Genomic DNA, 57098 nt, shown 5'->3' on the forward strand with positions numbered 1-57098 from the left:
AGTCTTCTCAGCGGCCTCGACGCGCTCGTGGCGGGGGAGCGGCCGGAGCACGTCGTCACCGGCGCGGCGCAGGGCCGGCCGGCAAAAGGCAAGACGGCGTACCTGTTCACGGGACAGGGGAGCCAGCGGCCGGGCATGGGGCGCGAACTGCACGCCGCTTTCCCCGTCTTCGCCGAGGCGCTGGAGGAGGTCGCCGGGCACCTCGACGCCCACCTGGGGACGCCGCTGCTGTCGGTGATGTTCGCGCCGGACGGCGACCCGCGGGCACGGCTGCTCGACGGCACGGACTACGCGCAGCCCGCGATCTTCGCGTACGAGGTGGCGCTGTTCCGCCTGCTCGAGAGCTGGGGCGTACGTCCCGACGTGCTGGCGGGGCATTCGCTCGGCGAACTGTCGGCGGTCTGCGTGGCCGGTGTGCTGTCCGTGCCGCAGGCGGCCGAACTCGTCGCCGCTCGCGGGCGGCTCATGGAGGCCCTGCCCGCCCGCGGGGCGATGGTCGCCGTGCAGGCAACGGAGGCCGAGATCCGCGGAACCCTCGTGGGCCGGGAGGGGGCGGTGGACATCGCCGCGGTCAACGGTCCGGCGTCGGTGGTCCTGTCCGGTGACGAGGACGCCGTCGAGGCGATCAGCGCGCAGTGGGCGGCGCGGGGCCGCAAGACCAGCCGGCTCAACGTCAGCCGTGCCTTCCACTCGCCGCACATGGACGTCATGACGGACGCATTCGAGCGTGTGGCGGCGAAGTTGACCTACAGCGCTCCGCGCATCCCCGTCGTCTCCGACGTCACCGGCGACCTCCTCGGCGCGCGGGAGGCTCGCAGCCCCGCCTACTGGGTGGCCCACATTCGCCGCACGGTGCGCTTCCACGACCAGATACAGCGGCTCCAGCGGTACGGTGCCGAAGCCTTCCTCGAGGTCGGCCCCGACACCGTGCTCAGCACGGCGGGACGGGGATGCCTGGCAGACGAGCCCGGCGGGAGCACACCCGTCCTGATGTCCACCTCGCACGCGGAGCGGCCCGAAGTCCCGGCTCTGATCACCGCGTTGAGCTCTCTCCACACCCATGGCGCGACCGTGGACTGGCGGAAGTGGTTCGGCACCGGCCCGAGTGCCACCGGCCTGCCGACGTACGCCTTCCAGAAGCAGCACTACTGGCCGCAGGACACCACTGTCCGCCCGGCTGCCGCCACGGGCCCCGGCCTCGTACAGCCGGAAGAGGCAACCGAGCCGGAGGACGTGACGGAGAGCGACGTGACCCGGGACACCCCGGTGCAGCAGGCCTCCTCCCGCATGGCCGGCTGGCGGGCCCTGCCCCCTGGCGAGCGCCACGACGCGGTACTGCGGACGGTGCGTGCCGAGGCCGCCGACGTCATGGGTCACGACACCCTGGACGCCGTCGAGCCGGAGCGCGGCTTCCTCGACCACGGCTTCGACTCCGTGATGGCGGTGAAGCTCCGCAACCGCCTGGCGGAGCTCACCGGCCGGAAGCTGCCGTCGACGCTGCTGTTCGACCACCCCACGCCCGCCGCCGTCACCGCCTTCCTGCTGACGGAGCCGGCAGAAACCGATGCCGGTCCGGCGCCGGCCCCTTCCCTGTCGGACCAACTCGACCGGCTGGAGGCCGACCTGGCACGGCTGCCCGCCGACGACCACCGGCGCGCCCGGATCACCGAGCGGCTGAAGGGCCTGCTCACCGTCCATGCGCCGGCCGGGAGCGCCGCCGGCGGGGCCCACGGGGACCGAGAGGGCCGGCCGGACAGGGACGAGCTGGCGACGGCGACCGACGACGAGATGTTCGCGCTGATCGAGAAGGAACTCCGCCGTGGCTGAGAACGTGGACGAGAACAACGAGGCCAAGCTCCGCGAGTACCTGCGACTGGTCACCGCCGAGCTGAAGCGTACGCGCAGGCAGTTGGAAGAGACCGAGGACGCCGCCCGCGAACCGGTTGCGATCGTGGGCATGGCTTGCCGCTTCCCCGGCGACGTGACCTCGCCGGACGCGCTGTGGGAGCTGGTGGCCGAGGGGCGCGACGCCATCACCGGGTTCCCCGCCGACCGCGGTTGGGACGTGGACGCCGTCCACGACCCGGAACCTGGTACGCCGGGCAAGACGTACACGCGGCACGGCGGATTCCTCTCGGACGCCGCCGAGTTCGACCCCGCGTTCTTCGGGATCTCGCCGCGCGAGGCGCTCGCCATGGACCCGCAGCAGCGCAAGATCCTGGAGGTCTCCTGGGAGGCGTTCGAGTACGCGGGTCTCGATGCGACCGCCATGCGTGGCGCGGAGGTCGGCGTCTTCGTCGGCTCCAACAGCAACGACTACCTGCTGAACGTGCTCGACGCACGGGAGGTTGCCGAAGGCTTCATCGGCACCGGCAACTCCGCGAGCATTCTCTCCGGTCGCGTCGCCTACACCTTCGGCTTCGAGGGCCCTGCCGTGTCGGTCGACACGGCGTGCTCCTCGTCACTGGTCGCTGTGCACCTGGCAGCGCAGTCCCTCCGACAGGGGGAGTGCTCCCTGGCGCTGGCGGGCGGTGCGACGGTGATGGCCACGCCGACCGCGTTCATCGAGTTCAGCCGGCAGCGTGGCCTGGCCCCCGACGGCCGCTGCAAGTCCTTCTCCGCCACCGCCGACGGCACCACATGGTCCGAGGGCGCGGCCGTGCTGCTCCTCGCCCGGCTCTCCGATGCCCGGCGCCTCGGCTACCCGGTACACGCCGTCATCCGCGGCAGCGCCGTCAACCAGGACGGCGCGAGCGCGGGCCTCACCGCACCCAACGGTCCCTCGCAGCGGCGGGTCATCCGGCAGGCGCTGGCGAATGCGCGTCTGACGGCGGACCGTGTGGACGCCGTCGAAGCGCACGGCACCGGCACCCCGCTCGGCGACCCGATCGAGGCGCAGGCGCTGCTCGCCACGTACGGCAGGGCCCGCGCGGAGGGCAGGCCGCTGTGGCTCGGCTCGCTCAAGTCGAACCTCGGGCACACCCAGTCCGCAGCGGGCGCGGGCGGCGTCATCAAGATGGTGATGGCCATGCGGCACGGCGTCCTGCCCCGCACTCTGCACCTGACCGAGCCCACTCCGCGCGTCGACTGGGACGCCGGCGACGTACGGCTGCTCACCGAGGAACAGAAATGGCCCGACACCGGGGAGCCGCGCCGAGCCGCCGTCTCCTCGTTCGGTGTGAGCGGCACCAACGCCCACGTGATCCTGGAGGGCACGCCGGCCGTGGAGGCCGCACGGCCCGATGAGGACGCCTCCGCGCACGGCCCGCTCCCGTGGGTCCTCTCCGGCCGCACGGAAGAGGCCCTACGCGCCCAGGCCGGCCGCCTGGCCGCCCATCTGGCCGCACGACCGGACCTGAGGCCGGCCGACGTGGCGGCATCCCTGGCCATGACACGGGCCGCCTTCGAGCACCGGGCGGCCGTCGTCGGCCGGGAGCGCGAGGAGTTGCTGTCCGGACTCGAGGCCCTGGCCTCCGACCGCCGTGCGCCGGGGCTGGTCACCAGTCGTACCGCGCCGTCCGGCGGCAGGACGGCGTTCCTGTTCACCGGGCAGGGCAGCCAGCGGCCCGGGACGGGCCGCGAACTGGCCGCGCACAGCACCGCTTTCGCAGACGCCCTCGACGAGGTGTGCACGGAATTCGATCAGCACCTCGAACATCCTCTGCGGGACGTGCTGTTCGCCGAGGACGGCACGCATGAGGCCGGCCTGCTCGACACCACGGCCTACACCCAGCCCGCTTTGTTCGCCGTCGAGACCGCGCTGATGCGGCTCCTGGAGGACTGGGGTCTGCGACCCGACATGGTCGCTGGGCACTCCATCGGCGAGCTCAGCGCCGCGTACGCCGCCGGCGTCTGGTCCCTGGCCGACGCGTGCGCCCTGGTGGCGGCCCGCGGTCGGCTGATCCAGGGGCTTCCGGCGGGCGGCGCCATGGTCGCCGTACAGGCCACCGAGGACGAAGTGCGCGCCCAGCTCGTCGCCGGCTGCGACGGCGTGGACATTGCCGCTGTCAACGGACCCGCCGCGGTGGTGCTGTCGGGGGACGAAGGAGCCGTTGCCGAGCTGGCCCGCCATTGGGCCGAACGGGGCCGCGACACCAAGCGGCTGCGGGTCGGCCACGCCTTCCACTCGCCCCATGTGGACGCCATCACCGAGGAGTTCGCCGAGGTCGCGCGCGGGCTGTCCTACCGGGCACCCTCGCTTCCCGTGATCTCCATGCTCACCGCGACACCCGTCAGCGACGAACTGTGCCGCCCGGAATACTGGGTACGCCACGTGCGCGGAACCGTCCGCTTCCACGACGCCGTGCACACGCTGCACGAGCGCGGGGCCACCGTGTTCCTGGAAATCGGCCCGGGTGGTGTCCTCACGGCGGCCGGGCGCAAGTGCCTGCCCGACCTCGCTCCCGAGTCGTTCGTTCCCGTGCTGCGCCACCGTACGCCCGAGCCCGCCGCCGTGATGACGGCCGTCGCCCAGGCCCACACGGTCGGCGTGTCGCCGGCGTGGGAGCGCGTGCTTCCCGCGGCCCGCAGGCGTGTGGAGCTGCCCACGTACGCCTTCCGCCGCCGCCGCTACTGGCTCGAGGGCATGGCGGGAGCGGGATCCGAGCGGACGGTGTGCCCCCGGCCTGCGGCGAACCCCGCCGAGCGGGAACCAGCGCCCGGGACGCCGCCCCTGGCGCACCGTCTCGCCGAGGCCCCGGAGGAAGAGCGCGGCGAACTGCTGCTCACGCTCGTGCGCGAGCAGGCGGCTACCGTGATGGGCGGCGTCGACCCGGCCGAGGTCGAGCCCGGACGCCCCTTCCTGGAGCTCGGATTCGACTCCCTGATGGGCGTCGAGCTGGGTTCCGCGCTCGCCGCCGACTGCGCGCTCGCCCTGCCGCCCTCGTTGATCTTCGATCACGCCACGCCCGCCGCGCTTGCCGCGTTCCTCGGCAAGGAGATCACCGCCGGGTCCGGTCTCCGCCCGTCAGCGGCGCCGTCGGCGTACTCCCTGGAAGCGCTGTACCGCGCCGCGAACGACCTCGACCGGCCCGAGGACGCCCTCGAACTGACCAAGGTGGCCTCTCGGTTGCGCCCCGCCTTCCACAGCGTCGCCGAGGCCGGGCAGGACCCGGTCACGGTCGAGCTGACGCAGGGCACCGATCAGGCGGGCATCATCTGCTGCCCCGCGCCTGTGCCGCTGTACGGGGCACAGCAGTACGCCCGTCTCGCCGCCGCCTTCCGGGGCACGCGCGGCGTCTCGGCACTGCTTGCCCCCGGCTTCACGGCGGGTGAGCTGCTCCCGGCCGGCTTCGAGGTGATGCAGGAGTTCCTCGCCGAGGGGGTCCGCGGACAGACCGGCGGCGCGCCGTTCGTCCTCCTCGGGCACTCCTCCGGCGGCTGGTTCGCGCACAGCCTGGCGGCCCACCTCGCCCGTACCGGGCAGAGCCCGGAAGCCGTGGTGCTCCTCGACACGTATCTGCTGGACGACCCGGCGCTGCACCGCATGCAGCGCGAACTCGCGCAGGGCGTCCTCGATCGGGAGGACGACTTCGGGGCGATGACGGACGTGCGGCTGACCGCCATGGGCAAGTACTTCGGGTTCTTCACCGACTGGGTGGCCGAGGAACCGAGCGTGCCGACCCTGCTGCTGCGGGCGTCGGAGCCGCTCGGCCGGGTCGCCGACGGCGAGGAGTGGCACCCCGACTGGAAGTTCGACAGCACTGTTCTCGACACGGAAGGCGACCACTTCAGCATGATGGACGACTACGCGCCGCAGACCGCCGCGGCCGTGAACGACTGGCTGGCGGGCCTCGTCGGCGGCAAGGGCTGAGCGGCCATGGCGACTCACTCCGCGGGAACCGCGCGGACCGATGCCCCCGACCGCCAATGGATACGCCGCTTCCACCCAGCCCCCGACGCCCCCGTCCGGTTGCTGTGCCTGCCGCACGCCGGAGGCTCGGCCAGCGCCTACTTCGGGCTCTCCCAGCTGCTCGCACCGAAGGTGGAGGTGCTGGCCGTCCAGTACCCGGGCCGCCAGGACCGGCGTGACGAGCTGCTGCTCGACTCGATCGCGGCACTGCGCGCCGGGCTCGCCGAGGAGCTGACCTCGTGGCTCGACCGGCCCATCGCCCTGTTCGGGCACAGCATGGGCGCGGTGCTCGCCTACGAGACGGCGCGCCTGCTCGCCGAGGACGAACGTGCCCACCTCGCCCACTTGTTCGTCTCCGGTCGCGGCGATCCCGCGCGCAAGGCCGACGTGGCACTAGACCTGCTGGACGACCGGGCAATGGTGCAAGCCCTCGGCGACCTCGGCGGCACGGACCGGCGGCTCCTGGAGGACGAGGACGTCCTGCGGATGGTCGCACCGGCCATTCGCAGCGACTACCGCGCGGTCCGCACGTACCGGCACGCGCCCGGACCGCTTCTGCCGTGCCCCGTGACCGCTCTGGTGGGCGACCAGGACGCCATGGCGCCGGTCGACGACGTGGAGAAGTGGGCTTCCTACACCTCGGCAGAATTCTCCCTGAAGGTTTTTCAGGGCGGTCACTTCTATTTGCTGGAACAGTTCCGGAAAGTGAGTGATCATGTGTACGATGGGCTCGGCGATTCGCTCTCCGTGCAAGCGTCGCCCGGCTGACGGATTCAATTCCCCACTCCGAACTGCCCGACTCATTCCGAAAAGGCAGCAGCGCTAAGTTCTTGTCCACTGCGCCACCTGCGCCACTGTGCCGCCGCGCTTTCGCGCTTCTCTTCTTTCGAATTCGCTCCGACCGGCACGAGACTGTATTCAGACGGGGTTCTGCGTGCAAAATTCTCTTTACGAACTGGGTGACATACCCCCGATCGGCACCGTACCCAAGCAGATGTACGCCTCGGTGATCCGCCGAGAGCGCTACGGGCCGCCCCACCAGGCGTTCCGGAACGAGGTCGTGGACGTGCCGGAGGCCGGGCCCGGCCAGGTCCTCGTCCTCGTCATGGCCGCGGGCATCAACTACAACAACGTCTGGGCGTCCCTCGGGCGGCCGGTCGACGTGATCTCGTCCCGCCTTCAGCAGGGCGAGCGCGAGGACTTCCACATCGGCGGGTCCGAGGGATCCGGCGTGGTGTGGGCGGTGGGCGAAGGCGTCAGCCAGGTCTCCGTGGGCGACGCGGTGATCCTTTCCGGCTGCCGGTGGACCGAGTCGTCCGCCGACATCCGCCTCGGTGCCGACCCCATGACCTCCGCTTCCCAGTCGGTGTGGGGGTACGAAAGCAACTTCGGCTCCTTCGCCCAGTTCGCCCTGGTCGACGACTACCAGTGCCACCCCAAGCCGCCCGGCCTGACCTGGGAGGAAGCCGCCTGCTTCCTGCTCACCGGAGCCACCGCCTACCGCCAACTGTGCGGCTGGCCGCCCCACGACGTGCGGCCGGGCGACCCCGTCCTCATCTGGGGCGGCGCCGGCGGTCTCGGCTCCATGGCCATCCAGATCACCCGCGCACGCGGCGGCATCCCTGTGGCGGTCGTCTCCGACGAGGAGCGGGCCCGCTACTGCCGTGAACTCGGCGCCCAAGGCACCGTCAACCGCCTCCACTTCGACCACTGGGGCCGGCTGCCCGACATCGGCGACCGGGCGGCGATGGGCCGCTGGACCGAGAGCGTACGGGCCTTCGGACGGAGCTTCTGGGAGGCGCTGGGGGAACGCAGGTCCCCCCGCCTCGTCCTGGAGCACAGCGGGCAGGACACCATCCCCACCTCCATGTATCTGTGCGACAACGCGGGCATGGTCGTCATCTGCGGCGGCACCACCGGCTACAACGCCGACGTGGACCTGCGTTTTCTGTGGATGCGGCAGAAGCGCCTGCAGGGCTCGCACTTCGCCAATCTCCGCCAGTGCCGCGACATCATCCACATGGTCTCCACCGGACAGCTCGACCCCTGCCTTTCGTGGACCGGCGGATTCGACGACATCGGCAAGGCGCATCAGCTCATGCACGACAACCAGCATCCGCAGGGAAATCAAGCGGTCCTGGTCAACGCGCCAAGGACCGGAATGACGGAACTTCCCTGAGTCCGGCGCCGAGCACAAGTCGGCGACTTCTCCATTCTTTTGCGATGAACAACGCTTGAACAGCGGACCGAATCAGAGGAGCTCTCATGGACCAGAACCAGCTCGACATCCTGTGGAGCGAGCGCGAGATCCGCGCCGTCCTGCAGCGCTACTGCCGAGGCCTCGACCGCCTCGACGAGGAACTCGTCAAGTCCGCGTATCACGAGGACGCGTACGACGATCGCGGCGTCATCCGGGGCAACGCTCACGACTTCGTCAAGCAGATCGTCCCGATCCTGCGGGACACATACACCGGCACCCTGCACACCCTGCACGGGAGCACGATCGAGGTCGACGGTGACAGCGCGGGCGTCGAGACCTACTGCACCGCCTACCACTACCGCGAGAGCGACGGCATCAAGCGGGTCGAGCAGTTTGCCGGCCGCTACATCGACCGCTTCGAGCTGCGCGACGGCGTCTGGAAGATCGCGCGACGGGTCGTCCTGAACGACTTCAGCCTCGCCCAGGAGGTGCCGCTCGATCCCGCAGAGGCCCAGGCCGGCTTCAACCCGTCCCGGCGTGACGCCACCGACGTCAGCTACCAGGTACTTCCGCTGAGCGGCCCGGACGCCCCCACGGTCTGAGGGCGCGTTCGAATCCGTCGGGTCACTACGCCGTGCGGTCCCACGTTCCTGGCAGGCCGTATTCCCATCGACCTCACACTCCAAGGAGTTCAGACGTGTCCGAGACAGACCAGCGCCCGCCCACGCTGCCCAGGCAACGTACCTGCCCCTTCTCACCGCCGCCCGAGCTGGAGGAACTGCGCGGTACCGATCCCATCAGCCGGATGACGTTCGCCGACGACTCCGAGGGCTGGCTGCTGACCCGGCACGCCGACGTGCGCGCTGCGCTGGCCTCCCGGAGTGTCAGCTCGCACCCGGGCAGGACACCGCAGCCGTGGCGGAACCTGGCGCCGGAGATGCGCGCAGAGGAGTACCTGCCCGGCTTCCTGATCTTCATGGACCCGCCGAACCACAGCCGCTACCGCCGCCTGCTGACCAAGTGGTTCACCATGCGCGCGATTCGCAAGCTCGAACCCCGGATCGAGCAGATCGTCAGCGACGCCCTCGACGCCATGGAGGCCGAGGGCGGACCGGTCGACCTGGTCCAGTCGTTCGCGCTGCCGATCCCCCTGCTCGTCATCTGCGAGCTGATGGGCATCCGCTACGACGACCGTGTCGAGTTCATGGACATGGTGCTGCGGCTCCAGGATCTGGAAGCCACCCCGGAGGAACTGGGGGCGCTCGGCGCCAAGATGAACCAGTTCATGATCGACCTGTGCGCGGCCAAGCGGAAGAACCCCGGCGACGACCTGCTCAGCCACCTCATCCAGGACCCTGACGCCGAACCGGCACTCACCGACCTGGAGGTCGCGGGAATCGGCGTCCTCATGCTCATCGCGGGGCACGAGACCTCCGCGAACATGCTGGGCATCGGCACCTACACGCTGTTGCAGAACCCCGGCCAGTGGGACCTGCTGCGCAACGACATCGGCCTGATCGACCAGGCCGTCGAGGAACTGCTGCGCCACCAGACCATCGTCCAGCAGGGCCTTCCGCGAGGCGTGACCGAGGACATGGAGATCGCGGGCCACGCGATCAAGCCCGGGGAGACACTGCTCGCCTCGCTGCCCGCGGCCAACCGCGACCCCGAGGTCTTCCCGGACCCCGACCGGCTCGACATCACGCGCGAGCACAACCCCCACCTCGCCTTCGGCCACGGCATCCACCTGTGCCTGGGCATGGAGCTGGCCCGCGTCGAGATGCGCTGTGCGTGGCGCGGACTGGTCAAGCGCTTTCCCGACCTGCGCATGGCGGCGCGGATCGAGGACATCCCGTGGCGTGACGACCAGATCGTGTACGGGGTGTACAAGCTCCCGGTGACATGGGGCGATGCTCCGTGACCGGCCAGGTGACGAACTCGGTGACGGGCCGGGCGACCGACCCGGCGACCGAAGGGAGCCGCTGCCCCTTCGCCGCCGGCGAGGCCCCCGCCTACCCCTTCGGCAGCCCCGACCGCCTGGAGCCGGACCCGTACTGGGAACCACTGCGCCGAGAACAGCCCCTGCAGCGGGTGACGCTGCCGTACGGCGGCGAGGCCTGGCTGGCCACCCGGTACCAGGACGTGCGCAAGGTCTTCGCGGACCGCAGGTTCTCGCGTGCGCTCGCCGTCGCGCCGGGCGCCCCCCGGTTCCTGCCGCACCAGCCACCGGCCGACGCGGTCCTGAGCGTCGAGGGCCCCGATCACGCGCGGCTGCGCCGGCTGGTCGGCAAGGTCTTCACGCCCCGCCGGGTCGAGGCCATGCGCCCGCTGATCCAGAGCACCGCCGACCGGCTGCTCGACGCCATGGAGGAGATCGGACCGCCCGCGGACCTGGTCGAGGACTTCTCGCTGCCGTTCGCCGTCTCGATGATCTGCGAGCTGCTCGGAGTACCGCCCGAGGACCGCAAACGCTTCTGCACCTGGTCGGACGCGCTGCTCACGACCACCGCGCACACACCGGCCCAGGTGCGCGACCACATGATGCAGATGCACGACTACCTCGGTGGCCTCGTCGCGCAGCGCCGAACCCGGCCCACCGAGGACCTGATCGGCTCCCTGGTGACCGCGAGGGACGCGGAGGACAAGCTCACCGAGGGCGAACTGGTCCGCCTCGCCGAGGCGATCCTCATCGCCGGGTACGAGACGTCGGCCAGTCAGATCCCCAACTTCCTGTACGTCCTCTTCCGCAACCCGCACCTACTGGAACGGCTCAGGAACGACCACGACCTGATCCCGGACGCCGTCGAGGAACTGCTGCGGTACGTGCCCATCGGCACGGTCGACGGCTTCCCCCGCACGGCCACCGAGGACGTCGAACTCGGGGGAGTACTGATCAGAGCCGGCGAGACGGTCGTTCCGTCGATGGGCGCGGCCAACCGTGATCCGGAGCTGTTCGCCGACCCGGAGGAGCTGGACCTGACCCGGAGCCCGAACCCCCACCTGGGCTTCGGCGCGGGCCCGCACCACTGCCTGGGCGCCCAACTGGCCCGCGTGGAACTCCAGATCACGCTGACGACGCTGTTCCGCCGCTACCCACGGCTGCGCCTCGCCGTCCCCGAGGAGAGCCTCTCCTGGAAGGCGGGCCTCATGGTCCGCGGCATGCACACCATGCCGATCACCTGGTGAACACCCCTACGACCCCGACCACCTGACGACACGAGCGCACAGAGGGTGAAACGACGCGAATGAACGACGCTATCGACGAACGGGAACACGGCCCGGAGGACGTTGGCATGGACCCCGCCGCCCTGAAGCGGCTGACCGAGGTGGTTCGGTCGAGGGGCGGCGCGGCGCAACTGTGCGTCATGCGACGGGGGACCGTGGTCCTGGACCGTTCGTTCGGCTGCTCTCCGGACTCCCTCTTCCTCCTGTACGCGGCGACCAAGCCCTTCCCGGCGCTCGCCGTGCACAAGCTCGCCGAAAGGGGACAGCTCGAGCTGGACAGTCCCGTCGCCAACTACTGGCCGAAGTTCGCCCGGCACGGCAAGGGCGAGGTGACCGTCCGCCATGTCATGCAGCATCGGGCGGGGGTGCCGGTCGGCCGGGGCATGGTGCGCACGATGCGCACCGCCCGGGACTGGGAGCGCTCGGTGCGCGATCTCGAGGAGTCGCGGCCCCGCTGGCCGGGCGGCAAGGTCGCCGCGTATCACTTCATGAGTTACGGATTCATCCTCGGCGAGGTCGTGCAGCGGGTCACCGGGCAGCCGTTCCGTGATTTTGTGACGTCCGAGCTGTTCGCCCCTCTTGGGTTGAATGATTTGCACCTGGGATTGCCGGACAGTGCTTGGGGTCGGCATGTGCCGGCGCGGGCCGCTCATCCGTCCGAATGGCCCAACCAATGGATGAGCAACAGTCGCCGGTACCGCCAGGCGGTCGTTCCATCGGCCGGGCTTTCCGGTACCGCCGCGCAACTGGCCCGCTTTTATCAGATGCTTTTGGCGGGCGGGGCACTCGAAGGTGTCCGCGTGTTGCAAGCCGAGAGCGTGGCAGAAGCGAGAAAACCGTCCAATGAAGGGGGGAACGACGCCTCACTGAAACGCCCCGTCCACTGGTCCCACGGATTCATGCTGGGTGGCCCCGGCCCGGACCCGCGGGATCTGGCCCGAGTCATGGGCGACGCGAGCGACGCGCGCACTTTCGGCCACGCGGGCACCACGTCCAGCGTCGTGTGGGCCGATCCCGCACGCGAGTTGGTGTTCGCCTACCTGTCCAACATCCAGCCGGAGTTCGGCGCAGGCGTCGAGCGGCTCCGAGAGGTCAGTGACCTCGCGCTCGATGCCTGCGAGGCGGGCTGACGCGAGTCGCCGCCGGTGGCGGGCCGCCGAATCCCAAGGGTGCGCCACGGTCGTGTCCCGGCGGGGCGGGGCGGTCCGGCCCGGGCGCCCACCCCGCCCGCGCGGAGACGGATTCCTCCAGCCGTCCCCGGGTGTCGCGCCGCCGGCCGCTCTGTCGCCCCTGTGTGAAACCCGGCTGAAACAAGTCGGTCCCGGTGACGGTGATCTACCGCACACCATGGCCCGCGGCTCGGAAAGTCCTTGATCACAATGGATGTCAATGTAAGTATGTTCATCCATCACCCGTTATTCCGGCATGTCGGGTGCAGGGGGCTCTCCGGAGGAGGGGCGATACTGATGATGCCTAATTGGATAGAACATTCAGAGTCAAAATTCCCACCACGGGTGGGAATACTAGGACCGTTAGAAGTCCGCTTCGCCGAGAATTCGGGATCGGGCGTTTCGGTAAATGGTATTCGCGTTCGTGCATTACTTGCCGCGTTGACCGCGCAGCTGGGGGAGGCGATGTCGACCGAGCGAATTCTCAAGGAAGTCTGGGCCGACAACCCGCCCGCCACCGACCGCAAGGCGGTGGCCGTGGCCGTCCTGCGGCTCCGCCGGGTCCTCGACGACCGCGATGGGCAGTGGCTGCTCACCCGCCCGTCCGGATACGTCCTGGCCATCCCTCCGGACCATCTTGACGCCGCAAGAGCGGAGCGCTTGGTGCGGGAAGGGAAGGCGGCCCTGACCGCAGGTGACCCTCGCGTCGCGTCCCAGTCGCTCAGGCACGCGCTCGCCCAGTGGCGCGGAGAACCATACGCCGACGCCCACGCCACCGCGGCGGTGGTCCGGCGCACGAGCGAATTGGAAAGCCTCAAGTGCGAGGCCGTCCAGGCCCGTATCGACGCCGACCTCGAACTGGGGCATCATCAGGAACTGGTCGGCGAGTTGCGCTCCCTCACCGCCGCGAACCCCCTGCACGAGCCGCACTGGCTGCAGTTGATGCTCGCCCTGTACCGGTCGGGCAGACAGGCGGAGTCGCTAAGCGCCTACATGGACGTCCGTCAGGCGCTCGCCGAGAAACTGGGAGTGGATCCGGGGCGGCCGCTCCAGGAGCTGCATCTGCGGATACTGCGCGCCGACGCCGGACTGTTGTACGGGTCGGCGAGCTCGGTGTCGTCGCAACTGCTGCTGGCCGGCCGGTCCTAGGCCGTGTCGACCCCCGCCCGGGGGGCCGGGGCCCGGCCGCCGAGTGCCCACCCTCCCGCGCCCCGGTTTCGGGCGACGGCCGTGGGAAGCCGAACAGACGGAGGCCTGCTGATTCTGGCGGATTCTGCCTTCCCGCATCGGCGTCGCCGGGTCGCGTGACGACCCGCAGGAGGCAGTGCCGTACCCGGAGGAAGCGGTCCTCGTGAGCAACGCGGTCGACGCGCGACGCCGGGAGTTCACCACCGTCCGACACTGCGCGCGGCGGGCGATGTGCGAACCGGGCCTGCCTGGTGCCCCGTACTCCCGGAAGGCACGATGCTCCCTGACGGCCGCCCCGGACCGTGGGAAGCCTTACGCACTGTGCCGGGCACCGGGCGCTCCAGGGCGGTGGCCGCTGAGCGAGGGTGTGATCCTCACCGCCGTCGCGGTGCCCGCGCCTTCCTGCAGCCCGGGGGAGTTCGGAACGAGAAGTGAAGACAGTCCTGGAGGGAATCGAAATGCCCGCTGAGGAGCTGACGGACAGCTTCCGGAATGCCATGTCCTCATTCCCGAGTGGGGTGACGATCGTGACAACCGTCGACTCCGAAGGGGAGTGGTGGGGCTTCACAGCCACATCGTTCTGCTCGGTGTCCCTCGATCCGCCCTTGGTGCTGGTCTGTCTCTCCGTCGAAGCACAGTGTCACCCTGCCTTCTCGACCGCGACATCGTGGGTGGTCCACATATTGCCGCCCAGACATCGAGAGCTCGCTCTGTGGTTCTCCTCCAAAGGTGTCGACAAGTTCTCACGGGGCGATTTCACGACGAACGCCCAGGGCCATCCAGTTCTTGAGGGGACCTGCGCGGTGCTGGAATGCGAGGCGAGCGCCCGGTACGGCGGGGGCGATCACTCCATCCTCGTGGGTGAGGTGACCAGGTCCCATGTCCACGACGACGAGCCTGCGGTGTACTTCCGGCGCAAATTCCACACCCTCACACCGTTGTTGGAGACGACCACGTCCGCCTGAGAGCCGGGAGGCAGACGCGGTCATGACCACAGAGCCCGGGGCCCGGTCCACCACTGCGGCGGACCGGGCCCCGGGAAGCCTGCTCAGGCGGATGCCGGCGGGTACAGCGAGCGCGGCAGTTTCGACGCAGCCGCCGCGTCCAGCAGCCACAGCGTCCGGGCCCGCCCGTACGCTCCAGCCGCCGGCGCCTGGATCTCGCCCGCGCCCGACAGCGCGATCTCCGCCGCCTTCGCCTTGTCCTCGCCCGCTGCGAGCAGCCACACCTCACGCGCCGCGCGGATGGCCGGCAGGGTGAGCGAGATACGGGTCGGCGGCGGCTTGGGAGCGCCGTGGACGCCGACCACCGTGCGCTCGGTCTCGCGGACCGCCGGTAGTTCGGGGAAGAGCGACGCCACGTGCGTGTCGGGCCCGACTCCCAGCATCAGCACGTCGAACGTCGGCACCGGACCGTGATCCTCAGGGCCGGCCGCCGCGGCCAGTTCCGTCGCGTAGGCGGCGGCCGCCGAGTCCACGTCGGAGCCGTACGCGCCGTCCGACGCGGGCATGGCGTGCACCCGCGACGGGTCGAGCGGTACGGCGTCGAGCAGGGTCTCACGGGCCTGGGTGGCGTTGCGCTCCGGATCGCCTTCCGGCAGGAACCGCTCGTCGCCCCACCACAGATCGAGCCGCGACCAGTCGATCGCGTCCCTGGCCGGGGACGAACTGAGCGCGGCCAGCAGGCCGTTGCCGTTGCGGCCGCCGGTGAGGACCACCGAGGCCGAGCCGCGCGCGGCCTGTGCGTCCACGATCTTCGTGATGAGCCGAGCCGCCGCGGCCTGCGCCATCAACTCCTTGTCGCGGTGGACGACCAGCTGCGGTGCCGCGGTCACTTGGCGGCCGCCTTCTTGGCTGGGGCAGCCTTCTTGGCCGCGGGTGCCGCCGGCGCCGCCTTCTCCGCGGGTGCAGGCTGCGGAGCCGCAGCCGGGCCCGCGCCGAGGCGCTCCACGCCGTACCGCAGTGCCGACGAGTACGTGTCGTCCGGGTCCAGCCTGCGCAGCTCCTCCGCGATCAGCTCGGCCGTCTCACGCCGCTTGAGCGCCACCGCACGGTCCGGCTGGCCCTCGATGGACAGCGTCGCGAGAGACCCGTCGGGCCGGTCGAGCACGATCGGGCCGCAGTCGGACTCCATCCGTACCGAGGTGAGACCGGGGCCGGCCGACGACGTCCGCTTCACCGGCACGTCCAGCCGGTCCGCGAGCCACATCCCGAGCAGCTCGCAGCTCGGGTTGAACTCCTCGCCCTCCACCTCGACGGACGTGACCTCGCAGTCGACCTGGTCCAGCGCCGCCGCGAGCATCGAGCGCCACGGTGTTATCCGGGTCCAGGACAGGTCGGTGTCACCGGGGGCGTAGGCCTCCGCGCGGGCCGCCAGCTCGCGCACCGGCTGTTCGGCCGCGTAGGTGTCGGTCACCCGGCGCTGGGCCAGTGCACCGAGCGGGTCGCTGGCCGGGTCGGTCGGCGCGTTGACCGGCCACCAGACGACGACGGGTGCGTCGGGCAGCAGCAGCGGCAGCACCACGGACTGGGCGTGGTCGACGACCTCGCCGTACAGCCGCAGGACGACCGTCTCGCCCGTGCCGGCGTCCGCACCGACGCGCACCTCGGCGTCGAGCCGGGCCTTGGCCCGGTCGCGCGGGGAGCGGGAGACCCGCTTGATGACCACGAGGGTGCGCGAGGGGTGCTCGCGGGAGGCCTCGTTGGCGGCCTTCAGGGCGTCGTAGGCGTTCTCCTCATCGGTCACGATGACCAGGGTGAGGACCATGCCGACGGCCGGGGTGCCGATCGCACGGCGGCCCTGCACCAGCGCCTTGTTGATCTTGCTGGCCGTGGTGTCCGTAAGGTCGATCTTCATGGCCGACGCCAGCTCCGTCCGTCTCGTGCGAGCATTTCGTCCGCCTCGGCCGGCCCCCACGTGCCTGCCGGGTACTGCGCCGGCTTGCCGTTCGCGTCCCAGAACTGCTCGATCGGGTCGAGGATCTTCCAGGAAAGTTCGACCTCCTCGACACGTGGGAAGAGGTTCGAGTCGCCGAGAAGCACGTCGAGGAGGAGCCGCTCGTACGCCTCGGGGCTGGACTCCGTGAACGACTCGCCGTACGCGAAGTCCATCGAGACGTCCCGGACCTCCATCGAGGTGCCCGGCACCTTGGAGCCGAACCGCATGGTCACGCCCTCGTCCGGCTGGACGCGGATGACCAGGGCGTTCTGTCCCAGCTCCTCCGTGGCGGTGGAGTCGAACGGCGAGTGCGGGGCGCGCTGGAAGACGACCGCGATCTCGGTGACGCGGCGGCCCAGCCGCTTGCCGGTCCGCAGATAGAAGGGGACGCCCGCCCAGCGGCGGTTGTCGATCTCCAGCTTGATCGCGGCGTAGGTGTCCGTCTTCGACTTGGGGTCGATGCCGTCTTCCTGCAGATAACCGACGGCCTTCTCGCCGCCCTGCCAGCCCGCCGCGTACTGCGCGCGGACCGTGTCCTTCGCCAGGTCCTTCGGCAGCTTCACCGCGCCGAGGACCTTGGTCTTCTCGGCCGCGAGGGCGTCCGCGTCGAAGGAGGCGGGTTCCTCCATCGCGGTCAGCGCCAGCAGCTGGAGGAGGTGGTTCTGGATCACGTCACGGGCGGCGCCGATGCCGTCGTAGTAGCCGGCGCGGCCGCCGATGCCGATGTCCTCGGCCATCGTGATCTGCACATGGTCGACGTACGACCGGTTCCATATGGGCTCGAAGAGCGTGTTGGCGAACCGCAGCGCCAGGATGTTCTGGACGGTTTCCTTGCCCAGGTAGTGGTCGATACGGAAGACCTCGTTCGGCGGAAAGACCTCGTGCACCACCTGGTTGAGCTCCTTGGCGGAGACCAGGTCGTGGCCGAACGGCTTCTCGATGACCGCGCGCCGCCAGGAGCCCTCCTTCTGGTCCGCCAGCCCGTGCTTCTTCAGCTGCTGGACGACCTTGGGGAAGAACTTGGGCGGCACGGAGAGATAGAAGGCGAAGTTGCCACCGGTGCCCTGCACCTTGTCGAGATCCTCGATGGTGGACTTCAGCTGCTCGAAAGCGTCGTCGTCGTCGAAGGTGCCCGGGACGAACCGCATCCCCTGGATGAGCTGCTGCCAGACCTCCTCCCGGAACGGCGTACGCGCGTGCTCCTTGACCGCGTCGTGGACCTCCTGCGCGAAGTCCTCGTCGGCCCACTCGCGCCGGGCGAAGCCGATGAGCGAGAAGCCCGGCGGCAGCAGCCCTCGGTTCGCGAGGTCGTAGACGGCGGGCATCAGCTTCTTGCGCGACAGATCACCCGTGACGCCGAAGATGACCAGGCCCGACGGCCCCGCGATACGCGGGAGCCGTCGGTCGGCAGCATCACGGAGCGGGTTGGCTCCGCCAATACCGGACAAGTCGCTCAGCCTTCCGAGGGTGCGAGGCGCTTGAGCTCAGCCTCGGTCGACTTGAGCAGGTCGTTCCAGGACGCCTCGAACTTCTCCACGCCCTCGTCCTCGAGCAGCTGAACGACGTCGTCGTAGGAGATCCCGAGCTTCGCGACGGCCTCGAGCTCGGCGCGGGCCTGCTCGTAGGTGCCGCGCACGGTGTCACCGGTGATCCGGCCGTGGTCGCCGACGGCCTCGAGAGTGGCCTCCGGCATGGTGTTCACGGTGCCCGGCGCGACCAGGTCGTCGACGTACAGGGTGTCCTTGTACGCCTTGTCCTTGACTCCGGTCGAGGCCCACAGCGGACGCTGCTTGTTGGCCTGCGCCTTGTCGAGCACGGCCCAGCGGTCGCTGCTGAAGACCTCCTCGTACGCCTCGTAGGCGAGGCGCGCGTTGGCCACGGCCGCCTTGCCGCGGGCCTCCTTGGCCTCGGGGGTGCCCAGCGCGTCGAGACGCTTGTCGATCTCGGTGTCCACGCGGGACACGAAGAAGGAGGCCACCGAGCGGATCTTGGACAGGTCCAGGCCCGCGGCCTTCGCCTTCTCCAGACCGGCCAGATAGGCGTCCATGACCTCGCGGTAGCGCTCCAGCGAGAAGATCAGCGTGACGTTGACACTGATGCCGAGGCCGATGACCTCGGTGATCGCCGGCAGACCCGCCTTGGTGGCCGGGATCTTGATGAAGGTGTTCGGCCGGTCCACCAGCCAGGCCAGCTGCTTGGCCTCCGCGACGGTCGCCTTCGTGTTGTGCGCGAGACGAGGGTCGACCTCGATCGAGACACGGCCGTCCTGGCCGCCGGTCGAGTCGAACACCGGGCGCAGCACGTCCGCGGCGTCACGCACGTCCGCCGTGGTGATCATGCGGATGGCTTCCTCGACGGTCACCTTGCGGGCCGCGAGGTCCTCCAGCTGCTGGTCGTAGCCGTGACCCTCGGAGATCGCCTTCTGGAAGATCGACGGGTTCGTGGTGACACCCACGACGTGCTGCTGGTCCATCAGCTCGGCCAGGTTGCCCGAGGTGATCCGGGTACGCGAAAGGTCGTCCAGCCAGATCGCGACGCCTTCGTCGGAGAGGCGCTTGAGTGCGTCTGTCATGAGAAATGCATCTCCTACTTGTCGTATACCGGCGTCAGCGCGCGGCGGCGTCGATCGATTCCCGCGCAGCAGCGGCGACGGCCTCTGCGGTGAAGCCGAACTCGCGGAAGAGGACCTTGCCGTCGGCCGAAGCGCCGAAGTGCTCCAGCGAGACGATGCGCCCGGCGTCACCCACGTACCGGTGCCAGGTCAGGCCGATACCGGCCTCGACGGCCACGCGCGCCTTGAGCGACGGGGGAAGCACCGAGTCCCGGTACCCCTGGTCCTGCTCCTCGAACCACTCGACGGACGGCATCGACACGACCCGGGTCGGCACACCGGCCGCCTGGAGCTGCTCGCGGGCCGCGACGGCCAGCTGCACCTCGGAGCCCGTGCCGATGAGCACGACCTGGGCGTCGCCGCCCTCTTCCTCGAGCAGGACGTAGCCGCCCTTGGCCGCGTCCTCGTTGCACTCGTACGTCGGTACGCCCTGGCGGGTCAGCGCGAGGCCGTGCGGAGCGCCCTTGCCGAATTCCTTGGTGTACCGCTTGAGGATCTCGCGCCAGGCGATCGCGGTCTCGTTCGCGTCGGCGGGGCGCACGATGTTCAGGCCCGGGATGGCGCGCAGCGAGGCCAGGTGCTCCACCGGCTGGTGGGTCGGGCCGTCCTCGCCGAGGCCGATCGAGTCGTGCGTCCACACATAGGTGACCGGCAGGTGCATCAGCGAGGAGAGCCGGACCGCGTTGCGCATGTAGTCGGAGAACACCAGGAAGGTGCCGCCGTAGATGCGGGTGTTGCCGTGCAGCGCGATGCCGTTCATGACTGCGGCCATCGCGTGCTCACGGATGCCGAAGTGGACCGTGCGGCCGTACGGGTCGGCCTCCGGCAGCGGGTTGCCGGCGGGCAGGAACGACGACGTCTTGTCGATGGTCGTGTTGTTCGAGCCCGCCAGGTCGGCGGAGCCGCCCCACAGCTCGGGCACGACCGGGCCGAGCGCCTGCAGCACCTTTCCGGACGCGGCGCGGGTGGCGACGCTCTTGCCCGGCTCGAACTCCGGCAGCGCGTCCTCCCAGCCCTCGGGCAGCTCGCCCGAACGGATCCGGTCGAACTCGGCGGCACGCTCAGGGTTGGCCGTACGCCAGGCCGCGAACACCTTCTCCCACTCGCCGCGGGCCTCACGGCCCCGGTCGAGCGCGCCCCGGGTGTGGTTCAGGACCTCGTCGGCGACCTCGAAGTGCTGCTCGGGGTCGAAGCCCATGACCCGCTTGGTGGCCGCGACCTCTTCCTCGCCCAGCGCGGAGCCGTGCGCGGCCTCGGTGTTCTGCGCGTGCGGGGCGGGCCAGGCGATGATCGAGCGGGCCGCGATGAAGGAGGGGCGCTCGGTCTCGGCCTGCGCCGCCTTCAGGGCGTTGTGGAGGCCGACCGGGTCGAGGTCGCCGTTCTCCAGCTGCTGGACGCGCTGGACGTGCCAGCCGTACGCCTCGTAGCGCTGGAGTGTGTCCTCGGAGACGGCCGTCTCGGTGTCGCCCTCGATCGAGATGTGGTTGTCGTCCCACAGAAGGACCAGGTTGCCGAGCTTCTGGTGGCCGGCCAGGGAGGACGCCTCGGCCGAGATGCCCTCCTGGAGGCAGCCGTCACCGGCGATGCACCAGACGGTGTGGTCGAACGGCGACGTGCCCGGAGCGGCGTCCGGGTCGAACAGGCCGCGCTCGTAACGAGCAGCCATCGCCATGCCCACGGCGTTGGCGACACCCTGGCCGAGCGGACCGGTCGTCGTCTCCACCCCCGTGGTGTGGCCGTACTCGGGGTGGCCCGGGGTCTTGCTGCCCCAGGTGCGGAACGCCTTCAGATCGTCGAGCTCCAGGCCGTAGCCGGCCAGGTAGAGCTGGATGTAGAGCGTCAGCGACGAGTGGCCGGCGGACAGGACGAACCTGTCCCGGCCCGTCCAGTCGGCGTCAGCGGGATCGTGCCGCATCAGCTTCTGGAAGAGCACGTAGGCGGCGGGGGCCAGGCTCATGGCCGTACCCGGATGGCCGTTGCCGACCTTCTGTACGGAATCCATGGCCAGGACGCGGACGGTGTCGACTGCCCGCTGGTCCAACGCGGTCCACTCGAGGTCTGTGGTGGTCGGCTTGGTGCTCACCCTGAGTCAGGGCTCCTCTCCACATGTCGAATCCCGGCGACGAGGGGTGTACCGGGCGCTGTCGAGCCTACCCTCGCAGCAACGCACCTCTTTGCGGTCGCGCGTCTTTCCCATTGGACACTGCCAGGGTGCGGGCAGCGGGTGCTCCGTGCCTCTCGGCGGTGTATACGGCCCGTGTCCTGCCACCGCTCAACACGAGCCGACCCCGGCGAAGATCGGTGTACGGGCAACGTCTAGAGTGGCGTGGTACGCGCGAGTCTTTACCGGGCCTTCACACCGGTCGACTCGCTGGGATTTCTCTGTCAGGGGTGTGCGTGACGGCCGTCGAGTCCCGACCCGCAGGGGTCGTCTTGGCCACCGGCCCGGGGGGCCATCGGCCGTTCGGGGCCCGCGTCAAGGCATTCGTGGCGCTGACCAAGCCGCGGATCATCGAACTGCTGCTGATCACCACCGTGCCGGTGATGTTCCTTGCCGAGCAGGGCGTCCCCGACCTGTGGCTGGTGCTCGCCACCTGCCTCGGCGGGTACCTCTCCGCGGGCGGCGCCAACGCGCTCAACATGTACATCGACCGCGACATCGACGCCCTCATGGACCGCACGTCGCAGCGGCCGCTCGTCACCGGGATGGTCTCCCCGCGCGAAGGCCTCGTCTTCGGCCTGACGCTCGCGGTGGCCTCCACCCTCTGGTTCGGGCTGCTCGTCAACTGGCTGTCGGCCGCGCTGTCGCTCGGCGCCCTGCTGTTCTACGTCGTCGTCTACACGATGATCCTCAAGCGCCGTACCGCGCAGAACATCGTCTGGGGAGGCATCGCCGGTTGTATGCCGGTCCTGATCGGCTGGTCCTCGGTCACGAACTCGATGTCGTGGGCCGCCGTCGTCCTCTTCCTCGTCATCTTCTTCTGGACGCCGCCGCACTACTGGCCGCTGTCGATGAAGGTCAGGGACGACTACGCGCGGGTCGGCGTGCCGATGCTGCCCGTCGTCGCGGGCAACAAGGTGGTCGCCCGGCAGATCGTCCTCTACAGCTGGGTCATGGTCGCCGTCTCGCTGCTGCTCACTCCGCTCGGCTACACCGGCTGGTTCTACACCGCGGTCGCACTGGCCGCCGGCGGCTGGTGGCTCTGGGAGGCGCACGCACTGCAGACCAGGGCCAACGCGGGCGAGAGGGGCGGCAAGCTCAAGGAGATGCGGCTCTTCCACTGGTCCATCACCTATGTGTCGCTGCTCTTCGTGGCCGTCGCGGTGGACCCCTTCCTGCGCTGAGTCCCGCCCCGGGCACGGCGTGGCCGAGGCCACGTCTCCCGGCCGTCGCCAGGTGATCTACCCCCGAGTAGCATGCGGTGCATGGCTGAAACAAAGGTTGATGAGACGGCGTCCGCGCCCGCGCCCGACGCCCGCGCCGAACGCAAGGCGGCGAAACTCGCCAAGCAGATCCAGGCGTTCTCCAAGGCGCACGGCGGCGCCGAGGGTCAGCTCGCCTACATCGGCCAGAGGGGCACCCGCATCGTCCTCGTCGGCGAGGACGGCGGCTGGGGCGACCTGGTGGCCCCGAGCCACGCCATCGCCGTCAGCGCCGCGGACAAGTCGGGGATCACGCTGCACGAGTCGTTCGACGGTGACTTCGCCGCGAAGGTGCGCACCGGCCCGTACGAGTGGACCCGCATGGCGGGCATCCAGGTCGGCGGCCCTTCCAACGGCTGAGCAACACCTTGCGCGGGGTGGCCCGTTAGTCCTGTGGAAGTACGGTCCACAGGCAGGAGCTCCCGATGATCGACGCCGCGTCCTCGGTGCGTCTGGTCGACCAGTACTGCCACGGGGTGCTCCGCACGGAACTGGGCATCGGCACCTTCGAGACGTACCTGGGTCCTGTGGCCGGCGCCCCGCCGGCCGCAGGCACCACCTTCTTCGACACCCAGACGGGTTTCGCGGTACGGCGCTGGTGCCCGCCGCTCCTCGGACTCGAACCGCACTGCCCGCCCGCCCACTACCTGGCCCGCCGCCGCGAACTCGGGGCGGTCGAGGCGGGCAGACGGCTGCTGCGCGGCACCGGGATCGCCACGTACCTCGTCGACACCGGCCCGCCCGGGGACCTGGCCGGCCCGGCGGAGATCGCCGCGGCGGCGGAGGCGCAGGCGCGCGAGATCGTACGGCTCGAGCTGCTGGCCGAGCAGGTCGCCGACACGTCGGGGACCGTGGAGTCCTTCCTCACGAACCTCGCGGAGGCGGTACACGGGGCGGCCGGGTCCGCCGTGGCCTTCACCACCGTCGCCGCCGGGCGGCAGGCGGACCGGCCGGAGCCGCCGGGGACGGGCGAGGTACGCGGCGCGGCCGGACGCTGGCTCGCCGAGCGCCGTGTCGGGGAGCCGCTCACCGACCCCGTACTGCTGCGGCACCTGCTGTGGGTCGCCGTCGCCACGGGGCTGCCGCTGCAACTGCACCTCGGTGAGGGCGACCCGCTGCCGCTCGCGGACTTCGCCGCGGCGACGGCCGGCCTCGGCACGGACCTGATCCTGCTGTACGGCTACCCGCACCACCGCGGCGCCGCGCACCTCGCGAGCGCGTACCAGCACGTCTACGCCGACCTCGGCCCTGCCCTCGCCCGGACGGGCACGCGGGCGGCGGCGGTGCTGGCGGAGACCCTCGAACTCGCGCCCTTCGGCAAGCTGCTGTTCTCGTCCGGGGCACGGGGCCTGCCGGAACTCCATGTGGTGGCCGCGTGCACCTTCCGCGAGGCGGTGGACCGGGTGCTGGGCGGGTGGGTCGCGGACGGAGCGTGGTCGCGGGCCGACGCGGAGCGGGTGGCGGGGCTGCTGGGGTGGGGAAACGCGGGGCGGGTGTACGGCCTGCCCTAGCGGGCCGTGGCCCGGAGCCCGGTACGCCCTGCGACGCGCCGTACCGCGGCGGGGGTGGAGCCGCAGCGCCGCGCGGAGCGCGTGCGATCCGGTGGGGTTCCGGGTGCCGTCCGGAGGGTGGCACCGGGTGCGGGACTTGCACCACCACGCGGCGGAGCCCTCGAATCGGCCCAGGGGAGAAGCTCGTGCGGCGGAGCCGGTCAGGCGGAGGTCAGAGCCGGGTCCGGCGACGCCGGTGCCGGTGCCGGCGTCGACTCACGCTCCCGCAGGCTCAGCGCCAGCCTCAGCACCGCGATCCACATCACCGAAGACCCGAGCATGTGCGCCGCCACCAACAGCTCCGGCACGCCCGTGAAGTACTGCACGTAGCCGAGCGCCCCCTGCAACAGCACGACCAGCAGCAGGTCACGAGCGCGGGCCCGGATGTCGTCCGGGGCGTCGACCACGCGGAGGACGAGCCACATCGCGACGGCCAGCGCGCACACCACCCACGCCGCGATCGCGTGGACGTGCGCCGCCGCTGACCAGTCCCACGGCATCCGCGGGACGTCGCTGCTGTCGCCCGCGTGCTTGCCGGAGCCGGTGACCGTCGTGCCGAGGGTGATCAGCACCGCGGAGACCGCGACGATCGCCCACGAGAGCTTGCGGACCGGCCGCGGGACCCGCGGTCGGGGTGCGCCGTCGCCCTCACCGGTACGCACCCATGTGGCCGTCGCGACCGTGAGCAGCGCGTTGGCCAGGAGGAAGTGCCCGGCCACCGTCCAGGGGTTGAGACCCGCCCACACCGTGACGCCGCCGATGACGGCGTTGCCCATGACGATCCAGAACTGCGCCCAGGCGAGCCGGCCCAGACCGCGCCGCCGCGGCTTGGTGGCGCGCACGGCGATGATCGCCCAGCCGACGGCCGCCGACAGGACGTACGTCAGCATCCGGTTGCCGAACTCGATCGCGCCGTGGATGCCCTGCTCGGGCGTGGCGAAGAGGCTGTCGTCCGTGCACTTGGGCCAGGTGTCGCAGCCGAGACCGGAGCCGGTGAGCCGTACGGCGCCACCGGTGACGATGATGAGGACGGTCATCAGGACGGCGGAAAGCGCGGCGCGCCGAAGGATTTTGGGCGACGGTGTCCAGCGCTGGGCGATATGGGCGAGGGGGGTCTGCACGGCCCCTATCGTAAGCGGGGGTTTGTGCACGGTTTCACGAGGGGTCGGCAGCGGGCTCCCGGGCGGGCTCGCCGAAGGCTTCGGACGTCATACGGACCCGGGACCCGTCGAGGTGGTCCTCCTCCTCCCACCACAGCGCGAAACGCCATGGTGTCGGAGCGGGCGGCGCGTCCGCCGATGTGACGAAGGCGTCCGTCAGCTCGGCGGCCACCTCCTCTGCCGTGCAGTCGGTGACCGCGTCCATGCCGCGCCACGGGTGGGCCAGCGGCACCCATCTGCCGTCGGCCCTCCGTATGTCGAAGCGCCATACCGCCCGCCAGGACCTCGCGCGCAGGATCCGGCCGACCTCGGCCCGTTCGAGGCCGAGCCCCTGCGCGATCGACTCCGGTGCGACGCCCTCGATCCGCGCCGCCAGGACCGCGAGCGGCAACAGTCGCTCGGGCAGCAGCTCGCGCTTGTGCAGCTGGGTGAGGCCACCTTCGAAGGGGCAGCGCCGCAGCCTGCGCTCGAGTTGGTCGCCGAGGTGCTCCAGGACGGCGGCATGGGCGCGCTCGGCCGGATCGGGTGCCTGCCAGAGCGCGTGGAACTCGCGTTCCGCCCGTACGGCGCACTCGGCGGCGTCGACCGGCCTGCCGAGTTCCTCCAGCCGGTCGCCGAGAAAGACGTGCGCCTGGGCGAGGCCCTCGCGGTTGCGCGGGTCCGACTGGTCCAGCCGCTCCCAGACGGCGATGGCCCGGTGGGTGGCCTCCACAGCGGCCAGTCCCGCCAGGCGGTCCTCCGCGCAGGGCTGCTCGCCGTGCGGATGGAAGGCGTACCGGGGCAGGCCCAGCTCGTCGCTGAGCGGTTCCGCGAGGTACACGGCCTGACGGATCAGGGCCCGTGCATACCAGCGGGCATGTTCGTCGTCGTGCTCGGCGGGCTCTGCGCAGTGCCGGACGGCCTCGTCGACGGCGCCGAGCGCCTCGGTGCGCCGACCGGTGTCGAAGTGGTGACGGGCGAGATCCCCGTAGCGCAGGCTGAGCCGGGCGGCGAGGGAGAGATCGCCCGCGGCGTGCCGGGCGAGGGCCGCGATCAGTTCGGTCAGCATCCGTTCGCGTTCCGTGGGGGAGGCCGCGGGCCGGCCGGCCCTGACCTTCGCCCACTCCGCGTCCAGTCGAAGTACGGCAGCGCGCTCCATCCAAGCCTCCCACCGTGCGGGTCTCGGCAGGGTCATCCTGGCGCGCGTGTCACTCCCAGCGGAAGGTCCGGGCGGCCGCGCCCAGTCCGAGCACCGCCCAGAGGGCGAGGATGCCCAGATTGCCCCACGGCATGCCGGCGCCGTGCTGGAGCACGTCGCGCAGCCCGTCGGAGAGCGCCGAGATGGGCAGCAGTCCGAGCGCGGACGCGACGCCGCCGGGGAACTTGTCCAGCGGCACGATCACGCCGCCGCCGACGAGCAGCAGCAGGAAGACGAGGTTGGCGGCGGCCAGCGTCACCTCGGCCTTCAGCGTGCCCGCCATCAGCAGGCCGAGTCCGGAGAAGGCGGCGGTGCCGAGGACGAGCAGCAGCAGGACGGAGACCGGGTCGCCGTGCGGGGACCAGCCGAGCGCGAACGCGATCGCGGTCAGCAGGGCGATCTGGAGCACCTCGGTCACCAGGACGGAGAGCGTCTTGGCCGCCATCAGGGCCCAGCGCGGGACCGGTGAGGCCCCGAGCCGCTTGAGGACCCCGTAGCGGCGCTCGAAACCGGTCGCGATGGCCTGGCCGGTGAAGGCGGTGGACATCACGGCGAGCGCGAGGACGCCGGGGGTCAGGAAGTCGACGGCCCTGCCCTCTCCCGTGTCGACGATGTCGACGGTGGAGAACAGCACGAGCAGCAGCGACGGGATGATGACCGTGAGCAACAGTTGCTCGCCGTTGCGCAGCAGCATCTTCGTCTCGAAGGCGGCCTGCGCGGCGATCATGCGGGTCAGCGGCGCGGCGCCCGGCTTCGGCGTGTACGTACCGGCGCTCATGCGCGCAGCTCCTTGCCCGTCAGTTCGAGGAAGACGTCCTCGAGGGTGTGCCGCTCCACCGAGATGCCGTGCGGCAGTACGCCGTGCTGGGCGCACCAGGAGGTGACGGTCGCCAGCAGCTGGGGATCGACCTCGCCGGTGATCCGGTACGCGCCCGGTGTCAGCTCGGCGGCCGCCGAGCCGTCCGGGAGCGCCTTCAGGAGGGATCCGAGGTCGAGGCCGGGGCGTCCCGTGAAGCTCAGGGTGTTCTCGGCGCCGCCGCGGCACAGCTCCTCGGTGCTGCCGCGGGCGATGACGCGGCCGCCGTCGATGATGGCGACGTCGTCGGAGAGTTCCTCCGCCTCGTCCATGAAGTGCGTGGTGAGCACGGTCGTCACGCCGTCCTCGCGGAGCTCCCGTACGAGGTCCCAGGTGGCGCGTCGGGCCTGCGGGTCGAGTCCGGCGGTCGGCTCGTCGAGGAAGACCAGCTCGGGGCGGCCGACGACGGCCATGGCCAGTGCGAGCCGCTGCTGCTGGCCGCCGGAGAGCCGGCGGTAGGTGGTGCGTCCGCAGCTGCCGAGACCGAGGCGCTCGATCAGGGCGTCCACGTCCAGGGGGTGGGCGTGCAGCCGGGCCATGTGGCGGAGCATCTCGTCGGCCCGGGCGCCGGAGTAGACGCCGCCCGACTGGAGCATCACGCCGATACGGGGCCGCAGCCGTGCGGCGTCCGCGACGGGGTCGAGGCCGAGCACCCGTACGGTGCCGGCGTCGGCACGGCGATAGCCCTCGCAGGTCTCGATCGTGGTGGTCTTGCCGGCGCCGTTGGGGCCGAGGACGGAGGTCACGGAGCCCGTGACGACGTCGAGGTCGAGGCCGTCCACGGCGGCCTTGGGTCCGTACCGCTTGACCAGGCCCCGGATCCGGACGGCAGGCTCGCTCAGCATGCCGGGAAGTCTAGGCGGGTGCGGGGGGAGCCAGGCCCGCGGGTTCCCCCGGCGGCCTTCGCCGCGGGGTGCGCGCCGGAGTGCGCCCCACCAGGCCTCATGGGCTCCGGGTGATCATTTCCGCAGGTCAGCTTAGGTTTGCCTAAGTGACGCACGGCACCGCGCCGTGCTCCGGACGTCGCTTGTCAGCCTCCGAGGAATTACGCAACAATGGCGTTGTGAAAAACGTCGGCGAGGCTCCCCAGGAGGAACTCGCGACCGGTGAGCGCTCCACGCGCAACCGCGTCGCGCGGTCCATCCTGGACCACGGTCCCTCAACCGTGGCCGACCTCGCGGGCCGGCTGGGGCTCACCCAGGCTGCCGTCCGCCGCCACCTCGACACCCTCGTCTCCGAGAACGTCGTGGAGCCGCGAGAGCAGCGCGTCTACGGTGCCCGCACCCGCGGCAGGCCCGCCAAGGTGTTCGCGCTGACCGACTGCGGCCGGGACGCCTTCGACCAGTCGTACGACACGCTGGCCGTGGACGCCCTGCGTTGGATCGAGCAGCACGCCGGAGGGGAGGCGGCGGTCGCCGCCTTCGCCCGGGACCGGATCGAGGCGCAGGCGGAGGCGTACCGCGCGGCCGTTGAGGCAGCCGAGCCCGAGGAGCGCACCGAAGCGCTGGCCAAGGCGCTCAGCCGCGACGGGTACGCTGCTACGGCTCGCAGCGCACCGGTCGGCGAGCAGCTCTGCCAGCACCACTGCCCGGTCGCCCACGCGGCCGAGAAGTACCCGCAGCTGTGCGAGGCGGAGACCGAGTTCTTCTCGCGGCTCCTCGGGACACATGTCCAGCGGCTCGCCACCATCGCCCACGGCGACGGCGTCTGCACGACGTTCATCCCACGCGGCGCGCCCCAGAGCGGCACCTCGCCGCCGGGCCCTGCGCCGCAGGACAGCACCACACAGACCAGCACCACACCATCAGCATCTGCCAGCACGGCCGGGAGGAACCCCGCATGACTCTCCCCACGGAGACTGCCCACCCCGAACTCGAGGGCCTGGGTACGTACGAATTCGGCTGGGCCGACTCCGACGCGGCAGGCGCCGCGGCCAAGCGCGGTCTCTCCGAGGAAGTCGTCCGCGACATCTCCGCGAAGAAGAACGAGCCGGAGTGGATGCTGAAGCTGCGGCTGAAGGGTCTGCGCCTCTTCGACAAGAAGCCCATGCCGAGCTGGGGCTCCGACCTGTCCGGCATCGACTTCGACAACATCAAGTACTTCGTGCGCTCCACCGAGGCCCAGGCCGCCTCCTGGGAGGAGCTGCCCGAGGACATCAAGAACACCTACGACAAGCTCGGTATCCCGGAGGCGGAGAAGCAGCGCCTGGTCGCCGGTGTCGCCGCGCAGTACGAGTCCGAGGTCGTCTACCACCAGATCCGCGAGGACCTGGAGGAGCAGGGCGTCATCTTCCTCGACACGGACACCGCGCTGAAGGAGCACCCGGAACTCTTCCAGGAGTACTTCGGCACCGTCATCCCGGTCGGCGACAACAAGTTCGCGTCGCTGAACACGGCCGTGTGGTCCGGCGGATCGTTCATCTACGTCCCCAAGGGCGTCCACGTGGACATCCCGCTGCAGGCCTACTTCCGTATCAACACGGAGAACATGGGCCAGTTCGAGCGGACGCTGATCATCGTCGACGAGGACGCCTACGTCCACTACGTCGAGGGTTGCACCGCCCCGATCTACTCCTCGGACTCGCTGCACAGCGCCGTCGTCGAGATCATCGTCAAGAAGGGCGGCCGCTGCCGCTACACGACCATTCAGAACTGGTCGAACAACGTCTACAACCTGGTCACCAAGCGCGCCGTGGCGTACGAGGGCGCGACCATGGAGTGGGTCGACGGCAACATCGGCTCCAAGGTGACCATGAAGTACCCGGCCGTCTACCTGATGGGCGAGCACGCCAAGGGCGAGACCCTGTCCATCGCCTTCGCGGGCGAGGGCCAGCACCAGGACGCCGGCGCCAAGATGGTCCACATGGCGCCGAACACCTCGTCCAACATCGTCTCCAAGTCGGTGGCACGAGGCGGTGGCCGCACCTCCTACCGCGGTCTGATCGAGATCGGCGAGGGCGCCGCGGGTGCGAAGTCCAACGTGCTCTGCGACGCTCTGCTGGTCGACACGATCTCCCGCTCGGACACCTACCCCTACGTCGACGTCCGCGAGGACGACGTCTCCATGGGCCACGAGGCGACCGTCTCCAAGGTCTCGGAGGACCAGCTCTTCTACCTGATGAGCCGGGGTATGACCGAGTTCGAGGCGATGGCGATGATCGTGCGCGGCTTCGTCGAGCCGATCGCCAAGGAACTCCCCATGGAGTACGCGCTGGAGCTCAACCGGCTGATCGAGCTGCAGATGGAAGGTGCGGTGGGCTGACGCCTTCCGTGACCGCAAGCAGCGACTGACTTCTGACGTAGGAAGAGAGCAAGACGACAGCCATGGCTGAGGCTCAGAACATCCCGGTGGGCTCCACCACCGCCGGTTCGATCGCGGTGGCCGCCGAGTCGACCGTCGCCACCCGTATGAGTGCGCCCCCGTCGTTCGACGTGGCGGACTTCCCGGTCCCGCACGGCCGCGAGGAGGAGTGGCGCTTCACTCCGCTGGAGCGCCTCGCCGGTCTGCACGACGGCACCGCCGTCGCCACCGGCACCGCGCTCAAGGTCGCGATCGACGCCCCCGAGGGCGTCACCGTCGAGACCGTGGGCCGCGACGACGCGCGCCTCGGCAGGGCCGGCACCCCGGTGGACCGGGTAGCCGCCCAGGCGTACTCCTCCTTCGAGCAGGCCACGGTCGTGACCGTGCCCAAGGAGACCGTGCTCGCCGAGCCGATCCGTATCGCCGTGCACGGTGAGGGCGGCACCGCCTTCGGCCACCAGGTGATCGAGCTCGGAGCTTTCGCCGAGGCGCTCGTCGTCATCGACCACACCGGCGACGCCGTGCTCGCGGCCAATGTCGAGTACGTCCTCGGTGACGGGGCCAAGCTGACCGTCGTCTCCGTCCAGGACTGGGACGACAAGGCCGTCCACGTCGCCCAGCACAATGCGCTGGTCGGCCGGGACGCCTCATTCAAGTCGGTCGTCGTCACTTTCGGCGGCGACGTGGTCCGGCTCCACCCGCGGGTGGCCTACGCCGGCACCGGCGGTGAGGCCGAGCTCTTCGGCCTGTACTTCACCGACAAGGGCCAGCACCAGGAGCACCGTCTCCTCGTCGACCACAACACCCCGCACTGCAAGTCCAACGCCGTGTACAAGGGCGCCCTGCAGGGCCACGACGCCCACGCGGTGTGGATCGGCGACGTGCTCATCAGGGCCGTGGCCGAGGGCACCGACACCTACGAGATGAACCGCAACCTGGTCCTCACGGACGGTGCGCGCGTCGACTCGGTGCCGAACCTCGAGATCGAGACCGGTGAGATCGCCGGTGCCGGTCACGCCTCCGCCACCGGCCGCTTCGACGACGAGCAGCTGTTCTACCTGATGGCCCGCGGCATCCCGCAGGCCGAGGCACGCCGCCTGGTCGTCCGCGGCTTCTTCGCCGAGCTGGTCCAGCAGATCGGTCTCCCGGACGTCGAGGAGCGCCTGCTCGCCAAGATCGACGCCGAGCTGGAGGCCTCGGTCGTGGAGGCGTCAGCCTGATGGCCTTCGTCAAAGCCTGCGCGCTGAGCGAGCTGGAGGAGGACACCCCCAAGCGGGTGGAACTCGACGGCACGCCGGTGTCCGTGGTGCGCACCGAGGGCGAGGTGTTCGCGATCCACGACATCTGCTCGCACGCGAACGTCTCGCTGTCGGAGGGCGAGGTGGAGGACTGCCAGATCGAGTGCTGGCTGCACGGCAGTGCCTTCGACCTCCGCACCGGCAAGCCGTCCGGCCTTCCCGCGACGCGCCCCGTCCCCGTATACCCCGTCAAGATCGAAGGGGACGATGTGCTCGTCTCCGTCACCCAGGAGTCCTGAGTCACCCATGGCAACGCTTGAAATCCGCGACCTGCACGTTTCCGTCGAGGCCGACAACGCCACGAAGGAGATCCTCAAGGGCGTCGACCTGACCGTGAAGCAGGGCGAGACCCACGCCATCATGGGCCCCAACGGCTCCGGCAAGTCGACCCTCGCCTACTCGCTCGCGGGCCACCCCAAGTACACGGTCACCAGCGGCACCGTGACCCTGGACGGCGAGGACGTCCTGGAGATGAGCGTCGACGAGCGCGCCCGGGCCGGCGTCTTCCTCGCCATGCAGTACCCGGTCGAGGTCCCCGGTGTCTCCGTCTCCAACTTCCTGCGCACCTCCGCCACCGCGATCCGCGGCGAGGCCCCCAAGCTGCGCACCTGGGTGAAGGAGGTCAAGGAGGCCATGGAGCGCCTCAACATGGACCCCTCCTTCGCCGAGCGCAACGTCAACGAGGGCTTCTCCGGCGGTGAGAAGAAGCGCCACGAGATCCTGCAGCTCGAGCTGCTCAGGCCGAAGCTCGCGATCCTCGACGAGACCGACTCCGGCCTGGACGTCGACGCGCTGCGCATCGTCTCCGAGGGCGTCAACCGCATCCGCGAGACCGGCGAGGTCGGCACTCTGCTGATCACCCACTACACGCGCATCCTCCGCTACATCAAGCCGGATCACGTCCACGTCTTCGCGGGCGGCCGGATCGTCGAGTCGGGCGGCCCCGAGCTCGCCGACAAGCTCGAGAACGAGGGCTACGAGGCATACACCAAGGGAGGCGTCACCGCGTGATCACACTGCCGGGCCTCCTCGACACAGAGGCGATCCGCAAGGACTTCCCGATCCTCGACCGGGTGCTCCACGACGGCAAGAAGCTCATCTACCTGGACAACGCGGCGACCTCGCAGACGCCGCGCCAGGTGATCGACGTGCTCAGTGAGTACTACGAGCAGCACAACGCCAACGTGCACCGCGGCGTGCACGTGCTCGCCGAGGAGGCCACGGCGCTGTACGAGGGCGCCCGTGACAAGGTCGCCGCCTTCATCAACGCGCCGAGCCGCAACGAGGTGATCTTCACCAAGAACGCCTCCGAGGCGCTCAACCTCGTCGCCAACATGCTCGGCTGGGCCGACGAGCCCTACCGGGTGGACAGCGACACCGAGGTCGTCATCACGGAGATGGAGCACCACTCCAACATCGTTCCGTGGCAGCTGCTGTCGCAGCGCACCGGAGCGAAGCTGAAGTGGTTCGGCCTCACCGACGACGGCAGGCTCGACCTGTCGAACATCGAAGAGGTCATCACCGAGAAGACGAAGATCGTCTCCTTCACGCTGGTCTCCAACATCATGGGCACCGTCAACCCGGTCGAGGCGATCGTCCGCCGCGCCCAGGACGTCGGCGCGCTGGTGCTGATCGACGCCTCGCAGGCCGCGCCGCACATGGTGCTGGACGTGCAGGCACTGCAGGCCGACTTCGTGGCCTTCACCGGCCACAAGATGTGCGGCCCGACCGGTATCGGTGTGCTGTGGGGACGGCAGGAGCTCCTGGAGGACCTGCCGCCGTTCCTCGGCGGCGGCGAGATGATCGAGACCGTCTCGATGCACTCGTCGACATACGCTCCCGCGCCGCACAAGTTCGAGGCCGGTACGCCTCCGATCGCTCAGGCCGTCGGCCTCGGCGCGGCCGTGGACTACCTCACCTCGATCGGCATGGACAAGATCGCCCAGCATGAGCACGTGCTCACCGAGTACGCGGTGAAGCGGCTGCTGGAGGTGCCGGACCTGCGGATCATCGGCCCGACGACGGCCGAGGACCGCGGCGCGGCGATCTCCTTCACGCTCGGCGACATCCACCCCCACGACGTGGGCCAGGTCCTCGACGAGCAGGGCATCGCGGTACGCGTGGGTCACCACTGCGCGCGCCCCGTCTGCCTGCGGTACGGAATTCCTGCGACCACGCGAGCGTCGTTCTATCTGTACTCCACGCCGGCAGAGGTCGATGCTCTGGTCGACGGCCTGGAGCATGTCCGGAACTTCTTCGGCTAGGGGACGATGTGAAGCTGGATTCGATGTACCAGGACGTCATCCTGGACCACTACAAGCACCCGCACGGGCGGGGCTTGCGGGACGGCGACGCCGAGGTGCACCACGTCAACCCGACGTGCGGCGACGAGATCACGCTTCGAGTGAAGTACGACGGATCGCGCATCGAGGACGTCTCCTACGAGGGCCAGGGCTGCTCCATCAGCCAGGCCAGCGCTTCCGTGCTGAACGAACTGCTGGTCGGCAAGGAGCTCGCCGAGGCGCAGAAGATCCAGGGCACCTTCCTGGAGCTGATGCAGTCCAAGGGCCAGATCGAGCCGGACGACGCGATGGAGGAGGTGCTGGAGGACGCGGTCGCGTTCGCCGGCGTCTCCAAGTACCCCGCCCGTGTGAAGTGCGCGCTGCTGAGCTGGATGGCGTGGAAGGACGCGACGGCCCAGGCGATGGGCGACGTCGCGGAGAGGAAGACCGCATGAGCGAGAACGAGACGGTTGTCACCAAGCCGGCGTCCGAGGAGGAGGTCCGCGAGGCGCTGTACGACGTCGTCGACCCCGAACTGGGCATCGACGTGGTCAACCTCGGCCTCATCTACGGCATCCACATCGACGACTCGAACGTCGCGACGCTGGACATGACCCTGACGTCGGCGGCCTGCCCGCTGACCGATGTGATCGAGGACCAGGCGAAGGCCGCGACCGACGGCATCGTCAACGAGCTGAAGATCAACTGGGTCTGGATGCCGCCGTGGGGCCCGGACAAGATCACGGACGACGGCCGCGAGCAGCTGCGCGCGCTCGGCTTCAACGTCTGAAATACGGGACACGGTCATGCCCGCCGGTCACACTGGCGGGCATGACCGTTTCGCTGTACCAGATCGCGATCGACTGTTCCAACGCCCCGGCGCTCGCCCGCTTCTGGGCCTCGGTCCTGGACTGGCGAATTCTCTACGAGGACCCGGAAGAGATCATCATCGGTGCCGAGGCGGGCGCCCTGCCCGGCATCGTGTTCCTGACGGTGCCGGAGCACAAGTCGGTCAAGAACCGGCTGCACCTCGACCTCACGCCGGACGACCAGGAGGCCGAGGTGGCGAGGATCATCGGCCTGGGGGCCGCAGGGTCGATGTCGGGCAGGGCGAGGACGTGACCTGGACCGTCCTCGCCGATCCGGAAGGCAACGAGTTCTGTGTGCTGCGGCCGAAGAAGACGCTGCTCGACCAGGACCTAGTGAGCGGCAGGCGCCCCTGCCGCGGCCTCTGCGAGGGCGGGCGCCAGGTTCTCCTCGCGGATGCGCCGGTCGACGTAGAGCAGGCTCACGACCAGCTGCGGGAAAGCGGCGGTCAGGGCCTGGCCGATCAGCAGGGCGACGAGCCCGAACGCCAGCGAGGTGATGACGATCGTCAGAGCCGCACCGCTCGTCGACGCGTCGTCCGTGAGGCTCGGGCCGATGACGTTGAGGAACGAGAACGGCAGCTGGACCACGTAGCTCGCCACCGCCGCCATGCCGTGGGCCAGCAGCGATATGCCGAAGATCCGCCACCAGTCGCCCCGCACCAGCTGCGACGAGCGGGTCAGTGCCGCGACGGCCCCCTGCCCCTCGAAGACGGCGGCGGCCGGGGCGAGGCAGAACTTCACCCAGAGCCAGACCGCCGGCGGACCCGTCGCCAGCGCGCCGAGGAATCCGAACAGGATCAGCCAGCCGAACTCGCCGGCGTGTGACGAGAGGGTGATCAGGGTGACGATCAGAGCGATGAAAGCGGTCCCGATCAGCAGCAGCGGAACCGCCACGATCAGCGCGGTGATCAGGACGGCGCCGAGCACCGACCAGACCCGTCGCACGCTGTGGCGCCACACCCTGCCGAACGTCGAGGGGTGGCCCAGCACCGCGTCCTGGAGGACGGCCGGGCAGCTCGCGCAGATCAGCGCGTTGGCCACGAGCACCACGAAGAGGCCGAAGACGTAGACCGCGCCGAAGGTGTACACGAGCGGCGCGACGTCGTCCCAGCCCGGCGAGACGTCGGAGTCCAGCACACGGTCCAGCCGGTCGGCGTGCGCCGTGCAGGCGATCGCGATCGCCGAAGCGATGGCCACGAGCGCCAGGCCGTATGCGGTGAACGCCGTGCCGAGCAGCTGCTTCCAGTGACGGCCGATCGTCGCGAACGCCCCGCCCAGGATGTCGCCCAGGCGGAGCGGCGCGAGCGGTACGACGCCCGGCTTGGGCGGCGGCGGCACCCAGCCGCCCCAGCCGGGCGGACCGGAGTAAGGCGGCGTGCTTCCGTACGACATCGAATCGTCCCCCCGAGTGGCTCCACGGTGCTGCTGCTGTCCGGACGGCACACCGTAGCGCCCGGCAACTGAGACCCATTGGCCCGGGTGCCGCCTCGCCGGTTAGGTTTTCTGTCATGACCGACACGTCTTCCGCACCCCGTACCACCGGCGCCGTCGCCGCCGGACTCGCCACCATCACCGACGACGGCGTTGTTCTCGACACCTGGTTCCCCGCGCCCGAGCTCGCCGCCGAGCCCGGTCCGGCCGGCACCGAGCGGCTGACCGAGGAGCGGGCCGTCGAACTCCTCGGCGCGGCGGCCGCGAAGGCCGTCGGACCCGACGCGCGCCGTGGCGTCGAGGTCGTCGCCGTGCGCACCGTCATCGCCTCGCTCGACGAGAAGCCGCTGGACGCCCACGACGCCTATCTGCGTCTGCACCTGCTCTCCCACCGGCTGGTGAAGCCGCACGGGCAGAGCCTGGACGGCCTCTTCGGGCTCCTCGCCAACGTCGCGTGGACCAGCCTCGGACCCGTTGCCGTCGACCAGGTCGAGACCGTGCGGCTGAACGCCCGCGCCGAGGGCCTGCACCTGCAGGTCACCTCGATCGACAAGTTCCCGCGGATGACGGACTACGTCGTGCCCAAGGGCGTGCGCATCGCCGACGCCGACCGTGTCCGGCTCGGTGCGCACCTCGCCCAGGGCACCACCGTCATGCACGAGGGCTTCGTCAACTTCAACGCCGGCACCCTCGGCACGTCGATGGTCGAGGGCCGCATCTCCGCCGGGGTCGTCATCGGTGACGGTTCCGACATCGGCGGCGGCGCCTCCACGATGGGCACCCTGTCCGGCGGCGGCAACGTGATCATCGCCATCGGCGAGCGCTGCCTGATCGGCGCGGAGGCGGGCGTCGGCATCGCGCTCGGCGACGAGTGCGTCGTCGAGGCCGGTCTGTACGTCACGGCGGGCACCCGGGTCACGATGCCCGACGGGCAGATCGTCAAGGCACGTGAGCTGTCGGGCGCGAGCAACATCCTCTTCCGCCGCAACTCGGTCACCGGCACCGTCGAGGCCCGCCCCAACAACGCGGTCTGGGGAGGCCTCAACGAAGTGCTGCACAGCCACAACTGAGCAGCGGTTCCCGTCCTTCGTGTGACTCTGCGTAACTTTCCTCGCCGCGGGCCGATGAGCATGCCGGACATGCAGAGTCATACGGTCCACATTCCGGACGGCAGGGGCGAGGAACCGACATGAGGACCAGCAGGAAGACCGGGCAGGCCGCTGTGGCCATGTGCGCGCTGTTCGGGGCGGTGCTTTCGCACGGGGCCGCACACGCCGACGAGACGCACACCGACGCGCACAACGGGCACAGCGTCTCCCTGATCTCGACCGGGCAGATCGACGACCCGCTCGAGGACGTGCTGGAGCACGCCGCGATCCTCGGCAGTACCTACGTGCGCGACTGAGGCACCCCGCCGGGCCGGCGGCCGGTCAGCTCCGCGTATGCCCGCAGCAGCCCGTCGGCCGCCTCGCGTCCGGCGGGCTGCAGCGGTTCGCGCACCGGTCCGGCCGGCAGCCCGAGCGCTGCCAGCAGGGTCTTGGCGGTCACCGTGCCCGGCAGACCGGCCGCCATCATCAGCTCCGCGAGCGGCAGGGTGAGCTGGTTCAGCGCGGTCGCCCCGGCGTTGTCGCCCGCGTCGTAGGCGTCCAGCGCCGCCCGCAGGTGCGGGGCGGCCACATTGGCCACGGTCGACACGAAACCGGCTCCGCCCACCGCGTACAGCGGCAGATTCAGTTCCTCGCAGCCCGAGTAGTACGCCAGCCGGCTGCCTGCGATGACCTTCGAGCTGCCCAGCAGGTCGTACGCGCAGTCCTTCACGGCGACGATGCGCGGGTGCTCCGAGAGCCGCAGCACTGTCTCGGGCTCGACGCGGGTGCCGGTCCGGCCCGGGATGTCGTACAGCATCAGCGGGACCCCGACGGAGTCGGCCACCCGGCGAAAGTGCGCCTCCACGGCGGCCTGCGGCGGGCGGCTGTAGTAGGGGGTGACCACCAGCACCCCGTCCGCGCCGGCCGCCTCGGCGGACCGCGCCAGTTCGACCGTGTGCCGGGTGTCGGCGGTGCCGACGCCCGCGACGACGGCTGCCCTGCCGCCGACCGCCTGCGCCACCGCCCGTACGAGCGCGGTCTTCTCGTCGTCCGAGGTGGTCGGCGACTCGCCGGTGGTCCCGGAGAGCACCAGGCCGTCGCAGCCGCCGTCGACGAGATGTGCCGCCAGCTGCTGAGCGCCGTCGAGATCGAGACAACCGTCGTCGGCGAAGGGCGTGACCATGGCGCACAGGGCGCGGCCGAAGGGAGGGGAGGGGTTCATCCTCGTAGTGTGGGACCGCACACGGCGTAGCTCCAGTTAAATCTTCTTGGGACAACTGTGAAGCAGCGCTACTTGATCCGACCGCGGGGCCCGCAGAGGTGAGCGGACCCCGCGCCTGACACCGGCTACGGGCGGAAACGCAGCACCTGGGGGTCGTGGTCGCTGTCCTGGTCCGCGAACTCCGCGTTGATGTGCACGCTGTCGTAACTGAAGCGGTCGATCGACGGGCTGGTGAGGATCTGGTCCAGCACCTGGCTGTTGCCCTGGTACACGTACGAGTAACGCTCCGACCGCGGAAGGGACTTGATCGCCGGACAGAGGGCGCCGCCGTCCGTCAGGGCCTGCGTCGTGTGGGAGAACTCGAAGTCGTTGATGTCTCCCAGTACCAGCACGTCCGCCCTGTGGTCGGCCTTCAGGATGTCCTTCACGAACGCGTTCACCGCCTGCGCCTGCTTCAGGCGCTGCACCTCGGAGGAACGGATGGGCGGCTGGTGGTGCGAGACCAGCGACTCGTCGCCGCCCTTCGATCCGAAGTGGTTGGCGATGACGAAGACCGTACGGCCGCGGAAGGTGAACTCACCGGCCAGCGGCTTGCGGCTGTCCTCCCAGGCGTCGCTGGCCGGCTCGACACGGCCCGGTGACAGGGTCAGCGCGGCCCGGCCGTGCTCCCGCACGACACCGGTCGCGGTCGTGGCGTCACCGCCCGCGCGGTCCGTGAAGGAGACCCGCTCCGGGTTGAAGAGGAACACCTGACGGATGTTGCCGCCGGGCTGGCCGCCGTCCTGGTTGTTCTCCGGGTCGACGGAACGCCACTCGTACGCCGGTCCCCCGGCCGTGACGATCGCGTCCGTGAACTTCTTGAGCGTCCCCGCGGCCGACACGGTGCCGTCGTTCTTGGCGCCGGTGTCGTCCTGGATCTCCTCGAGGGCGAGGATGTCCGGCGAGGCCAGGTTCTCGACCACGGCCTTCGCCAGGGCGTCGAACTTCTCCTGCGGGTCGGACGGGTCCAGGTTCTCCACGTTGTACGTGGCCACAGCCAGCTCGCCGCCACGCTGCCGCGGGGTCTTCTCGCGCTCCAGGCCGCGGTCGTGGACCGTGCCGAGGGTACGGGCGGTGAGTGTGTAGCCGCCGAACTGGCTGAAGTCCAGGGGGCCTTCCGTGGTGCCCGCGAGCACATCACCCACGTTCGCCTTCGGGAAGGGCTGCTCGGCGAGCGGGATCAGCGACTGGATCTGCAGCCGGCCGGTGTTCTGCGACTCGTACGAGCCGTAGACCGTGCCGCCGCGCCGGTTGTCGTTCTCCCACGGCTTGACCGTCACCCACAGCTCCGCGTGCGGGTCGGTCGCGCCGACCACGCGTGAGGTCCCGATGCGGATGTTGGCGCCCTCGAGCGACTCGTAGTAGTCCAGGGCGTATTCGCGTGGGGCGAGCGGCAGACCGTTGATGCTGCCGCCCGACGCCGGGTCGCCCTCCGGGGCGTACGCGGAGGGCACCGACCAGGCGGAGACGGTGACCGGCTCGGGCACCTCGTTGCCGGAGGAGACCACGGTGACCGTCGGCCGGGTGATCTCCGTCAGCGACTGGTTGCCGGAGGACGTGCCGCCGGGGACGTACTCCGTGACCGTGCCGGAGACGGTGACCCGGTCGCCGACCGCGACCTTCGGTGCCGAGCCGGTGAAGACGAAGACACCCTCGCTGGTGGCGGCGTCGCCGTCGACCTCGGGGTCCTGGAACCAGAAACCCCTGGAGCCGTAGGTCCGCACACCTGTGACGATGCCGGGCACATCGGCGACCTGACGGCCCACCAGCGGGGATATACGGGTGCTGCCCTGGATGTCGTGGATCCGTACCTGGGGGGCGGTGTCGGTGTCCGCCGCGGAGGCGTTCGCGGAGCCCGCGAGCAGGCCCGCGGCCAGCGCGGCGGCGACGACGGCCGCGACGGCGGAGGTTCTCGGTACGACGGAGGAAAGCATCAAGGTTCTCCGGAGGTGAGGGATGAGGGGTCCGCGGGCCGTGTCGGACGGCCGGCAGGTTCTACGCGCGTCAATCTCTTGGCTGAGCAGACCACTTGTCAAGAGCCGACGGGTGTACGGCAACAGAAGGGGCGATGAACCCGAGGGGCGCACCGCCGGGCCTGGCGGGCCTTGGGGCGGGCGCGGCGAAGCGGCACGAATTACGTCTACGCTTGAGCCCGTCCAGTCGCCCACGAGGTCTGTCCGACCCTGATCCACCGGACAGACCCTGGGCCGCCCGGATCCGGTACGCCGCGGAGGAGACCCACCTGATGCCCGAAGACCGCCCCACCCTGCCGCCGGTACGGCTGCACTCGGACGCGGAGCTGGCGCGGGACGCGCTCGCCACCCCGCTGCTGGCCCGTGCCGTACGGCTCGCCCGCTGGGCGGGCCCGCGGACCAGGGTCGGCGTCGGCGGCGAACTCGTCGTCGAGCAGCTGCCGGACGCGGCGGAGGCGCTGGGCCTGGGCGGAGCGGACGACGAAGGCCCCGCATACGCGAGCGAGGCGTGGCGCGTGGCCGTCGACACCGGGCTCGTCGACGTCGAGGAGAGCGCGGACGCCGCAGATGCCGGCGAGTCCGGCGACGCCGGAGGCGTTGTCGCGGGGGCCAACCTGGGGCTCGTCACAGGCGGTTCGCCGCAGGACGTGCTCGGCCTGTGGCTGGACGCCCTGGACGTCGTCTTCGCCGACGCCATCGCGCCCGTGCTCGACGACATCGCCGACGTCATCGACGACGACGGGGAGGTCGACCTCGAAGCGCTCGACTGGGACCCGGAGGCGGAGGCCGCCTTCCTCGACGGAGTGCTCGGCAATCTCTACCTGCTGACGGTCACCGACGGCGGCGCCGGCGAGGAGATCCCGCTGCCCGTGCTCGCCGCGTCGATGATCGTCCCCGAGGACATGGGCGAGCCGACGGACGACGTCCTGGAGCAGGTCTCCGAGGCGATGATGCGCCTCGACGACCAGTTCCGGCTGCTGGAGCCGGTCGGCCTCGTCGAATACCGGCCGGTGGACGAGGCGTTGATGGCGGAGGAGGGTTCCGCCGGCCCGCTCGTCGACGAAGAGGACGTCACCCGGTACGGCATGGTCAGGCTCACCCCGCTCGGGCTCTACGGCGTCAGGTCCCGCCTGCTCGAAGCCGGAGTCGACGCGCCCGCGGTCGGCGACCTCGCGGACAAGGGCGCGGACGTGTTGCTCGACGGGCTCTCCCGGTTCCCCGAGATCTCCGCCCGCGCCGAGACCGAGCAGTGGCTCGCCCGGCGCACGCCCGCCGACGCCGCCCGCGAACTCCTCGCCGCGGCCCGTGGCGACGACCGGGGCGCGCCGCTGCGTCGGCTCCACTGCCAGCAGGGGCTCTCCCTCGTCGGGCTGCCCGCGGAGCCCGCCGTGCGCGACGTCCTCGACGACCCGCAGCTGGGCGGCCTCGCCCGCGTCTGGCTCGCGGAACGGGGCGCGGCGGACGTGCCGCCGCCGCCGGAGTCGATGATCTTCTGGCTCGCGATCGACACGATCGCCGCACAGCTCGAGGCGGGCGGCGAGGCCGCCGACCTCCAGGACCTGGTGGAGGAACTGGTCGGTCGGCACAGCGGGTTCTTCGACGCGGCGTGGCGGGTGGACCACCCGTCGACGGCGGACGTGCTGGAGGCGATGGGGCGGCTGCACCGGGACAAGACCACGGCGAAGGAGGCGCGCAAGGCGGCCTTCAAGTCCCGCTCGGCCCGCTGACGCTCGCGCCCCTCGGTAGCGGGCCGGGTCCGGGGGTGAGGGGGGTCGGATCCGGGGCCGGGAGGGCGAGGGCTCCGGAAGCGGGTCCGGGCGGAGCTCCGCCACTGCGGCGGAGCCGCACATCGGTACGGCAGAAAGGGGCGGGGTGGCGACATCCCAAACCAACCTGCCCCTTCGGGTGGGCACATCTCCCCACCCGCGCCGGCCCCCCGGCGGGAGCGGGACGGTTGGCCGGGGAGGGGACGCAGGGGGCGTGTTCGGGACATAGGGCGCCGGCGGCCACGGCGAGGCGAACACGGAAGGCAGTGCCGGAGCGGCACCCGGGCGCAAGCATGCAGGACGGGGCCACGCCATGAAGCATGAACCCGGTCCGTCGCCCGCCCAAGGGCCCGGTCGCGCCGCAAGCGTGGCCCCCGCCGAGGGCCGGGGTCTTCCGTTTGGATCGGGCCACGCGAGCCCGGCAGGCTCCAGAGGTCCTAGGTGCGCAGGTGGGACGCGCCATTGAGGTCGAGGATCGCACCGGACGACCACTCCGCCTCCGGCGACGCCAGCCACAGGACCGCCGATGCGACCTCGTCCGCCGAGGCGACACGGCCGAAGGGGCTCTGCGCCCGGATGGCGTCGCCCTCGGGGCCGTTCAGACGGTCCGCGACGCGTTCCGTGTCGAAGAAGCCGGGGGCGACGGAGGCGACGCCGATGCCGTAGGGCGCGAGGGACACGGCGAGAGACTGGCCCAGCGCGTGCACCGCCGCCTTTGTCGCGCCGTACGCCGGATGGTCGGGTTCGCCGCGGAAAGCCCCGCGTGAGCCGATGTTGACGATCCGGCCGCCCGTCCCGTCGGAGATCATGCGCCGTGCGGCGCAATGGCTGAGATTCGCCGTGGCGAGCAGGTTCACGGAGACGTGCCGCTGCCAGACGGCGACCCACTCCTCGTACGGCGTCTCCGCGAGAGGATGCCGCACATTGACGGCGGCGTTGTTGACGAGGACGTCGATGCCGCCGAGCCCGGCGAAGGCCCGTTCGGCCACGTCGGCCGCGCCCGACGCGTCGGAGAGGTCGCCGCCCACCAGCACATGGCCCGCCCCGGGCAGGACGTCGAGGGTGCGGCGCGCCTCGTCCTCGCGGCTGCCGTAGTGGACGGCGACCCGGTCGCCGTTCGCCGCGAAAGCGTGGGCGACGGCGCGGCCGAGTCCCCGCGTCGCTCCGCTGATCAGGACGCGGCGTCCGTTGCTGGGCAGATTCATGACAGCGGAGGCCTCTTTCGGTGTCGTACGGCGTTCAAGTGCCGTTTATACGCGGCCACGAGGGTGTGCCACACATCAGCCGGCCGCAAGCGCCCTGAAGGAGACATCGATGTCGCTCACCCGCAGGGAATTCACCAAGCAGTCCGCTCTCACCGGTGCGGGCGTGGCCCTCACCGGTTTTGTCGGCGCGCTCGCCACGGCTCCCGGTGCCCTCGCGGTGGACGCGACGGCCGGGGCCGAAGGCGAGGGCGACGGCCATGGCCGTCTCGGCCCCGGCTACGGCCCCCTGATCCCCGACCCGGCCGGCCTCCTCGCGCTGCCCGCCGGTTTCTCGTACCGGGTCGTGACGCGCACCGGCGTCACCAAGCTGGAGTCCGGCGAGTTCACCCCCGGCAAGCACGACGGCACCGCGACGTTCGAGGGGCCGCGCGGAGTGACCCTGCTGGTCGTCAACCACGAGCTCAAGGGTGAGCGGGCCAAGGTCGCGCACCCCGTGCCGCTCGCCGAGGGCCTGGTCTACGACCCGGCCGCGCCCGGCGGCTGCACCGTCGTGGAGAGCCACCGCAGCGGCCGGATCGCGCAGTGGGTCGGCGTCGCGGGCACCGTGCAGAACTGCGCGGGCGGGTCGACGCCATGGGGCACCTGGCTCACCTGTGAGGAGACCGAGGACAGGGCCGGCAAGAACGGCCTGCTCCACGACCACGGCTATGTCTTCGAGGTCGATCCCTACGACCGCCGCGCAAACCGCGCGCCGAAGCCGGTCAAGGCGCTCGGACGCTACGCGCACGAGGCCGTCGTCGTCGATCCGAAGCGAGGCCACCTGTATCTCACCGAGGACGCCGACACCCCGAACGGTCTGCTCTACCGCTGGGTGCCGCCGCACGGCTTCAAGCACGGCCGCGGACAGCTGCGCACCCTGGCCGACGACGCGGGCGTGCTGCAGGCCGCCAAGTGCTACAACTCCGGCGGCCGTTTCGTCGACGACCTTGCCCGTGCCACGAAGATCGGCACGGTGTACGGCGTGGACTGGACCGAAATCCCCGACCGTGACGCGCGCACCACTTCCGTCCGCAAGCAGTTCAAGGACGGTGAGGTCACCCGCGGCCGCAAGCTCGAAGGCATGTGGTGGGGAGACGGCGGTGCCTACATCGTCTCCTCGTACGCCCGCGAGGAGAGCCCCGGGCAGCACGACGGACAGGTCTGGTTCTACGACCCGCGCCGCCGGACGCTGACGCTGAAGGTGCTGCTCGGCGTGAACCCCGATCCGTCGCAGGACGGCGCCTTCGACGGCCCGGACAACATCACGGTCTCCCCGTACGGCGGGTTGATCATCGCTGAGGACGGCGACGGCGTTCAGCATCTGATCGGCGCCACGGACAGCGGCCGTACGTACCCGATCGCCCGCAACGAGCTGAATGTCGGGACGGCGGACGACCCGGACTACAGCGAGTTCGCAGGCGTCGTCTTCTCGCCCGACAGGCACACCCTGTACGCCAGCATCCAGACGCCGGGCATCATGTTCGCCATCACCGGCCCGTGGAAGCGCCAGGGGCCTGGGCACTGAGGAGCTGCTGCCGGGCGCGCCGAGACGGACGCTGGCGCCGGCGGCCGGATCGATGCGGTCGCCGCTACGGCGGTGCGATCCGGGCCGCGGAGGCCGCCCTCATGCGGTTCGGCACGGCCCCTCGTGGGTGCGGCCCGGCACATCTTCGGTGGGCTCGGCGACGCGGCGTTCCGTGTGGTGCCGCTGATCGAACGGGGGGAGCCGCCGACCGGCCGTGGAAGTGAGGGCGCTCGGGCGTGGCGGGTTGCGGCGCCGGGGGCGCATACTGACAGCAATGACAAAGTCAGCCGGTTCCCGGCGCCACCTGCCCTCGAGCCCCTTCAACCGTCCGCCCCTGGAGGAGCCGCCGATCGAGTGTTACGAAGCGGGGGACAGGGTGTCCCACGATCAGTTCGGTCTGGGGAGAGTCCTTGCCGTGGAAGGGGACAACGCCGCGGTGCTTGTCGACTTCTCCGGCAGACAGGGACGCATCCTCAGTCCGTTCTCCAAACTGGCCAAACTCTGAGCACATCTTCTCGAGCAGTTCCTATGCCGGGGGCGCCCGTCACACAGTGACGGGCGCCCCGCGGCCGTTCAGAGCGCCTGGGCGGCGGGCTTGACCATGCCGCGCACGGTGCGCGACTTCACGAAGTCGCCCATGGCGGTCATCTCCCACTCGCCGGAGAACTGTTTGATCAGCTTGGCCATCATCACGCCGGTCTGCGGCTCGGCGGAGGTCAGGTCGAAGCGGACCAGTTCCTCGCCCGTGGTCGCGTCCATCAGCCGGCAGTAGGCCTTGGCGACCTCGGTGAACTTCTGGCCGGAGAAGGAGTTCACCGTGAAGACGAGCCCCGTCGTGTCCGCCGGCAGCCTGCCCAGGTCGACGACGATGACCTCGTCGTCGCCCGCGCCCTCGCCGGTCAGATTGTCGCCGGAGTGCTTGATGGAGCCGCCCAGGATGGAGAGCTTGCCGAAGTAGCAGCTGTCAAGGTGGTTGCGGCTCGGGCCGTAGGCGATGACGGAGGCGTCGAGGTCGATGTCCTTGCCGCGGAAGGCGGGCTCCCAGCCGAGGCCCATCTTGACCTGGGAGAGCAGCGGCCGGCCGCCCTTGACCAGCGACACCGTCTGGTTCTTCTGCAGGCTGACCCGGCCCTTGTCCAGGTTGATCTTGCCGGTGGCCGCAGGGGCGGCCGGAGGGGCGGCGGGCGGCGGCGGGGTCGCCGCGATCCGCGGGTCGGCGGTTGGGGCGGCGGCGACGGGAGGTGCCGCCGGGGCGGGGACGGCCGCCGGCTCCTCGTCGACGGAGACGCCGAAGTCCGTGGCGATGCCCGCCAGGCCGTTCGCATAGCCCTGGCCGACCGCGCGTGCCTTCCATACGCCGTTGCGCAGGTAGATCTCGACGACGACCAGTGCGGTCTCGGTGCCGAGCCGGGGCGGGGTGAAGGTCGCGATGGCGCTGCCGTCGTCGCCGTTGCGGATGGTGGCGGTGGGCTCGATGCCCTGGAAGGTCTGGCCCGCAGCGTCGGGACTGGCCGTGACGACGATCTTCTCGATACCGGGCGGCACGGCCGCGGTGTCCACCACGATCGCGTCGGGTGCCGTACCGCCGCCGGAGCGGTAGCTGACGCCGGGGCCCTGGGGCTGGTTGTAGAAGATGAAGTCGTCGTCGGAGCGCACCTTGCCATCGGCGGTGAGCAGCAGGCCCGATACGTCGAGCCGCACCGGAGCGGCGACGTCCACCGCCACGCGCGCTGCGGTGAGGGGGATGTTCGAGCCGGGGGTCATAGCTGTCATGACTGGGTAACGAGCGAGTCCGCTTTACCGTTCCCTTACCGTTGTCACCTGTTGCGGGGATGATTGCGCGCCAGGCGCTCATTGCCGAATCTGTAGGCGCCGGTCCAGCGCGCCATCACCAGCTGGGCGTCCCCGGACCCGACCTCCTTAAGGAACTTCTCCGCACGTGTCCCGCGCAGCGTGCCCGCTGTGCGGCCGCGGTGGCTGATGGTGACGGTGCGGTCACCGAGCTGGGTGAATCCGAATCCGAAGGGTCTCGCCATGGCCGTCATCCTGACGGGCCCGCATCCCAGCGGCACGTGGTTTTCCCGGCGCGGGGGCCGGGAGCCGGACACTGAGCAGGGCAGGGGACGCACACCAGCAGCAGACTGAAGACGGCGGCACGCCTGATCGTCTTGTTCATCCCGTACGAGGACGAGCGGCGGGCAGCGGTTCGTTCCTGTACGCCCGTTTTCTCAGGACTTCCTCATGCGGGGGTCCGCGGCGCAGCGCCGGCCGGCCCGCGGTCAGCGGGGCGAGATGAAGCCCGACTCGTACGCCGCGATCACCGCCTGGGTGCGGTCCCGTGCGCCGATCTTGGCGAGCACCGCGGCGACATGGGTCTTCGTCGTCGCTGTGCCCACGCCCATCCGGCCGGCGATCTCCGCGTTCGTCAGCCCGGTGGACATCAGCCGCAGCACCTCCGCCTCCCGCTCGGTCAGCCGCGCCGCCCACCGCGGCGCGGGCGCGGGCCGGGTGCGGCCGTACTCGGCTGCCAGTGAGCGCACGGCCGACGGGAACAACAGGGAGTCGCTGCGCGCGACCAGCCGCACCGCCTGCACCAGTTCCTCGGCCGCGGCCCGTTTCAGCAGGAAGCCGGCCGCTCCGGCTCGCAGCGCGTCGTACACGTACGAGTCGTTCTCGAACGTCGTCACCACCACGATCCGCGGCGGCTCGTCCATCGCGGCGAGGATCTGCTCGGTGGCGCGGATACCGTCGACCTCCGGCATCCTCACGTCCATCAGCACCACGTCGGGACGCACCTCCCGCACCAGGGAAACCGCCTCCGCACCGGTCGCCGCCTCGCCGACGACCTCCAGGTCGGGCTCGGCGTCGAGGATCACACGCAGCGCTGTGCGGACCATCCGCTCGTCGTCGGCGAGGGCCACCCGGACCGTGTTCATCGGCGCCCCTCCAGCGGCAGCCGGGCGGACAGCCGCCAGACCCCTCCCTGCGGTCCGGCCTCGGCACGGCCGCCGAGCAGCGCGGCCCGTTCGGCGACGCCGCACAGTCCGCGGCCGCCTCCGGGGCGCTCCACCGGGGCACGCTCGGGCAGCGGGTTCTCCATCCTGATCTCCAACTCCTCGTCATGTGCGGCGATCCACAGTGTCACCGGTGGGGCCCCGGCATGGCGAAGGGCGTTGCTCAGCCCTTCCTGGACGATCCGGTACGCCTCACGGGAGACCGGCGCCGCCACCGCCGTGAGCGTCCCCTCCTCGTGCAGCGAGACGGGGACGCCGCTGCGGGACAGCAGTCCGGCGAGCGTCGCGAGCGTCGGTCCGCCGAGTTGGTCGGCACCCCCGGCGCCGTCCTGACGCAACAGGCCCAGCACGGCGTCCAGTTCGCCCACCGTGCGCCGGGTGGTCTCCTCGATCGCGGCCAGCGCCTCCCGTACGAACTCCACATCGCCGGCCCGGTCGCTGTCCAGCACCTTTCTGGCAGCGCCCGCCTGCAGGGTGACCGCGGACAGCGCATGGCCCACGGAATCGTGCAGTTCGCGGGCGAGGCGGTTGCGTTCAGCGAGCTCGGTCGCCCGGCGTTCGGCCGCCGCGAGCCGGTCGGCGGGGGTGGGCCCCAGCAGCACCTGCGCCTGGCGGGCCAGCAGCGCCCCGGCGCCGGCGGACGTGGCCGCCAGCGCCAGCAGCATCCCGGTCCCCGTGAGCGGCAGCAGTACCGCCGACCAGACAGAGATCTCGACCTGGAGGTACTCCCGCACCCCGGGGAAAACCGGCGCGGCGATCAGAGCGGCGGCGAACGGCGGCAGTGCGAGGGACGCCCCACTGACCAGCGCCCCGACACCCATGTGCAGGGTGCACCAGCTCGCGGTGCGCACGCGCGCGGCCCGCGTGCGCGCCTGGCCGTGCGCGAGCCGCTCGCCCGGCACCCCGCACAGGGCGCGGGCAACGTCCGCCGACAGCGGCCTGGCCGTCGGGAACAGCCCGGCGACCGCGGCGAGCGGCAGAGCCACGGCGTACGCCCCGAAAAGCAGCGCCGGCGAGGCCGACCACATGTCCTGGGGGCCGCTCAGCGGACCCAGGATCACCATGCCGACCAGCCAGAACGGCATCAACAGCGCGCCGCCGAGCACCAGATGGACCCAGCGCAGCCGCGCCCGCAGGCCGAACAGCGCCCGGCCGGCGGCCCGCCAGGTCGAGCCCGCCCGGGTCATGCGCCACGCCTGCGCAGCAGCAGGGCGACGGCCCAGGTCAGCAGCAGGCCGGAGATCATCTCCCCAGCGTAGGTGAGCATCAGCATCGCGGAGGAGCTCTCTGCCCCGTCGGTCTGAGGCATGAGCGAGGCGAGCAGCATCCAGCCGCCCCAGGCGCCCATCGCGCTCGCCCCGATCCAGGCCATCGTCAGCGGCGGCCGCACGGACAAGGTGGGAAGCGGTCGGAAGGCGAGCAGCAGCACGCCGGTGACGGCGACGGCCACGAACCCGACGCGGGAGCCCTCCAGCAGATAGAAGTCCGTGGTCGGCTCCGCGATCCGGTCGGCCGGGAGCCCGGCCGTCGAGCCGGTGGCCCACAGCACATGCATGGCCGCGGGGAACATGGCCGCCAGGGAGCCCGCGACGGCGCTCGTCCGCATGGCGGAGCCCGTCGCACGGGACGGCAGGTCCCACACCATGCCCCGCAGCAGACGACCCCAGCGGTCCCTGGCGTACAGCACGAAGAGCGCGCCGAGGGCGAGGCCTTGGACGATGAAACCGCCGTAGACGACGTTGAACACCCAGTCGTGGAGGAACGGCTCCTCGGCCGCCTCCTGCATCTTGGTGCCGCCGAAGGCGACGCCGACCCACTGCAGCGGGAAGCCGACCATGATCGGCGCGAGCAGCCCCGTCGCGGCCCACATCGGCACTGCCAGCAGCCGGGTCGGCACGCGCTGCCCCCACGGGCGGGTGAGCAGCAGTACCAGCACCACGACGGCAGCGTCCATCAACAGGGTGACGCTGTTGGCGAAGATCATCAGTGCGCGGTGCTCCAGGAGGACGCTGTCGGCCGGAATGCCGAGGCGGCTGCCCGCGACCCACGCGGTCTTGAGCGCCAGGTACGGAACACAGGCCACGATCGCGACGGCGCGCAGCGTGGACCTGACGGGGCGGGGCTGTGGTGAGAGGCCGGGCCCGGCCGTGCTTGTTGTCATGCCCCCACCCTCCCGCCCTATGCCCCGCGCCACGTCGTGCCGCACGACGATTTCCCTCCGCCTCGCGGCGGAGACACTCCCTGCGGGGTGGACCCGGCCGGGCTGTGTGCGCCGGTGGTGTTCCCGTCAGAGGGCCGGTTGTGACGCACGGGAGTGGTGCCGCTGCGCGCAGCCGTTCCCCTCCCCGCCCCTCCGGAAGCCGGCCTCCACCCGGACCCATGGCTCCACCCCTGACCCCGGACCCCTTCCCGGAAACCGGGCTCGGCCCGGACCCCTTCCCGAGGGCTCCGCCTCCGTATACCGGACCCCGGCCCGGGGCTCCCGCCGCCGCATACCCGGGCGGGGATCGCCGGGGCTGTGGCGCGGAGCTGCCGCGTGCGGAGGCGTCAGCCCCCGCGGCGGGGCCCGGGGCGAGGCCCCGGTCCGGGGAAGGGCGGGTGAGGGAAAGTCACGTGGAGGAAAGTCACCGCCCCAGCGTCAGCAGCACCTCGTCCGTCTCCTCACCGCGCGCGTTCGCGAAGCCCCGGTCCCGTCCCGTCACCATGAACCCGCACTTGCGCAGTACCCGGATCGACCCCGCGTTGTCCGCCGCGGCCCGTGCGTGCAGCGGGCGCACCGGCACCGTGTCCAGCAGTGCGCGCAGCGCCAGCGTGGCGATGCCGCGCCCCCAGTGCGCGCGGTCGATGAAGTACGTGACCTCACGTTCCTCCGGTGGCCCGTACACCGCGGTGTGACCGACCACGGCGCCGTCGGCGACCACGGTCCGCACCACCGCGTCGGATATACGGATCCGTGCCCAGTGGGCGTCGAACGCGGCCCGGTCGGTGGGGTCCTTGCTGGTGAAGGCCGCCATCCGGTTGGATTCCGGGTCACTCATGTGCCCGAAGAAGATCGGCAGGTCGCCGTCGTGGACCTCGCGCAGAACGACGTCCATGGTCAGAGCCTCCGGGTGGCGAGCGTGAGCCGGTCGCGCGCGTCGAACAGCGCGTCCTTGATCATCTGTTCGTGCGCCGGCGTGAGCCGGGCCACCGGCACCGAGCAACTGATCGCGTCCCGGGCCGGCGTCCGGTACGGGACGGCGATGCCGAAGCAGCGCAGCCCGAGGGTGTTCTCCTCACGGTCCACGGCGTAGCCCCGCTCACGGACGAGGTGCAGCTCCTCGATGAGCTTCTCGCGGTCGGTGATGGTGTGCTCGGTCAGCGGCGCGAGCGTCTCCGGCAGCATCCTGCGCACCTGCTCGTCGCTGTACGTGGCGAGCAGCGCCTTGCCGAGCGATGTCGAGTACGCGGGCAGCCGCCGTCCCACGCGGGTGAAGGGGCGCAGATAGTGATGCGACTGCCGGGTCGCCAGATAGACCACGTTCGTGCCGTCGAGCCGCGCCAGGTGGATGGTCTCGGTGGTGTCGTCGGAGAGCCGGTCCAGCGTGGGCCTTGCGGCCGCCACGACCTCGTCGCCGTCGATGTACGACGTGCCGATGAGCAGGGCGCGCACCCCGATGCCGTACCTCGTACCCGTCGCGTCCGTCTCCACCCAGCCGAGCTCGACGAGCGTGCGCAGCAGCATGTACAGGCTGGACTTGGGGTAGCCGACGGCCTCCTGGACCGCGGCGAGCGAGTGCATCCCGGGCCGCCCGGCGAAGTACTCGAGCAACTCGACCGTCCGCACCGCGGACTTGACCTGTGCTCCACCGGAATCTGCGACTGGCATTGCTCTACGCCCCTTCCCGACCGCGCGCATGCCCGGAAACAGAGTCCCCAGCAATTCATCACCAGGAACACCGTTCAGAATACCGAACGAGCGGATGGGTGGCAGAGGACAGGAGGAAGCCGGCGGTTGCAGCACCACCAGTCTGGAGTGTCGAGGCCGAACCGGGAAGCGGCCTGAGCGGGTTGCGTGAAGGCCACGGCTGAGGGGGTCGATGCTCTGGTACGGGCGGCGGCCCTGGGCGACACCGCGCCCGGGGTGCTCCGGATGAGCGGATGCGGGAAACCTCCTGGCCGGCGTCGCCGCACGCACTGCCCTGCCCGACGTCGACGCCCCCTCACCCCGGCCCGGCCCGCGTCCTGGTCGACGCCTGGCCCACCGGCGTCGCCGTCGCCCCCGCTCAGCACCCCGGCGGCCCCTCCTCCACCTCCCTCGGCACCAGCGCCGTCGAACGCTCACTCCGCCCCGTCACCTACCAGGACACGCCCAGCCACTGCTCCCACCGGAGCTCCGCGACGACAACCCGCACGCACTTCCACGGCACGTCGACGGCCAACTGCAACACTGACCGTCATGGAACTGAAGCTGCCCGATCTCCCCTTCCCGCTGCGGGCATACGGTCCCGAGGCCGACTGGTCCTACGAGGACGGTGTGCTGACCGCCTGGGCCGGCCCCCGACAGGATCGTTTCGTCCCGCCGACCGGCCACTCCCTCGAACCGGCCTCCGACGCGCCCCGTCTGCTCGGCGCCCCGGAGGGCGATTTCCAGCTGATCGCCCGCGTCAAGGTCGGCTTCGCGGCCGCCTTCGACGCGGGCGTGCTGTATCTGCACGTCACCGAACAGGAGTGGGCCAAGCTCTGCCTGGAGCTCTCCCCGGACAGGCCCACCGTGTGCACGGTCGTCACCCGCGGCCACTCGGACGACGCCAACTCCTTCGTGGTGGACGGCGACAGCGTCTGGCTGCGGATCAGCCGTACCGGAAAGGCGTTCGCCTTCCACGCGTCCACGGACGGCGAGCGCTGGACCTTCGTCCGCATCTTCACGCTCGGCGACGAGGACCGGGCCGGCGCGGCGCTCGTCGGCTTCATGGCCCAGTCGCCGGTGGGCGAGGGCTGCGTGGTCTCCTTCGACCGCATCGAGTACCGCGACAGCTGGCCGGAAGGGCTGCGCGACGGCTCCTGACGACACCCGCCGGCCGGCGGCGTCGCAGGCCGGGCCCCTCGGGCGGGTGGCGTCATGCCGACGGCAGGACCGGTGGACGCCCCGTCGTCCAGACGGCCTCGACCGACATCCGCCTGAAGCGCCAGCCGTCGTCCGTGCGCCGCAGATCTGCCTCGTAGCGCCCGCCGACGGTGAACAGCGGGTCGGGGCCCTCGTGGTGGAGGTGCACCATCAGGGCGTTCCATGACGCGCGGGCCGTTCCGGACGCGGAGTCGACGTCGGTCAGCACGTCGGAGGCCATGTGCTGTGTACGGGCGAACCGCCCGACGGCCTCCTCGGTGCCCTGCACGGCCGCCGGGCCGTCGTACACGCCCACCGGGGCGATCATGCGGATGTCGCCGGTGAAGTAGCCGTCGGCCCAGCCGTCCGCGAACTTCCGTGCGTCAAGGGCGCGGAAGAGCCGGCTGACGAGCGTGGTGATCTCGATGTGATCCGTCTGTGGGGTCATGAGTACGAGCGTTCACCCTCAACTGCGCTTGAGGTCAAGGACAGTTGTTGCCGCCGATGCGCACGGGCCCGCAACCGCCGCTGCCCTTGCTACGTCTCCTCCCACATGATCCAGATCGCCGCCGCCGCCGACCTCGACGCCATCGCCGCCCTTCACGCGGAGGCCCGCGCCACGTACTACTGGGGCCACATCCCGGATGAGGCCTTCGACAGCCCGGCCGAGCACGCCCGCACCCGGACGGGCTGGGAGAACGCGATCGGGCGCGGCGCCGTCCTGTGCGCGATACGCGACGGGGCCGTCTGCGGGGTGGCCGCCTTCGGTGATCGCAAGGGCGTCATGACCCTTTCGCAGCTCCACGTCGCTCCGGGGCACTGGCGCTCGGGCGTCGGCAGCGAACTCCACGCCGCGGTCGTCGCGGCGTGGCAGCGCGACCAGGTGACCACCGCCCGCCTCGAGGTCTTCGAGAAGAACGAGCGCGCCCAGGCCTTCTACACCCACCACGGCTGGTACCCGGACCCGCAGGACCCGCACGCCGGCAATCACCTGATCCTCCGCTTCTCGGTCCCGTCCGCGGCGTAGGCGAGGGCCACCTTTGGCCGTCATGACCTGCACTCGCCGTACGCGGGGGCCGCCCACCACCGGGGATGTTTGTCCGCGCAGCACTGGCGGCGGGTGCGACGGACGCGTACCTCGCCGGTCCCGGCAGGGGCGGAATGAGCCGGGGGCGGTTCCTGTTGAGCTCTGTGCGGAGGCGCCCTCCGTGCCCCCGCCCGGTAGCCACCGCCATGGCACGACCCTGGAGTGATGAAGAAGCATGCGCGTCGAGATCTGGTCGGACATCGCCTGTCCCTGGTGCTACATCGGAAAGGCCCGCTTCGAGAAGGGACTCGAGGCCTTCGCGCACCGCGACGAGATCGAGGTCGTGCACCGTTCCTTCGAACTCGACCCGAACCGCGCAGGGCACGACACCACCCCGGTCGTCGACCTGCTTGCGAAGAAGTACGGCCGCACCCGCGAGGAGGCCCGCGCCATGGAGGAGCACGTCGCCTCCACCGCGCGCTCCGAGGGGCTGGAGTACCGCACCGAGGGCCGTGACCACGGGAACACCTTCGACATCCACCGGCTTCTGCACCTGGCCAAGGCACGCGGCCTCCAGGACGAGCTGCTCACCCTCGTCTATCGGGCGAACTTCGCCGAGGAGCGGTCGGTCTTCGATCCGGAGGTGCTCGTCGCGCTCGCGGCGGAGGCCGGGCTCGACGAGCAGGAGGCGCGCCGGGCCCTGGCCGACGAGGCCGCTTACGCGGACGACGTGCGGGCCGACGAGCGTGAGGCGGCCGAGCTGGGCGCCACCGGGGTGCCGTTCTTCGTGTTCGACCGGCGGTACGGGGTCTCCGGCGGGCAGCCCGCCGAGCTGTTCACTCAGGCGCTGGAGCAGGCCTGGCAGGGCCGCTCGGTAACGCCCCCCGGCGGCGCGGCCGCGTGCGACGCCGACGGAGCCTGCGAGGTCCCGGCCGCCGCCACCGAAGCAACGGTCCACTGATCGGCGCCTCTGAACGGTTCCGTGCAGCAAGGCGTGATTGACCCGGTGGGCCGTGCATCGCAGGGTGGTGCCATGGAGATCTCGAAGCCGCTGATCGACGCCGAGTTCGCGCCGCGCACGACGTATCTGAACACAGCGGTCAACGGCCTGCTGCCCCGCCGGTCGGTCCACGCCGTCAAGGCGCTCGCACAAGAGCTCGGCGAGGGGAGGCCGGGTGGCTCCGGCGACTACTCGGCCGTGACCGCGGCCCGCCGGTCCTTCGCCCGCCTCACAGGGGTGGACGAGGGGCGGGTCGCCATCGGCGGTTCGGTCTCCGTCCACGCCGGACTGATCGCGGCCTCGCTCCGGTCCGGTGCGGAAGTGCTGCTGCCCGAGGGGGAGTTCACCTCCCTCGTCACACCGTTCGCCGTCCGCGGCGACCTGAAGCTGCGCCAGGTCCCGCTCGACGAGCTCGCCGAGGCGGTCCGCCCCGGCACGGACCTGGTCGCTCTCTCTTCCGTGCAGTCCGCGGACGGCAGGGTCGCCGACCTGGTGGCCGTACGGGCGGCAGCGGCGGCCCACGGGGCCCGTACGCTCCTGGACGCCAGCCAGTCGGCGGGCTGGCTGCCACTGGACGCGGCAGCCTGGGACTTCACCGTCACGGCCGGCTACAAGTTCCTGCTCTGCCCGCGCGGCGTCTCCTTCCTGACCGTGACCGAGGAGGCTCAGGAGTCGCTGCCGCCCGCGCACGCCGGGACGTTCGCGGCCGAGCGGCCGGGGCAGGCCGACAGCATGTACGGTCCGATCACCGAGCTGGCCCGCTCCGCCCGCCGCTACGACGAGACCCCGGCCTATCTGCCGTACCACGCGGCCGAACAGTCGCTGGCGCTGCTGGAGGAGATCGGTATCCAGACCGTGCACGCCCACGACACCGCGCTGGCCGGGCGGTTCAGCGCCGGGCTCAGGCGGCACGGCCTCGAACCGGTGGCGGGCGAGTCGGCGATCGTGGCCGTCCCCGGCCTCGGTGACCGGGCGGAGGAACTGTGCCGGGCGGGGATCCTCGTCTCGGGACGCGCAGGCAATCTGCGCGTCACCTTCCACCTCTACAACTCGCCCGCGGACGTCGAGCGGGCGCTGGACTTCCTCGTGGGCTGAGCGTGCGGAAGGGGGAGCGGATGGACCAGGGGTGGGCGGCCGTCGTGGCCGGCGGGCCGGGCTCATGGTCCCCGTCGTGGGCGGGTTCTTCACCGTGCTGCCGGGCGGGGTGCCCGCCCCGCTCAGGGGCCTGTGAAGCAAGGCCTTTCGGCATGACGGACCCTTTCGGCATGACGGACGTGCCGAAGAGGCCACGCGTAAGAGGCCGTTCTCCCAGAGACCGGCCCCTTCCGCGTGCCAGGACGGGCTAGCGCACCGGCGTGAAGTCCCGCGCCCCGATGAACTCGGGCCGCGGCACCGGCGCCGCGAACGGCTCGACCGCCGCGTTCTCCACGCTGTTGAAGACGATGAAGACGTTGCTGCGCGGATACGGGGTGATGTTGTCACCCGAGCCGTGCATGCAGTTGCAGTCGAACCAGGTCGCGGACCCGGCCCTGCCGGTGAAGAGCCGGATGCCGTGGTCGTCGGCGAAACGCGTCAGCGCCTCGTCGG

General features: G+C 70.7%; 52 protein-coding genes and 3 pseudogenes (1 of these 55 running past the window's edge). 33 read left to right on the forward strand and 22 right to left on the reverse strand.

Annotated elements, in window-relative coordinates; all coding sequences use genetic code 11:
• The 11 genes and pseudogenes from IE198_RS27090 to IE198_RS27140 all read left to right on the forward strand — a co-directional run.
• On the forward strand, window positions 1-1827 hold a 1827-nt coding region (locus IE198_RS27090), incomplete at its 5' end, for an acyltransferase domain-containing protein (RefSeq protein WP_189891149.1).
• A gap of 43 nt (window positions 1828-1870) precedes the next feature.
• A pseudogene (locus IE198_RS27095) lies at window positions 1871-5812 on the forward strand (type I polyketide synthase); the annotation flags it as partial.
• A 6-nt stretch (window positions 5813-5818) separates the two neighbouring features.
• The gene (locus IE198_RS27100; RefSeq protein ID WP_189891153.1) at window positions 5819-6619 is read left to right on the forward strand and encodes a thioesterase II family protein; all 801 of its coding nucleotides are present in this window, start codon (window positions 5819-5821) and stop codon (window positions 6617-6619) included.
• A gap of 166 nt (window positions 6620-6785) precedes the next feature.
• A complete protein-coding gene (ccrA, locus tag IE198_RS27105; RefSeq protein WP_189891156.1) occupies window positions 6786-8030 on the forward strand; it encodes a crotonyl-CoA carboxylase/reductase in 1245 nt (414 codons plus the stop codon).
• Between the two features lie 86 nt (window positions 8031-8116).
• Window positions 8117-8653, forward strand: a complete 537-nt coding sequence (locus IE198_RS27110; RefSeq protein ID WP_189891158.1) for a nuclear transport factor 2 family protein — start codon at window positions 8117-8119, stop codon at window positions 8651-8653.
• Between the two features lie 95 nt (window positions 8654-8748).
• Complete coding sequence (locus IE198_RS27115; RefSeq protein ID WP_229834387.1) at window positions 8749-9972, forward strand: cytochrome P450; 1224 nt, start codon at window positions 8749-8751, stop codon at window positions 9970-9972.
• Window positions 9969-11237, forward strand: a complete 1269-nt coding sequence (locus IE198_RS27120; RefSeq protein ID WP_229834389.1) for a cytochrome P450 — start codon at window positions 9969-9971, stop codon at window positions 11235-11237. The genes IE198_RS27115 and IE198_RS27120 overlap by 4 nt, the downstream gene beginning before the upstream one ends.
• Window positions 11238-11296: 59 nt before the next feature.
• Window positions 11297-12406, forward strand: a complete 1110-nt coding sequence (locus IE198_RS27125) for a serine hydrolase domain-containing protein (RefSeq protein ID WP_189891162.1) — start codon at window positions 11297-11299, stop codon at window positions 12404-12406.
• Between the two features lie 339 nt (window positions 12407-12745).
• Entirely contained in the window at window positions 12746-13594 is an 849-nt protein-coding gene (locus IE198_RS27130; protein ID WP_268246505.1) for an AfsR/SARP family transcriptional regulator, read from the forward strand.
• Between the two features lie 175 nt (window positions 13595-13769).
• Window positions 13770-14102, forward strand: a complete 333-nt coding sequence (locus IE198_RS36715; RefSeq protein ID WP_373299994.1) for a hypothetical protein — start codon at window positions 13770-13772, stop codon at window positions 14100-14102.
• On the forward strand, window positions 14065-14598 hold the full coding sequence (locus tag IE198_RS27140) for a flavin reductase family protein (RefSeq protein WP_229834390.1): 534 nt from the start codon (window positions 14065-14067) through the stop codon (window positions 14596-14598). Before IE198_RS36715 ends, IE198_RS27140 begins: the two co-directional genes overlap by 38 nt.
• Window positions 14599-14681: 83 nt before the next feature.
• On the opposite strand, the gene pgl is transcribed toward IE198_RS27140, so the two are convergent.
• Genes pgl through tkt form a run of 5 tightly spaced genes read right to left on the reverse strand, consistent with a single transcriptional unit; the run spans window position 14682 to window position 21264 of the window.
• Window positions 14682-15467: a 6-phosphogluconolactonase gene (gene pgl, locus IE198_RS27145; RefSeq protein ID WP_189891166.1), complete on the reverse strand. Its 786-nt coding sequence runs from the start codon at window positions 15465-15467 to the stop codon at window positions 14682-14684.
• Window positions 15464-16489, reverse strand: coding sequence for a glucose-6-phosphate dehydrogenase assembly protein OpcA (gene opcA, locus IE198_RS27150; protein WP_189891168.1), 1026 nt, complete (start codon window positions 16487-16489; stop codon window positions 15464-15466). The genes pgl and opcA overlap by 4 nt, the downstream gene beginning before the upstream one ends.
• Window positions 16486-18009: a glucose-6-phosphate dehydrogenase gene (zwf, locus tag IE198_RS27155; protein ID WP_373300002.1), complete on the reverse strand. Its 1524-nt coding sequence runs from the start codon at window positions 18007-18009 to the stop codon at window positions 16486-16488. The genes opcA and zwf overlap by 4 nt, the downstream gene beginning before the upstream one ends.
• Before the next feature lie 14 nt (window positions 18010-18023).
• Window positions 18024-19142, reverse strand: a complete 1119-nt coding sequence (gene tal, locus IE198_RS27160) for a transaldolase (RefSeq protein ID WP_189891172.1) — start codon at window positions 19140-19142, stop codon at window positions 18024-18026.
• A gap of 34 nt (window positions 19143-19176) precedes the next feature.
• Window positions 19177-21264 (reverse strand): transketolase, encoded by a 2088-nt coding sequence (gene tkt, locus IE198_RS27165; RefSeq protein WP_189891174.1) that lies wholly within the window; start codon window positions 21262-21264, stop codon window positions 19177-19179.
• Window positions 21265-21572: 308 nt separating this feature from the next.
• On the opposite strand from tkt, the gene IE198_RS27170 reads away from it, so the two are divergent.
• The 3 genes from IE198_RS27170 to IE198_RS27180 all read left to right on the forward strand — a co-directional run bounded on the left by IE198_RS27170 (window position 21573) and on the right by IE198_RS27180 (window position 24115).
• Window positions 21573-22526: a heme o synthase gene (locus IE198_RS27170; RefSeq protein ID WP_373299996.1), complete on the forward strand. Its 954-nt coding sequence runs from the start codon at window positions 21573-21575 to the stop codon at window positions 22524-22526.
• 81 nt (window positions 22527-22607) lie between these two features.
• Window positions 22608-22964: a hypothetical protein gene (locus tag IE198_RS27175; protein WP_189891178.1), complete on the forward strand. Its 357-nt coding sequence runs from the start codon at window positions 22608-22610 to the stop codon at window positions 22962-22964.
• Between the two features lie 65 nt (window positions 22965-23029).
• Entirely contained in the window at window positions 23030-24115 is a 1086-nt protein-coding gene (locus IE198_RS27180) for an amidohydrolase family protein (RefSeq protein ID WP_189891180.1), read from the forward strand.
• A 200-nt stretch (window positions 24116-24315) separates the two neighbouring features.
• On the opposite strand, the gene IE198_RS27185 is transcribed toward IE198_RS27180, so the two are convergent.
• Genes IE198_RS27185 through IE198_RS27200 form a run of 4 tightly spaced genes read right to left on the reverse strand, consistent with a single transcriptional unit; the run spans window position 24316 to window position 28192 of the window.
• Window positions 24316-25305 carry a COX15/CtaA family protein gene (locus IE198_RS27185; protein ID WP_189891182.1) on the reverse strand — a complete coding sequence of 330 codons (990 nt, stop codon included), beginning with the start codon at window positions 25303-25305 and terminating at the stop codon, window positions 24316-24318.
• Between the two features lie 4 nt (window positions 25306-25309).
• Window positions 25310-26452 carry a hypothetical protein gene (locus tag IE198_RS27190; RefSeq protein ID WP_189891184.1) on the reverse strand — a complete coding sequence of 381 codons (1143 nt, stop codon included), beginning with the start codon at window positions 26450-26452 and terminating at the stop codon, window positions 25310-25312.
• Window positions 26453-26501: 49 nt separating this feature from the next.
• Window positions 26502-27269: an ABC transporter permease gene (locus IE198_RS27195; RefSeq protein WP_189891187.1), complete on the reverse strand. Its 768-nt coding sequence runs from the start codon at window positions 27267-27269 to the stop codon at window positions 26502-26504.
• Window positions 27266-28192 (reverse strand): ABC transporter ATP-binding protein, encoded by a 927-nt coding sequence (locus IE198_RS27200; RefSeq protein ID WP_189891189.1) that lies wholly within the window; start codon window positions 28190-28192, stop codon window positions 27266-27268. Before IE198_RS27200 ends, IE198_RS27195 begins: the two co-directional genes overlap by 4 nt.
• Window positions 28193-28410: 218 nt before the next feature.
• Between IE198_RS27200 and IE198_RS27205 the strand changes: the two genes are divergently transcribed.
• The 9 genes and pseudogenes from IE198_RS27205 to IE198_RS27245 all read left to right on the forward strand — a co-directional run.
• The gene (locus tag IE198_RS27205) at window positions 28411-29190 is read left to right on the forward strand and encodes a helix-turn-helix transcriptional regulator (protein WP_189891191.1); all 780 of its coding nucleotides are present in this window, start codon (window positions 28411-28413) and stop codon (window positions 29188-29190) included.
• Window positions 29187-30608 (forward strand): Fe-S cluster assembly protein SufB, encoded by a 1422-nt coding sequence (gene sufB, locus IE198_RS27210; protein WP_189891193.1) that lies wholly within the window; start codon window positions 29187-29189, stop codon window positions 30606-30608. The genes IE198_RS27205 and sufB overlap by 4 nt, the downstream gene beginning before the upstream one ends.
• A 62-nt stretch (window positions 30609-30670) precedes the next feature.
• Entirely contained in the window at window positions 30671-31867 is a 1197-nt protein-coding gene (gene sufD, locus IE198_RS27215; protein ID WP_189891195.1) for a Fe-S cluster assembly protein SufD, read from the forward strand.
• Window positions 31867-32184: a non-heme iron oxygenase ferredoxin subunit gene (locus IE198_RS27220; protein WP_005319006.1), complete on the forward strand. Its 318-nt coding sequence runs from the start codon at window positions 31867-31869 to the stop codon at window positions 32182-32184. Before sufD ends, IE198_RS27220 begins: the two co-directional genes overlap by 1 nt.
• 7 nt (window positions 32185-32191) lie before the next feature.
• Window positions 32192-32956 (forward strand): Fe-S cluster assembly ATPase SufC, encoded by a 765-nt coding sequence (gene sufC, locus IE198_RS27225; RefSeq protein WP_189891197.1) that lies wholly within the window; start codon window positions 32192-32194, stop codon window positions 32954-32956.
• Complete coding sequence (locus tag IE198_RS27230; RefSeq protein WP_100106555.1) at window positions 32953-34209, forward strand: cysteine desulfurase; 1257 nt, start codon at window positions 32953-32955, stop codon at window positions 34207-34209. The genes sufC and IE198_RS27230 overlap by 4 nt, the downstream gene beginning before the upstream one ends.
• Window positions 34210-34217: 8 nt before the next feature.
• Window positions 34218-34682, forward strand: coding sequence for a Fe-S cluster assembly sulfur transfer protein SufU (sufU, locus tag IE198_RS27235; RefSeq protein WP_100106554.1), 465 nt, complete (start codon window positions 34218-34220; stop codon window positions 34680-34682).
• Window positions 34679-35017, forward strand: a complete 339-nt coding sequence (locus tag IE198_RS27240) for a metal-sulfur cluster assembly factor (protein WP_189891199.1) — start codon at window positions 34679-34681, stop codon at window positions 35015-35017. Before sufU ends, IE198_RS27240 begins: the two co-directional genes overlap by 4 nt.
• Window positions 35018-35058: 41 nt before the next feature.
• Window positions 35059-35420 (forward strand): annotated as a pseudogene (locus IE198_RS27245) (VOC family protein); the annotation flags it as partial.
• Between the two features lie 6 nt (window positions 35421-35426).
• Here the strand turns inward: IE198_RS27245 and IE198_RS27250 are convergent.
• Window positions 35427-36488, reverse strand: coding sequence for a DUF7847 domain-containing protein (locus IE198_RS27250; RefSeq protein WP_189891201.1), 1062 nt, complete (start codon window positions 36486-36488; stop codon window positions 35427-35429).
• A 116-nt stretch (window positions 36489-36604) separates the two neighbouring features.
• On the opposite strand from IE198_RS27250, the gene dapD reads away from it, so the two are divergent.
• Window positions 36605-37597: a 2,3,4,5-tetrahydropyridine-2,6-dicarboxylate N-succinyltransferase gene (dapD, locus tag IE198_RS27255; RefSeq protein ID WP_189891203.1), complete on the forward strand. Its 993-nt coding sequence runs from the start codon at window positions 36605-36607 to the stop codon at window positions 37595-37597.
• 119 nt (window positions 37598-37716) lie between these two features.
• Window positions 37717-37932: a hypothetical protein gene (locus IE198_RS27260; RefSeq protein WP_189891387.1), complete on the forward strand. Its 216-nt coding sequence runs from the start codon at window positions 37717-37719 to the stop codon at window positions 37930-37932.
• Here the strand turns inward: IE198_RS27260 and dapA are convergent.
• A complete protein-coding gene (gene dapA, locus IE198_RS27265) occupies window positions 37917-38837 on the reverse strand; it encodes a 4-hydroxy-tetrahydrodipicolinate synthase (RefSeq protein ID WP_189891205.1) in 921 nt (306 codons plus the stop codon). The two genes, IE198_RS27260 and dapA, sit on opposite strands and share 16 nt — an antisense overlap.
• Before the next feature lie 125 nt (window positions 38838-38962).
• Entirely contained in the window at window positions 38963-40810 is a 1848-nt protein-coding gene (locus tag IE198_RS27270; protein ID WP_189891207.1) for a DUF8508 domain-containing protein, read from the reverse strand.
• Window positions 40811-41121: 311 nt separating this feature from the next.
• Between IE198_RS27270 and IE198_RS27275 the strand changes: the two genes are divergently transcribed.
• Window positions 41122-42576: a hypothetical protein gene (locus IE198_RS27275; RefSeq protein WP_189891209.1), complete on the forward strand. Its 1455-nt coding sequence runs from the start codon at window positions 41122-41124 to the stop codon at window positions 42574-42576.
• Between the two features lie 476 nt (window positions 42577-43052).
• Here the strand turns inward: IE198_RS27275 and IE198_RS27280 are convergent, their stop codons facing one another.
• Window positions 43053-43820, reverse strand: a complete 768-nt coding sequence (locus IE198_RS27280) for an SDR family NAD(P)-dependent oxidoreductase (RefSeq protein ID WP_189891211.1) — start codon at window positions 43818-43820, stop codon at window positions 43053-43055.
• Between the two features lie 109 nt (window positions 43821-43929).
• Here IE198_RS27280 and IE198_RS27285 point away from each other — a divergent pair, with 109 nt between their 5' ends.
• Complete coding sequence (locus IE198_RS27285; RefSeq protein WP_189891213.1) at window positions 43930-45384, forward strand: alkaline phosphatase PhoX; 1455 nt, start codon at window positions 43930-43932, stop codon at window positions 45382-45384.
• Between the two features lie 274 nt (window positions 45385-45658).
• A complete protein-coding gene (locus tag IE198_RS27290) occupies window positions 45659-45889 on the forward strand; it encodes a hypothetical protein (RefSeq protein ID WP_100106545.1) in 231 nt (76 codons plus the stop codon).
• A gap of 68 nt (window positions 45890-45957) precedes the next feature.
• Here IE198_RS27290 and IE198_RS27295 read toward each other — a convergent pair whose 3' ends face one another.
• The 7 genes from IE198_RS27295 to IE198_RS27325 form a co-directional block, all read right to left on the reverse strand.
• A complete protein-coding gene (locus tag IE198_RS27295; protein ID WP_189891215.1) occupies window positions 45958-47157 on the reverse strand; it encodes a TerD family protein in 1200 nt (399 codons plus the stop codon).
• A gap of 44 nt (window positions 47158-47201) precedes the next feature.
• A complete protein-coding gene (locus IE198_RS27300) occupies window positions 47202-47420 on the reverse strand; it encodes a hypothetical protein (protein WP_189891217.1) in 219 nt (72 codons plus the stop codon).
• A 243-nt stretch (window positions 47421-47663) separates the two neighbouring features.
• Window positions 47664-48320 carry a response regulator transcription factor gene (locus IE198_RS27305; protein WP_189891219.1) on the reverse strand — a complete coding sequence of 219 codons (657 nt, stop codon included), beginning with the start codon at window positions 48318-48320 and terminating at the stop codon, window positions 47664-47666.
• Window positions 48317-49585 (reverse strand): sensor histidine kinase, encoded by a 1269-nt coding sequence (locus IE198_RS27310; RefSeq protein ID WP_189891221.1) that lies wholly within the window; start codon window positions 49583-49585, stop codon window positions 48317-48319. The genes IE198_RS27305 and IE198_RS27310 overlap by 4 nt, the downstream gene beginning before the upstream one ends.
• Window positions 49582-50559 carry a hypothetical protein gene (locus IE198_RS27315; protein ID WP_189891223.1) on the reverse strand — a complete coding sequence of 326 codons (978 nt, stop codon included), beginning with the start codon at window positions 50557-50559 and terminating at the stop codon, window positions 49582-49584. Before IE198_RS27315 ends, IE198_RS27310 begins: the two co-directional genes overlap by 4 nt.
• Before the next feature lie 463 nt (window positions 50560-51022).
• Window positions 51023-51493, reverse strand: coding sequence for a GNAT family N-acetyltransferase (locus tag IE198_RS27320; RefSeq protein WP_189891225.1), 471 nt, complete (start codon window positions 51491-51493; stop codon window positions 51023-51025).
• Window positions 51494-51495: 2 nt separating this feature from the next.
• Window positions 51496-52266 carry an IclR family transcriptional regulator gene (locus tag IE198_RS27325; RefSeq protein ID WP_189891228.1) on the reverse strand — a complete coding sequence of 257 codons (771 nt, stop codon included), beginning with the start codon at window positions 52264-52266 and terminating at the stop codon, window positions 51496-51498.
• 338 nt (window positions 52267-52604) lie between these two features.
• On the opposite strand from IE198_RS27325, the pseudogene IE198_RS35605 reads away from it, so the two are divergent.
• A pseudogene (locus tag IE198_RS35605) lies at window positions 52605-52831 on the forward strand (aldehyde dehydrogenase (NADP(+))); the annotation flags it as partial.
• A 5-nt stretch (window positions 52832-52836) separates the two neighbouring features.
• Window positions 52837-53445, forward strand: a complete 609-nt coding sequence (locus tag IE198_RS27330; protein WP_189891230.1) for a DUF1349 domain-containing protein — start codon at window positions 52837-52839, stop codon at window positions 53443-53445.
• A 52-nt stretch (window positions 53446-53497) separates the two neighbouring features.
• Here the strand turns inward: IE198_RS27330 and IE198_RS27335 are convergent, their stop codons facing one another.
• Entirely contained in the window at window positions 53498-53932 is a 435-nt protein-coding gene (locus IE198_RS27335) for a nuclear transport factor 2 family protein (protein WP_189891232.1), read from the reverse strand.
• A gap of 105 nt (window positions 53933-54037) precedes the next feature.
• Between IE198_RS27335 and IE198_RS27340 the strand changes: the two genes are divergently transcribed.
• From IE198_RS27340 to IE198_RS27350, 3 genes are all read left to right on the forward strand, one after another.
• Entirely contained in the window at window positions 54038-54511 is a 474-nt protein-coding gene (locus IE198_RS27340; protein ID WP_189891234.1) for a GNAT family N-acetyltransferase, read from the forward strand.
• A 235-nt stretch (window positions 54512-54746) separates the two neighbouring features.
• Window positions 54747-55472, forward strand: a complete 726-nt coding sequence (locus IE198_RS27345; protein ID WP_189891236.1) for a DsbA family oxidoreductase — start codon at window positions 54747-54749, stop codon at window positions 55470-55472.
• Window positions 55473-55544: 72 nt separating this feature from the next.
• On the forward strand, window positions 55545-56606 hold the full coding sequence (locus IE198_RS27350) for an aminotransferase class V-fold PLP-dependent enzyme (protein ID WP_189891238.1): 1062 nt from the start codon (window positions 55545-55547) through the stop codon (window positions 56604-56606).
• Between the two features lie 247 nt (window positions 56607-56853).
• On the opposite strand, the gene thpD is transcribed toward IE198_RS27350, so the two are convergent.
• Window positions 56854-57098, reverse strand: the 3' end of a protein-coding gene (thpD, locus tag IE198_RS27355; RefSeq protein ID WP_189891240.1) for an ectoine hydroxylase. 652 nt of this gene lie beyond the right edge of the window; 245 of the gene's 897 nt are visible here — the last part of the coding sequence; the start codon falls outside the window, past its right edge — the gene reads right to left on this strand; the stop codon is at window positions 56854-56856.

Source organism: Streptomyces xantholiticus (assembly GCF_014651015.1).
In the GTDB taxonomy this organism is placed as follows: domain Bacteria; phylum Actinomycetota; class Actinomycetes; order Streptomycetales; family Streptomycetaceae; genus Streptomyces; species Streptomyces xantholiticus.

Bases quoted from the DNA above. Each gene is read 5' to 3' on its own strand.
- dapD (WP_189891203.1), top strand. From the start codon at position 36,605: ATGACCGACACGTCTTCCGCACCCCGTACCACCGGCGCCGTCGCCGCC.
- sufD (WP_189891195.1), top strand. From the start codon at position 30,671: ATGGCTGAGGCTCAGAACATCCCGGTGGGCTCCACCACCGCCGGTTCG.
- IE198_RS27315 (WP_189891223.1), bottom strand. From the start codon at position 50,559: ATGACAACAAGCACGGCCGGGCCCGGCCTCTCACCACAGCCCCGCCCC.
- sufC (WP_189891197.1), top strand. From the start codon at position 32,192: ATGGCAACGCTTGAAATCCGCGACCTGCACGTTTCCGTCGAGGCCGAC.
- IE198_RS27240 (WP_189891199.1), top strand. From the start codon at position 34,679: ATGAGCGAGAACGAGACGGTTGTCACCAAGCCGGCGTCCGAGGAGGAG.
- IE198_RS27130 (WP_268246505.1), top strand. From the start codon at position 12,746: ATGCCTAATTGGATAGAACATTCAGAGTCAAAATTCCCACCACGGGTG.
- tal (WP_189891172.1), bottom strand. From the start codon at position 19,142: ATGACAGACGCACTCAAGCGCCTCTCCGACGAAGGCGTCGCGATCTGG.
- IE198_RS27100 (WP_189891153.1), top strand. From the start codon at position 5,819: ATGGCGACTCACTCCGCGGGAACCGCGCGGACCGATGCCCCCGACCGC.
- IE198_RS27320 (WP_189891225.1), bottom strand. From the start codon at position 51,493: ATGGACGTCGTTCTGCGCGAGGTCCACGACGGCGACCTGCCGATCTTC.
- sufB (WP_189891193.1), top strand. From the start codon at position 29,187: ATGACTCTCCCCACGGAGACTGCCCACCCCGAACTCGAGGGCCTGGGT.
- IE198_RS27305 (WP_189891219.1), bottom strand. From the start codon at position 48,320: ATGAACACGGTCCGGGTGGCCCTCGCCGACGACGAGCGGATGGTCCGC.
- opcA (WP_189891168.1), bottom strand. From the start codon at position 16,489: ATGAAGATCGACCTTACGGACACCACGGCCAGCAAGATCAACAAGGCG.
- IE198_RS27175 (WP_189891178.1), top strand. From the start codon at position 22,608: ATGGCTGAAACAAAGGTTGATGAGACGGCGTCCGCGCCCGCGCCCGAC.
- IE198_RS27180 (WP_189891180.1), top strand. From the start codon at position 23,030: ATGATCGACGCCGCGTCCTCGGTGCGTCTGGTCGACCAGTACTGCCAC.
- IE198_RS27330 (WP_189891230.1), top strand. From the start codon at position 52,837: ATGGAACTGAAGCTGCCCGATCTCCCCTTCCCGCTGCGGGCATACGGT.
- IE198_RS27195 (WP_189891187.1), bottom strand. From the start codon at position 27,269: ATGAGCGCCGGTACGTACACGCCGAAGCCGGGCGCCGCGCCGCTGACC.
- dapA (WP_189891205.1), bottom strand. From the start codon at position 38,837: ATGAACCCCTCCCCTCCCTTCGGCCGCGCCCTGTGCGCCATGGTCACG.
- IE198_RS27300 (WP_189891217.1), bottom strand. From the start codon at position 47,420: ATGGCGAGACCCTTCGGATTCGGATTCACCCAGCTCGGTGACCGCACC.
- IE198_RS27345 (WP_189891236.1), top strand. From the start codon at position 54,747: ATGCGCGTCGAGATCTGGTCGGACATCGCCTGTCCCTGGTGCTACATC.
- IE198_RS27335 (WP_189891232.1), bottom strand. From the start codon at position 53,932: ATGACCCCACAGACGGATCACATCGAGATCACCACGCTCGTCAGCCGG.
- IE198_RS27260 (WP_189891387.1), top strand. From the start codon at position 37,717: ATGAGGACCAGCAGGAAGACCGGGCAGGCCGCTGTGGCCATGTGCGCG.
- IE198_RS27270 (WP_189891207.1), bottom strand. From the start codon at position 40,810: ATGCTTTCCTCCGTCGTACCGAGAACCTCCGCCGTCGCGGCCGTCGTC.
- IE198_RS27295 (WP_189891215.1), bottom strand. From the start codon at position 47,157: ATGACAGCTATGACCCCCGGCTCGAACATCCCCCTCACCGCAGCGCGC.
- IE198_RS27290 (WP_100106545.1), top strand. From the start codon at position 45,659: ATGACAAAGTCAGCCGGTTCCCGGCGCCACCTGCCCTCGAGCCCCTTC.
- IE198_RS27310 (WP_189891221.1), bottom strand. From the start codon at position 49,585: ATGACCCGGGCGGGCTCGACCTGGCGGGCCGCCGGCCGGGCGCTGTTC.
- IE198_RS27280 (WP_189891211.1), bottom strand. From the start codon at position 43,820: ATGAATCTGCCCAGCAACGGACGCCGCGTCCTGATCAGCGGAGCGACG.
- IE198_RS27190 (WP_189891184.1), bottom strand. From the start codon at position 26,452: ATGGAGCGCGCTGCCGTACTTCGACTGGACGCGGAGTGGGCGAAGGTC.
- IE198_RS27220 (WP_005319006.1), top strand. From the start codon at position 31,867: ATGGCCTTCGTCAAAGCCTGCGCGCTGAGCGAGCTGGAGGAGGACACC.
- IE198_RS27125 (WP_189891162.1), top strand. From the start codon at position 11,297: ATGAACGACGCTATCGACGAACGGGAACACGGCCCGGAGGACGTTGGC.
- IE198_RS27200 (WP_189891189.1), bottom strand. From the start codon at position 28,192: ATGCTGAGCGAGCCTGCCGTCCGGATCCGGGGCCTGGTCAAGCGGTAC.
- IE198_RS27250 (WP_189891201.1), bottom strand. From the start codon at position 36,488: ATGTCGTACGGAAGCACGCCGCCTTACTCCGGTCCGCCCGGCTGGGGC.
- IE198_RS27350 (WP_189891238.1), top strand. From the start codon at position 55,545: ATGGAGATCTCGAAGCCGCTGATCGACGCCGAGTTCGCGCCGCGCACG.
- IE198_RS27275 (WP_189891209.1), top strand. From the start codon at position 41,122: ATGCCCGAAGACCGCCCCACCCTGCCGCCGGTACGGCTGCACTCGGAC.
- IE198_RS27285 (WP_189891213.1), top strand. From the start codon at position 43,930: ATGTCGCTCACCCGCAGGGAATTCACCAAGCAGTCCGCTCTCACCGGT.
- IE198_RS27325 (WP_189891228.1), bottom strand. From the start codon at position 52,266: ATGCCAGTCGCAGATTCCGGTGGAGCACAGGTCAAGTCCGCGGTGCGG.
- IE198_RS27110 (WP_189891158.1), top strand. From the start codon at position 8,117: ATGGACCAGAACCAGCTCGACATCCTGTGGAGCGAGCGCGAGATCCGC.
- IE198_RS27340 (WP_189891234.1), top strand. From the start codon at position 54,038: ATGATCCAGATCGCCGCCGCCGCCGACCTCGACGCCATCGCCGCCCTT.